General features: G+C 68.4%; 58 protein-coding genes (2 of these 58 only partly in view). 27 read left to right on the top strand and 31 right to left on the bottom strand.

The features are described from left to right. The 4 genes from JOD27_RS20520 to glgB all read left to right on the top strand — a co-directional run. A protein-coding gene (locus JOD27_RS20520; protein ID WP_204763825.1) for an alpha-1,4-glucan--maltose-1-phosphate maltosyltransferase crosses the window boundary here: on the top strand, positions 1-382 show its final stretch. Its footprint begins 1595 nt before the window's first position; 382 of the gene's 1977 nt are visible here — the last part of the coding sequence; its start codon lies off the left edge, out of view; it ends in the stop codon at positions 380-382. Between the two features lie 83 nt (positions 383-465). Beyond that, positions 466-2274 (top strand): maltose alpha-D-glucosyltransferase, encoded by a 1809-nt coding sequence (gene treS / locus JOD27_RS20525; protein WP_204763826.1) that lies wholly within the window; start codon positions 466-468, stop codon positions 2272-2274. A 7-nt stretch (positions 2275-2281) separates the two neighbouring features. After that, positions 2282-3592 (top strand): maltokinase N-terminal cap-like domain-containing protein, encoded by a 1311-nt coding sequence (locus tag JOD27_RS20530; protein WP_204763827.1) that lies wholly within the window; start codon positions 2282-2284, stop codon positions 3590-3592. A gap of 2 nt (positions 3593-3594) precedes the next feature. After that, on the top strand, positions 3595-5760 hold the full coding sequence (glgB, locus tag JOD27_RS20535; protein WP_204763828.1) for a 1,4-alpha-glucan branching protein GlgB: 2166 nt from the start codon (positions 3595-3597) through the stop codon (positions 5758-5760). Here glgB and JOD27_RS20540 read toward each other — a convergent pair. Then, the gene (locus tag JOD27_RS20540) at positions 5704-6387 is read right to left on the bottom strand and encodes a DUF7850 domain-containing protein (protein ID WP_204763829.1); all 684 of its coding nucleotides are present in this window, start codon (positions 6385-6387) and stop codon (positions 5704-5706) included. The genes glgB and JOD27_RS20540 overlap by 57 nt on opposite strands. Positions 6388-6520: 133 nt before the next feature. Between JOD27_RS20540 and JOD27_RS20545 the strand changes: the two genes are divergently transcribed. Then, a complete protein-coding gene (locus tag JOD27_RS20545; RefSeq protein WP_204763830.1) occupies positions 6521-7894 on the top strand; it encodes a neutral zinc metallopeptidase in 1374 nt (457 codons plus the stop codon). A gap of 57 nt (positions 7895-7951) precedes the next feature. Here JOD27_RS20545 and JOD27_RS20550 read toward each other — a convergent pair whose 3' ends face one another. Further along, complete coding sequence (locus JOD27_RS20550) at positions 7952-8407, bottom strand: hypothetical protein (RefSeq protein WP_204763831.1); 456 nt, start codon at positions 8405-8407, stop codon at positions 7952-7954. A gap of 49 nt (positions 8408-8456) precedes the next feature. Between JOD27_RS20550 and JOD27_RS20555 the strand changes: the two genes are divergently transcribed. Further along, entirely contained in the window at positions 8457-8642 is a 186-nt protein-coding gene (locus JOD27_RS20555) for a hypothetical protein (protein ID WP_204763832.1), read from the top strand. A gap of 7 nt (positions 8643-8649) precedes the next feature. Here the strand turns inward: JOD27_RS20555 and JOD27_RS20560 are convergent, their stop codons facing one another. Together JOD27_RS20560 and JOD27_RS20565 are read right to left on the bottom strand one after the other, a co-directional pair. After that, the gene (locus tag JOD27_RS20560) at positions 8650-9084 is read right to left on the bottom strand and encodes a DUF6114 domain-containing protein (RefSeq protein ID WP_204763833.1); all 435 of its coding nucleotides are present in this window, start codon (positions 9082-9084) and stop codon (positions 8650-8652) included. Then, positions 9075-9665: a DUF6230 family protein gene (locus tag JOD27_RS20565; RefSeq protein WP_204763834.1), complete on the bottom strand. Its 591-nt coding sequence runs from the start codon at positions 9663-9665 to the stop codon at positions 9075-9077. The genes JOD27_RS20560 and JOD27_RS20565 overlap by 10 nt, the downstream gene beginning before the upstream one ends. Before the next feature lie 180 nt (positions 9666-9845). Between JOD27_RS20565 and JOD27_RS20570 the strand changes: the two genes are divergently transcribed. Both JOD27_RS20570 and JOD27_RS20575 read left to right on the top strand, forming a co-directional pair. Then, the gene (locus JOD27_RS20570; RefSeq protein ID WP_204763835.1) at positions 9846-11288 is read left to right on the top strand and encodes a neutral zinc metallopeptidase; all 1443 of its coding nucleotides are present in this window, start codon (positions 9846-9848) and stop codon (positions 11286-11288) included. Between the two features lie 33 nt (positions 11289-11321). Beyond that, positions 11322-12116 (top strand): helix-turn-helix domain-containing GNAT family N-acetyltransferase, encoded by a 795-nt coding sequence (locus tag JOD27_RS20575; RefSeq protein ID WP_307830232.1) that lies wholly within the window; start codon positions 11322-11324, stop codon positions 12114-12116. A gap of 143 nt (positions 12117-12259) precedes the next feature. Here JOD27_RS20575 and JOD27_RS20580 read toward each other — a convergent pair whose 3' ends face one another. Genes JOD27_RS20580 through JOD27_RS20595 form a run of 4 tightly spaced genes read right to left on the bottom strand, consistent with a single transcriptional unit; the run spans position 12260 to position 14611 of the window. Then, a complete protein-coding gene (locus tag JOD27_RS20580; RefSeq protein ID WP_204763836.1) occupies positions 12260-13228 on the bottom strand; it encodes a tetratricopeptide repeat protein in 969 nt (322 codons plus the stop codon). After that, positions 13216-14040, bottom strand: coding sequence for an SCO6745 family protein (locus tag JOD27_RS20585; RefSeq protein WP_204763837.1), 825 nt, complete (start codon positions 14038-14040; stop codon positions 13216-13218). Before JOD27_RS20585 ends, JOD27_RS20580 begins: the two co-directional genes overlap by 13 nt. Before the next feature lie 10 nt (positions 14041-14050). Next, complete coding sequence (locus JOD27_RS20590; RefSeq protein WP_204763838.1) at positions 14051-14257, bottom strand: beta propeller repeat protein; 207 nt, start codon at positions 14255-14257, stop codon at positions 14051-14053. A gap of 48 nt (positions 14258-14305) precedes the next feature. Beyond that, a complete protein-coding gene (locus JOD27_RS20595; RefSeq protein ID WP_204763839.1) occupies positions 14306-14611 on the bottom strand; it encodes an MTH1187 family thiamine-binding protein in 306 nt (101 codons plus the stop codon). Positions 14612-14662: 51 nt separating this feature from the next. Here JOD27_RS20595 and JOD27_RS20600 point away from each other — a divergent pair, with 51 nt between their 5' ends. Genes JOD27_RS20600 through JOD27_RS20610 form a run of 3 tightly spaced genes read left to right on the top strand, consistent with a single transcriptional unit; the run spans position 14663 to position 16600 of the window. Then, a complete protein-coding gene (locus JOD27_RS20600) occupies positions 14663-15160 on the top strand; it encodes a MarR family winged helix-turn-helix transcriptional regulator (RefSeq protein ID WP_204763840.1) in 498 nt (165 codons plus the stop codon). A gap of 40 nt (positions 15161-15200) precedes the next feature. Then, positions 15201-16256, top strand: a complete 1056-nt coding sequence (locus JOD27_RS20605; RefSeq protein ID WP_204763841.1) for a phosphotransferase — start codon at positions 15201-15203, stop codon at positions 16254-16256. Then, positions 16253-16600 (top strand): hypothetical protein, encoded by a 348-nt coding sequence (locus JOD27_RS20610; protein WP_204763842.1) that lies wholly within the window; start codon positions 16253-16255, stop codon positions 16598-16600. The genes JOD27_RS20605 and JOD27_RS20610 overlap by 4 nt, the downstream gene beginning before the upstream one ends. Here JOD27_RS20610 and JOD27_RS20615 read toward each other — a convergent pair. The 6 genes from JOD27_RS20615 to JOD27_RS20640 all read right to left on the bottom strand — a co-directional run bounded on the left by JOD27_RS20615 (position 16572) and on the right by JOD27_RS20640 (position 24361). Beyond that, the gene (locus JOD27_RS20615; protein WP_204763843.1) at positions 16572-16907 is read right to left on the bottom strand and encodes a DUF3817 domain-containing protein; all 336 of its coding nucleotides are present in this window, start codon (positions 16905-16907) and stop codon (positions 16572-16574) included. The genes JOD27_RS20610 and JOD27_RS20615 overlap by 29 nt on opposite strands. Positions 16908-16957: 50 nt before the next feature. Continuing rightward, positions 16958-18001, bottom strand: a complete 1044-nt coding sequence (locus tag JOD27_RS20620; protein WP_204763844.1) for an ABC transporter permease — start codon at positions 17999-18001, stop codon at positions 16958-16960. Continuing rightward, positions 17998-18909, bottom strand: a complete 912-nt coding sequence (locus JOD27_RS20625) for an ABC transporter ATP-binding protein (protein ID WP_204763845.1) — start codon at positions 18907-18909, stop codon at positions 17998-18000. The genes JOD27_RS20620 and JOD27_RS20625 overlap by 4 nt, the downstream gene beginning before the upstream one ends. Positions 18910-18986: 77 nt before the next feature. Next, positions 18987-19781 carry a 3-methyl-L-tyrosine peroxygenase-related protein gene (locus tag JOD27_RS20630; protein WP_204763846.1) on the bottom strand — a complete coding sequence of 265 codons (795 nt, stop codon included), beginning with the start codon at positions 19779-19781 and terminating at the stop codon, positions 18987-18989. Between the two features lie 97 nt (positions 19782-19878). Beyond that, complete coding sequence (locus tag JOD27_RS20635) at positions 19879-22122, bottom strand: helix-turn-helix transcriptional regulator (RefSeq protein ID WP_204763847.1); 2244 nt, start codon at positions 22120-22122, stop codon at positions 19879-19881. 28 nt (positions 22123-22150) lie between these two features. Beyond that, entirely contained in the window at positions 22151-24361 is a 2211-nt protein-coding gene (locus tag JOD27_RS20640) for a GH92 family glycosyl hydrolase (protein WP_307830233.1), read from the bottom strand. 380 nt (positions 24362-24741) lie between these two features. On the opposite strand from JOD27_RS20640, the gene JOD27_RS20645 reads away from it, so the two are divergent. The 7 genes from JOD27_RS20645 (at position 24742) to JOD27_RS20675 (ending at position 32840) form a co-directional block, all read left to right on the top strand. Then, positions 24742-25725: a LacI family DNA-binding transcriptional regulator gene (locus JOD27_RS20645; protein WP_204764030.1), complete on the top strand. Its 984-nt coding sequence runs from the start codon at positions 24742-24744 to the stop codon at positions 25723-25725. After that, positions 25722-26762: a class I mannose-6-phosphate isomerase gene (locus JOD27_RS20650; protein WP_307830234.1), complete on the top strand. Its 1041-nt coding sequence runs from the start codon at positions 25722-25724 to the stop codon at positions 26760-26762. The genes JOD27_RS20645 and JOD27_RS20650 overlap by 4 nt, the downstream gene beginning before the upstream one ends. Further along, complete coding sequence (locus JOD27_RS20655) at positions 26759-27523, top strand: ATP-binding cassette domain-containing protein (protein WP_204763849.1); 765 nt, start codon at positions 26759-26761, stop codon at positions 27521-27523. Before JOD27_RS20650 ends, JOD27_RS20655 begins: the two co-directional genes overlap by 4 nt. Beyond that, a complete protein-coding gene (locus JOD27_RS20660; RefSeq protein ID WP_204763850.1) occupies positions 27520-28557 on the top strand; it encodes an ABC transporter permease in 1038 nt (345 codons plus the stop codon). Before JOD27_RS20655 ends, JOD27_RS20660 begins: the two co-directional genes overlap by 4 nt. A 17-nt stretch (positions 28558-28574) precedes the next feature. Then, positions 28575-29549 (top strand): ABC transporter substrate-binding protein, encoded by a 975-nt coding sequence (locus JOD27_RS20665; protein ID WP_204763851.1) that lies wholly within the window; start codon positions 28575-28577, stop codon positions 29547-29549. Between the two features lie 217 nt (positions 29550-29766). Next, the gene (locus tag JOD27_RS20670; protein WP_204763852.1) at positions 29767-31287 is read left to right on the top strand and encodes an alpha/beta hydrolase; all 1521 of its coding nucleotides are present in this window, start codon (positions 29767-29769) and stop codon (positions 31285-31287) included. A 14-nt stretch (positions 31288-31301) separates the two neighbouring features. Continuing rightward, the gene (locus JOD27_RS20675; RefSeq protein ID WP_204763853.1) at positions 31302-32840 is read left to right on the top strand and encodes an alpha/beta hydrolase; all 1539 of its coding nucleotides are present in this window, start codon (positions 31302-31304) and stop codon (positions 32838-32840) included. Here the strand turns inward: JOD27_RS20675 and JOD27_RS20680 are convergent. Genes JOD27_RS20680 through wecB form a run of 3 tightly spaced genes read right to left on the bottom strand, consistent with a single transcriptional unit; the run spans position 32825 to position 36495 of the window. Further along, positions 32825-33439 (bottom strand): hypothetical protein, encoded by a 615-nt coding sequence (locus JOD27_RS20680; protein ID WP_204763854.1) that lies wholly within the window; start codon positions 33437-33439, stop codon positions 32825-32827. The genes JOD27_RS20675 and JOD27_RS20680 overlap by 16 nt on opposite strands. A gap of 12 nt (positions 33440-33451) precedes the next feature. Continuing rightward, positions 33452-35242, bottom strand: a complete 1791-nt coding sequence (locus JOD27_RS20685; RefSeq protein WP_204763855.1) for a DUF2334 domain-containing protein — start codon at positions 35240-35242, stop codon at positions 33452-33454. Continuing rightward, positions 35239-36495, bottom strand: a complete 1257-nt coding sequence (wecB, locus tag JOD27_RS20690; RefSeq protein ID WP_204763856.1) for a non-hydrolyzing UDP-N-acetylglucosamine 2-epimerase — start codon at positions 36493-36495, stop codon at positions 35239-35241. The genes JOD27_RS20685 and wecB overlap by 4 nt, the downstream gene beginning before the upstream one ends. A 463-nt stretch (positions 36496-36958) precedes the next feature. Here wecB and JOD27_RS20695 point away from each other — a divergent pair, with 463 nt between their 5' ends. Continuing rightward, positions 36959-38158, top strand: a complete 1200-nt coding sequence (locus JOD27_RS20695; RefSeq protein ID WP_307830235.1) for a glycosyltransferase — start codon at positions 36959-36961, stop codon at positions 38156-38158. Here the strand turns inward: JOD27_RS20695 and JOD27_RS20700 are convergent. The 6 genes from JOD27_RS20700 to JOD27_RS20725 form a co-directional block, all read right to left on the bottom strand. Further along, a complete protein-coding gene (locus tag JOD27_RS20700; protein ID WP_204763858.1) occupies positions 38155-39126 on the bottom strand; it encodes a protein kinase family protein in 972 nt (323 codons plus the stop codon). The genes JOD27_RS20695 and JOD27_RS20700 overlap by 4 nt on opposite strands. Positions 39127-39128: 2 nt before the next feature. Next, positions 39129-39782, bottom strand: coding sequence for a response regulator (locus JOD27_RS20705; RefSeq protein WP_204763859.1), 654 nt, complete (start codon positions 39780-39782; stop codon positions 39129-39131). Next, a complete protein-coding gene (locus JOD27_RS20710) occupies positions 39773-41281 on the bottom strand; it encodes a sensor histidine kinase (protein ID WP_204763860.1) in 1509 nt (502 codons plus the stop codon). Before JOD27_RS20710 ends, JOD27_RS20705 begins: the two co-directional genes overlap by 10 nt. A gap of 139 nt (positions 41282-41420) precedes the next feature. Next, positions 41421-42029, bottom strand: coding sequence for a hypothetical protein (locus tag JOD27_RS20715; protein WP_204763861.1), 609 nt, complete (start codon positions 42027-42029; stop codon positions 41421-41423). Further along, positions 42026-42976, bottom strand: coding sequence for a methylmalonyl Co-A mutase-associated GTPase MeaB (gene meaB / locus JOD27_RS20720; RefSeq protein WP_204763862.1), 951 nt, complete (start codon positions 42974-42976; stop codon positions 42026-42028). The genes JOD27_RS20715 and meaB overlap by 4 nt, the downstream gene beginning before the upstream one ends. Before the next feature lie 11 nt (positions 42977-42987). Beyond that, positions 42988-44178: an acetyl-CoA C-acetyltransferase gene (locus JOD27_RS20725; RefSeq protein WP_204763863.1), complete on the bottom strand. Its 1191-nt coding sequence runs from the start codon at positions 44176-44178 to the stop codon at positions 42988-42990. Between the two features lie 124 nt (positions 44179-44302). Between JOD27_RS20725 and mce the strand changes: the two genes are divergently transcribed. After that, complete coding sequence (gene mce / locus JOD27_RS20730; protein ID WP_204763864.1) at positions 44303-44743, top strand: methylmalonyl-CoA epimerase; 441 nt, start codon at positions 44303-44305, stop codon at positions 44741-44743. Here mce and JOD27_RS20735 read toward each other — a convergent pair. After that, the gene (locus JOD27_RS20735) at positions 44712-45272 is read right to left on the bottom strand and encodes a TetR/AcrR family transcriptional regulator (protein ID WP_204763865.1); all 561 of its coding nucleotides are present in this window, start codon (positions 45270-45272) and stop codon (positions 44712-44714) included. The genes mce and JOD27_RS20735 overlap by 32 nt on opposite strands. 63 nt (positions 45273-45335) lie before the next feature. Beyond that, on the bottom strand, positions 45336-45692 hold the full coding sequence (locus tag JOD27_RS20740; protein ID WP_204763866.1) for an SPW repeat domain-containing protein: 357 nt from the start codon (positions 45690-45692) through the stop codon (positions 45336-45338). A 162-nt stretch (positions 45693-45854) separates the two neighbouring features. Between JOD27_RS20740 and ccrA the strand changes: the two genes are divergently transcribed. Next, positions 45855-47168, top strand: coding sequence for a crotonyl-CoA carboxylase/reductase (gene ccrA, locus JOD27_RS20745; protein ID WP_204763867.1), 1314 nt, complete (start codon positions 45855-45857; stop codon positions 47166-47168). Between the two features lie 36 nt (positions 47169-47204). After that, positions 47205-48491, top strand: coding sequence for a coiled-coil domain-containing protein (locus JOD27_RS20750; protein WP_204763868.1), 1287 nt, complete (start codon positions 47205-47207; stop codon positions 48489-48491). A 225-nt stretch (positions 48492-48716) separates the two neighbouring features. Here JOD27_RS20750 and JOD27_RS20755 read toward each other — a convergent pair whose 3' ends face one another. Continuing rightward, entirely contained in the window at positions 48717-49244 is a 528-nt protein-coding gene (locus JOD27_RS20755) for a histidine phosphatase family protein (RefSeq protein ID WP_204763869.1), read from the bottom strand. A gap of 19 nt (positions 49245-49263) precedes the next feature. Between JOD27_RS20755 and JOD27_RS20760 the strand changes: the two genes are divergently transcribed. The 3 genes from JOD27_RS20760 (at position 49264) to JOD27_RS20770 (ending at position 51100) form a co-directional block, all read left to right on the top strand. Beyond that, positions 49264-49809, top strand: a complete 546-nt coding sequence (locus tag JOD27_RS20760; protein ID WP_239567716.1) for a GNAT family N-acetyltransferase — start codon at positions 49264-49266, stop codon at positions 49807-49809. A gap of 71 nt (positions 49810-49880) precedes the next feature. Next, complete coding sequence (locus tag JOD27_RS20765; RefSeq protein WP_307830236.1) at positions 49881-50417, top strand: GNAT family N-acetyltransferase; 537 nt, start codon at positions 49881-49883, stop codon at positions 50415-50417. Continuing rightward, entirely contained in the window at positions 50417-51100 is a 684-nt protein-coding gene (locus JOD27_RS20770) for an alpha/beta fold hydrolase (RefSeq protein ID WP_204763871.1), read from the top strand. The genes JOD27_RS20765 and JOD27_RS20770 overlap by 1 nt, the downstream gene beginning before the upstream one ends. Here JOD27_RS20770 and JOD27_RS20775 read toward each other — a convergent pair. Beyond that, entirely contained in the window at positions 51081-51374 is a 294-nt protein-coding gene (locus JOD27_RS20775) for an Rv1322 family protein (protein WP_204763872.1), read from the bottom strand. The genes JOD27_RS20770 and JOD27_RS20775 overlap by 20 nt on opposite strands. Positions 51375-51406: 32 nt before the next feature. Between JOD27_RS20775 and JOD27_RS20780 the strand changes: the two genes are divergently transcribed. Further along, complete coding sequence (locus JOD27_RS20780; protein WP_204763873.1) at positions 51407-51613, top strand: FmdB family zinc ribbon protein; 207 nt, start codon at positions 51407-51409, stop codon at positions 51611-51613. Here the strand turns inward: JOD27_RS20780 and JOD27_RS20785 are convergent. Genes JOD27_RS20785 through JOD27_RS20795 form a run of 3 tightly spaced genes read right to left on the bottom strand, consistent with a single transcriptional unit; the run spans position 51543 to position 54395 of the window. Next, positions 51543-51947, bottom strand: a complete 405-nt coding sequence (locus JOD27_RS20785) for a hypothetical protein (RefSeq protein WP_204763874.1) — start codon at positions 51945-51947, stop codon at positions 51543-51545. The genes JOD27_RS20780 and JOD27_RS20785 overlap by 71 nt on opposite strands. 41 nt (positions 51948-51988) lie before the next feature. Continuing rightward, positions 51989-52576, bottom strand: coding sequence for a DUF3558 family protein (locus tag JOD27_RS20790; protein ID WP_204763875.1), 588 nt, complete (start codon positions 52574-52576; stop codon positions 51989-51991). 43 nt (positions 52577-52619) lie between these two features. Next, positions 52620-54395 (bottom strand): 3-hydroxyacyl-CoA dehydrogenase family protein, encoded by a 1776-nt coding sequence (locus JOD27_RS20795; protein ID WP_204763876.1) that lies wholly within the window; start codon positions 54393-54395, stop codon positions 52620-52622. A gap of 389 nt (positions 54396-54784) precedes the next feature. On the opposite strand from JOD27_RS20795, the gene JOD27_RS20800 reads away from it, so the two are divergent. Further along, positions 54785-54940: a hypothetical protein gene (locus JOD27_RS20800; RefSeq protein WP_204763877.1), complete on the top strand. Its 156-nt coding sequence runs from the start codon at positions 54785-54787 to the stop codon at positions 54938-54940. 156 nt (positions 54941-55096) lie between these two features. On the opposite strand, the gene dhaM is transcribed toward JOD27_RS20800, so the two are convergent. After that, positions 55097-55519: the 3' portion of a dihydroxyacetone kinase phosphoryl donor subunit DhaM gene (gene dhaM / locus JOD27_RS20805; protein WP_204763878.1), read on the bottom strand. The gene runs 279 nt beyond the window's last position; 423 of the gene's 702 nt are visible here — the last part of the coding sequence; the start codon falls outside the window, past its right edge — the gene reads right to left on this strand; it ends in the stop codon at positions 55097-55099.

Below are 55519 nucleotides of genomic sequence, written 5' to 3' on the forward strand. Positions count from 1 at the left end.
CGCCCGTGCACTGGCGGACGGGCGGTCGCTCGAACCGTGGCTGCGCAAGCTGAACCACATCCGCAAGGCGCATCCGGCGCTCCAGCAGATGCGCACGCTGAAGTTCCAGCACGTGGACAACGACGCGCTGCTCGCCTACTCCAAGCGTGATCCGGAGACGGGCGACACGGTCGTCGTGGTCGTGAGCCTCGACCCGAACAACGCGCAGGACGGGACGCTGTACCTCGACCTGCCCGCGCTCGGGTTCGACTGGCACGAACGGGTGATCGCGCACGACGAGGTCACCGGCGAGACCTGGGACTGGGGACAGGCCAACTACGTCCGCCTCGAGCCGTGGCGTGCCGTCGCGCACGTCGTGAGCCTGCAGCGCCGCTTCAGCTGACGATGAAGGGAACCTTCGTACACCTCAGGTGGATGAAGGTTCCCTTCATCGAGGACACCACACCCCCGACGAGGTGGGAGATCATGAACGAAGACACCCGTCCGGACGCGGCACTGGGGCTGGAAGGCGTCCCGCACACCGGTGAGGCCATGGACGAGCAGGGCCTGCTCATAGAGCCTCAGGCCGAGGACTTCAAGTCGGCGAGGCAGGCGAAGCCGAACCCCAGCTGGTTCAAGGGCGCCGTCTTCTACGAGGTCCTGGTCCGCGCGTTCAGCGACTCCAACGGTGACGGAACGGGTGACCTCAGAGGACTCGCCTCCCGCCTCGACTACCTGGAGTGGCTCGGCGTCGACTGCCTCTGGCTGCCGCCGTTCTACGCCTCGCCCCTGCGCGACGGCGGGTACGACATCAGCGACTTCCGCGCGGTGCTGCCGGAGTTCGGCACCGTCGAGGATTTCGTGTACCTGCTGGAGGAGGCGCACCGGCGCGGGATCCGGGTGATCACCGACCTGGTCCTCAACCACACGAGTGACGCCCACCCGTGGTTCCAGGAGTCGCGCCAGAACCCCGAGGGCCCGTACGGCGACTACTACGTGTGGAGCGACGACGACTCGCGCTATGCGGACGCGCGGATCATCTTCGTCGACACCGAGTCGTCGAACTGGACGTACGACCCGGTGCGCGGGCAGTTCTTCTGGCACCGGTTCTTCAGCCACCAGCCGGACCTCAACTACGAGAACCCGGACGTGCAGGAGGCGATGCTCGACGTCCTGCGGTTCTGGCTCGACCTCGGCATCGACGGGTTCCGCCTCGACGCCGTGCCGTACCTCTTCGAGGAGGAGGGCACGAACTGCGAGAACCTGCCGCGCACGCACGAGTTCCTCAAGCGCTGCCGCAAGGTCGTCGACGACGAGTACCCCGGCAGGGTGCTGCTCGCCGAGGCGAACCAGTGGCCGTCGGACGTCGTGGAGTACTTCGGTGATCCGGAGATCGGCGGCGACGAGTGCCACATGGCGTTCCACTTCCCGTTGATGCCGCGGATCTTCATGGCCGTGCGGCGGGAGTCGCGGTTCCCGATCTCGGAGATCCTGGCGCAGACGCCGTCAATCCCCGAGAACGCGCAGTGGGGCATCTTCCTGCGCAACCACGACGAGCTGACGCTGGAAATGGTCACGGACGAGGAACGTGACTACATGTACGCGGAGTACGCCAAGGACCCGCGGATGAAGGCGAACATCGGCATCCGCAGGCGTTTGGCCCCGTTGCTGGAGAACGATCGCAACCAGCACGAGCTGTTCACGGCGCTGCTGCTGTCGCTGCCCGGCTCGCCCGTTCTGTACTACGGCGACGAGATCGGCATGGGCGACAACATCTGGCTCGCCGACCGCGACGCCGTGCGCACGCCGATGCAGTGGACGCCCGATCGCAACGCGGGTTTCAGCAGCTGTGACCCCGGCCGGATCTACCTGCCGGTGATCATGGACCCGGTCTACGGCTACCAGGGCCTGAACGTCGAGGCGCAGCTCAACAACTCGTCGTCGCTGCTCAACTGGACCCGCCGGATGATCGAGGTGCGCAAGCAGCACCACGCGTTCGCCGAGGGCGACTTCAGCGAGCTCGGCGGCTCGAACCCCAGCGTGCTCGCCTACAAGCGACTGTGGAAGCGACCGGATGGGCGCGAGGACATCGTGCTCTGCGTGAACAACCTGTCACGCTTCCCGCAACCGGTCGAACTGGACCTCTCCGAGCACCGCGACTACACGCCGCTGGAGCTCACGGGAGGTGTCAAGTTCCCGGCGATCGGGGAACTCCCTTACCTGCTGACCCTTCCCGGTCACGGTTTCTACTGGTTCCAGCTGGTAGAGGCGGGCGACGACGGCGAAATGAGGTGAATCGCGCGTGATTGATCCCGACGAGCTCACCGACAAGCTGGTCACCACACTGCCCGACGTCCTGCCCACGCTGCGCTGGTTCGGTGGCAAGGACCGCCCGGTCACCGCCGTCCGTCCACTGCGGACGACCCCGCTGGCCGACGACGTGGTGCACGCGATCGTCGAGGTCGAGCAGCCAGGCCGCACCGAGGAGTACCAGCTGATCATCAGCGAGCACTCCGACGGTTTCGACGCCACGGCCGATCCCGAGCGGAACGGCTTACTGCTGCGGAAGATCGCGGCAGGGGAACGCGTGGACGGCATCACGTTCGCCCACGAGGAAGGTGTCGAGCTGCGCACCTCGTTGCGCGGCAGGCCGATCGGCGTCGAGCAGTCCAACACCTCGGTGATCTACGGCCAGCAGTACATCCTGAAGATCTTCCGCAAGCTCGCCCGCGGCGAGAACCGCGACCTGGTGATGCACCGCGCGTTGCGGTCCGTCGGCTGCGAGCACATCGCCCTGCCGCTGGGCTCGATCTCGACCGAACTGGACGGCGAACCGGTCACGCTCGCGATGCTGCAGGAGTTCCTGCCGGACGCGGTCGAGGGCTGGGACATGGCCAAGACCTCGGTGCGCGACCTGATGGCGGAGGCCGACCTGCACGCCGACGAGGTCGGCGGCGACTTCGCGGGTGAGGCCTGCCGCCTCGGCCACGCGGTGGCGCAGGTGCACGCCGACCTCGCCCAGGCGCTCGGCACGCGGCTCGCGGACGAGGACGCGATCACGCACGCCATCGCGGGCATGCAGCAGCGCCTCGACACCGTGCTGGAGGCGGTGCCGGAGCTCGGCCGCTACGAGGAACCGCTGCGCGCCGCGTTCGACGAGGCGCGGCAGCACATCGGGGCCATCCCGATCCAGCACATCCACGGCGACCTGCACCTCGGCCAGGTGCTGCGGACCGTGCACGGCTGGCTGCTGATCGACTTCGAGGGCGAGCCGGCGGCACCCGCGGCGGAACGCAACGCGCTGAAGTCGCCGTTGCGCGACGTCGCGGGAATGCTGAGGTCGTTCGACTACGCGGCACGCCAGCTGCTCATCGGCCAGCCCGATGACGACCAGCTCGCCTACCGCGCGATGGAGTGGACGAAGCGCAACCGGGCGGCGTTCTGCGACGGCTACGCCGAGGTGGCGGCCGACCCGCGGGACAACGCGCACCTGCTGCGCGCGTTCGAGCTGGACAAGGCGGTCTACGAGGTCGCTTACGAGCACGCCAACAGGCCGGAGTGGTTGACGGTTCCGCTGTCGTCGATCGCCCGGATGACCAGCGGAGGAGAGTAGCCGTGAAGGCCGACCTGGACCGGATTCTGTCCGGTGCCCACCACGACCCGCACTCGGTGCTGGGTGTGCACACCGTCGGCGATCAGGTGATCGCACGGGCGTTGCGGCCCGGTGCCACGTCGGTCGCGGTCTCCTGGGGTGACAAGCAGGTCGAGTTGCCACGCATCGCCGACGCGCTGTTCGAGGGCGAGCTGCCCGAGGCGCCCGGCGACTACCGGTTGCTGGTGTCGTACGGCGACCACACCGTCGAGGTCGACGACCCGTACCGGTGGCTGCCGACGGTCGGCGAGCTGGACCTGCACCTGATCGGCGAGGGCAGGCACGAACGGCTGTGGGACGTGCTCGGCGCGCATGTCCGTTGCTACGAAACGATTTCCGGCGACGTCACCGGTGTCTCGTTCGCGGTGTGGGCGCCGAACGCGCGCGGTGTGCGCGTGACGGGCGACTTCGACGGATGGGACGGACGCGCGAACCCCTTGCGCTCCATGGGTTCCAGCGGTGTGTGGGAGGTGTTCCTGCCGAACGTCCCGGTGGGATCGCGGTACAAGTTCCGCATCCTCGGCGCGGACGGCGTGTGGCACGAGAAGGCCGACCCGATGGCGTTCGCCACGGAGATCCCACCGCAGACGGCCTCGGTCGTCACCCGGTCCGAGTACCAGTGGCAGGACGCGGAGTGGGAGGCCCGGCGCGAGGCCACGCAGTGGGTCAACGCGCCGATGTCGATCTACGAGGTGCATCTCGGATCGTGGAAGCCGGGTCTCGGGTACCGGGAGCTCGCGACCGAGCTCGCGGACTACTGCGAGGACATGGGCTTCACGCATCTCGAGCTGCTGCCGGTCGCCGAGCACCCGTTCGGCGGGTCGTGGGGCTACCAGGTCACCTCGTACTACGCGCCGACCTCGCGGTTCGGGTCGCCGGACGACTTCCGGTTCTTCGTCGACACGCTGCACCAGCGCGGCATCGGCGTGATCGTCGACTGGGTGCCCGCGCACTTCCCGAAGGACAGCTGGGCGCTCGCGAAGTTCGACGGCACGGCGCTGTACGAGCACGCCGACCCGCGCCGCGGCGAGCAGCTCGACTGGGGCACGTACGTCTTCGACTTCGGGCGCAACGAGGTCCGCAACTTCCTCGTCGCCAACGCCCTGTACTGGATCGAGGAGTTCCACCTCGACGGGCTGCGCGTGGACGCCGTCGCGTCGATGCTCTACCTCGACTACTCGCGGCCGGAGGGCCAGTGGCTGCCGAACGAGTACGGCGGCCGCGAGAACCTCGACGCGGTGCGGTTCCTGCAGGAGCTGAACGCGACGGTGTACCGGCGGCACCCCGGTGTCGTGATGATCGCCGAGGAGTCGACGGCTTGGCCGGGCGTCACGCGGCCGACGCACCTGGGCGGGCTCGGGTTCGGGTTCAAGTGGAACATGGGCTGGATGCACGACACGCTGCACTACCTGTCGCGTGAGCCGATCCACCGGTCGTTCCACCACAACGAGATGACGTTCTCGCTGGTCTACGCGTGGAGCGAGAACTTCGTGCTGCCGCTGTCGCACGACGAGGTGGTGCACGGCAAGGGCTCGCTGTGGGGCCGGATGCCGGGCGACGACTGGAACAAGGCCGCGGGCGTTCGGTCCCTGCTGGCGTTCATGTGGGCGCATCCGGGCAAGCAGCTGCTGTTCATGGGCGGCGAGTTCGGGCAGCAGCAGGAGTGGTCGGAGTCGCGGTCCCTCGACTGGCACCTGGTCGAGCAGGAAGGCCTGCACCAGGGAATCCAGTCGTTGCTGCGCGATCTGAACTCGGTGTACCGGCGGTCCGCGGCGTTGTTCTCGCACGATGTGACGCCCGAGGGCTTCCAGTGGATCGACGCGAACGACTCCGGTGGCAACGTGCTGTCGTTCCTGCGGGTCGGCGAGGACGGCTCGGTGCTGGCCTGCGTCGCGAACTTCGCCGGGATGCCGCACCACGACTACCGGGTGGGCCTGCCGGTCGCCGGGCGGTGGAAGGAGCTCGTGAACACCGACGCCGCGCACTACGGCGGCTCCGGCGTGGGCAACCTCGGTGGTGTCGAGGCCGAGGCCAAGCCGTGGCACGGGCGGCCGTACTCCGCCTTGCTGCAGCTACCGCCGGCCGGCGTGCTGTGGCTGGTGCCCGCCCCCACGACCGAGGCTGACTGATCTGTCCGGCAGCGCTCCGTTCCAGTAGAGCGCGCCGGACACCTTCGCCGTGGCCGGTGGCGTGCCGGTGCAGGTGCGGACGACCTGGTCCTTCAGGTCGAACGGCGGTGTGTCCGCGCAACCGGTCGCGGTGAGCTTCAGGTTGGTCAGCGGTTCGCTGCCGGTGTTGGTGACGGTGATCTTCAGGGTGTTCCGCGCGGCTTCGAGCCGCAGGTCGTAGGCGGACACCCGGAGGAAGACGCAGTCCCAGTGGATCTCCGTGTTCGTCGTGGCGAAGAACCGGACCGTGGCCGCCTTCGGTGGCGCGATCATGCCGTAGTTGTTGTACCGCTTCGTGTTCCGCCGCGTCGGCCGGCGGGTGTAGGTCCGTCCGGTCTGGACGCCGGTCTCGTCGAGGAACCGCAGGCCGGTCGCGGTCGCCGGTCCCGGCTTCGTGCTGCCCGACCACACACTCAGGTCGTAGACGCCTCCCGGGACCGCCTTGAGGGTCGTGTCGACGGTGCCGGGCCTGGTGATCACCCCGTGCCGCGGGTCGGGCGCGATGCCCCCGATGCAGCCGGGCATGGCCGGATCGGCCCCGGTAGGAGGGCCGAGGAGGAACATCAGGGCGCAAACCAATTCGCGCACACGTGGAAATGTAGATCGTCTGCCGGATCACGGCTCGGTGAACCTCTCGGGTGATCCGCACGTTGCCTCTTGTATGCGCCTGAGTTCGCCGAGTAGGACGTCCCTCAAGCCGAGCGCCAGGCACAATGGGCTCATGCCGCTCCGCAGCGTCGTGCTGATCGTCCTGACCGCCCTGCTCGCAGCGGGGTGCACCGCGGAGATTCCAGGGCGCCCGCGTGCCGCCAAGGTGGTGAAGAAGGAGGCCTCCACCGAGACCGTGCAGGTGCGCGGATCGGACAACGGCCCCATCGACAAGCTGGCAGCCACCGCGCTCACCGACATCGACGAGTTCTGGACGCAGTCGTTCCAGCAGACGTTCAACAAGCCGTGGAAGAAGCTGACCGGCGGCTACTACTCGGTCGACACGGCCGACGCCACCGCGAAGCCGCCGCCGTGCACCCAGAAGGCCGCCGACGTGGAGGGCAACGCGTTCTACTGCCCGGCCGCCGACGCCATCGCCTGGGACCGCGCGTCGCTGCTGCCGGTGCTGCAGGACCGCTTCGGCGAGGCCGCGGTCGTCGTCGTGCTGGCCCACGAGATCGGGCACGCCGTGCAGAACCGCATGGGCATCACGCCGGAGGCCGAGCGCCGCGAGCCGGACAAGTACCCGACGATCCTCACCGAGGCCCAGGCCGACTGCTTCGCGGGCTCGTTCGTGCGCAACGTGACCGACGGCAAGTCCAAACGCCTCGACATCGGCACGGACGCCCTGGACAAGGCGTTGGGCGCGCTGATCACGTTCCGCGACCCGGTCGGCACCTCCCCCGAGGACGCACAGGCGCACGGCAGCGCGTTCGACCGCGTGGCGGCGTTCCAGGACGGCTACCAGCAGGGCACGAAGTTCTGCGCGCAGATGTCGGTGCAGAACCGCACGTTCACGCAGCGCGCGTTCACGACGGTCACGGACCGCGCGAACGGCGGCAACCTGCCGTTCGCGCAGATGCTCGAGTCGGTGACACCCGACCTCGACGGCTACTTCAAGACCCTGGCCACGTCCGCGGGCAAGACCTGGCCGTCGCCGCGGGCCGAGTCCTCCCAGACCGAGCCGAACTGCTCCGGCGACCAGGGCCCCGTCGCGTACTGCCCGGCGGACAAGACGATCAAGATCGACACGAAGGACGAGCTGCCGCAGCTGCACAAGGAGCTGGGCGACTACGCGACCGGCACGTTGATCGCCACCCGGTACGCGATGGCCGAACTGGCCGTCATGGGCAAGCCGGTGGAGGGCGAGCAGGCGTCGGCCGCGGTGCTGTGCCTGGCCGGTGCGTACACGGGAGCGGTGTTCCAGCGTCAGGGCAACGCGTTCGGGCTGTCGCCGGGTGACTTCGACGAGGCCGTGACGGTCCTGCTGCGATTCGACTACGCGGCCCGTGACGCTCGCGGCAAGGACGCGATCGATCCGGGGTTCGAGCGGGTGGCACGGTTCCGGGAGGGCGTGTTCGAGGGCCCGAAGAAGTGCGGCCTCTGACGAGCTGAAGCCCGCACAGCCTCGTGGCGTGTGCGGGCTTCAGGGCTTTCGCGGGCGTCAGCGCCGTTCGACCGGTGCCTGCGGCACCGTCACCACGGAGATCCGCGCGCCGGGAATCGTGAGCTTGCCGCCCTTGAGATCGGTGTTGCGCACCGTCACGTCGGTGAACGTCACGAAGGGCACGTTCAGCGGCGGCGGGTGGGCTGCCGTGTAGTCCACCGGGATCTTGATCCCGAGGACGTCCAGCTTGCCCTTGAGCTGGATCGTGAACAGCTCGATCCGTCCGGACGAGACCGTCGACGTGCTGCCGGCACGTGCCGTCGTGACGAGCTTGACGCCCGGCGACACCTCGGCCGACTGGACCAGGTCCCTGATCTTCATGTCGGTCGTCGTGAACTTCAGGACCTTGATGACCTGGCCGTTCAGCATCGAGTCGACCACACCGACGTAGTTGAGCCCACCGAGCTCCAGCCGTGACGCGTTCAGCGTCCACTCACGCCCTCCGCCCGCCACCGGGGCAGGGGCCGGTGGCGAGGGCGCCGACGTCGACGGCGGTGGCTCCGTGCTCGCCGGAGGGGTCGGCACGGACGACGACGCCGGCGGTGGAGTGGCGCTGCTGCTGGAGGCGGGAGGCGGCTCCGAGCTCGTCGTCGGAGCGGGTGAGCTGCTGCTGGGAGGCGGCGGCTCGGAACTCGACGGCGGCTGCAGCGCCAGCACCGCGACCATCGCGACCGCGGCCATCGGCTGAGTCCGGATCATGTGGGTTGAACCCTCTGGGTGGTCTCAGGGCCGGGCTCGGCACCGCGCTTGGACTTCTTCGGCTTCGCGGGGGCATCCGTCCACGCCACGGCGAGCGCGCCGCCGAGCAGGCTGAAGAGGGTGCCGAAGAGGAAGCCGCCGAGGTTGGTCACGACGAGCGCGACCAGCGACAGCAGCACCGTGACGATGCCCGCCGCCAGCCGGAACTTGGGCGCCACCCACAACGCCACCGCACAGATCACCAGCAACGCGCCGATCAGCAGCGCGGACACGCCACCGAGCGTCTGGATGGAGATGACCATGTCGCCGAACTTCAGGTTGGCGTACGGCGGGAACAGGATGATGAGCGCTCCAATGGCCACGAACAGGCCGGCCCAGAAGGGCCGGCCACGCCGCCACGCGGTGAAGCCGCGCCAGACCCTCAGAAGCACTCTTGCTTCCCTTGGCGAATGGTCAGGTTCATGCCCTTGAACCTGATGGTCTGGGCCGTGGTGGACCAGGCGGTCTGCTTGAGCCCGGTGATCTTCGCCGAGTCAGCCTGCAGACCGAACGAGCCCGGCAGCCCCTTGAGGTCCTTCGGTCCCTTGTCCACCTTGCCCGCGTCGATGCCGATGTCCGGAGCACCCAGCTCCAGGTCACCGGACAGATCGGTGAGGTTGACGACCAGGTTGTCGGCGGACATACCGCCGACACCGTCCGCGGTGATACGCATCGTCACATCGCCCACGATCGGCATGTTGGCGACGAACACCGACTGACAGAACTTGTTCAGCGAGGCGGTCTTGAAGCCGCTGACCGCGACGACGTGCACCTTGCCGGCACCCGCGTCCACCCCACCGAACTGGACGAATCCCTTGCCGTCCAGGTAGTCGGCGGACACCTTGAAATCTTGGCCGGACACCGCGAACGATGCTGCCAGCGCTCCCTGGGACATGCCGAAGAGGAGGGCACCGGCACCGACGGCACCGATACCGAGCACCCCTGCGAACCGTGCCCAGCGCGTTCTTCCCATACCGCCAAACTCCTTCCACACCGAAGGCTTGCAGGGTGGGACTGTGCGCTCCGAAACATAGGCAGGACAACGAAAACGAGTCCGCGTAGTCTTGAAATCACCCCAGGGGGTGAGACGGTTTCACGTTTGGCCCCTGGTCCTTCCGCCACGGGCGTGAACCACGCTTAGTAGGGTTCGGCCATGGGGATCGGACGAATCGCCGTCGCGCTGGCCGCGACCGCAGCGCTGACCGCCTGCGGCTCCGTGGTCGAGGGCTCACCGAAGGGCGAACGCCCCGACCCCACGAAGGTGGCGGGCCTGGAGATCTCCAACGGCCCGTCCGGCCCCAAGAAGGGCGTGCAGGACGCCGACCTGAGCGTCGAGAACGGCGACGGCGGCGAGATGGACCAGTTGGCCATCAACACCCTGGCCGACGTCCAGGAGTTCTGGAAGGCCGAGATCCCCGAGGCGTTCCCCGGCAAGACCTTCGAGCCGGTCAAGCGCTTCATCTCCTACGACTCGGCCGGCAAGGGCGTCGAGGTCTGCAAGCTCAGCACCGCGGGCATCGCCAACGCCTTCTACTGCGCCCTCGACGACAGCATCACGTGGGACCGCGGCGAGCTCCTCCCGATGCTCAAGGACTCCTTCGGCCCCATGGCCGTGGTCACCGTGCTGGCCCACGAGATGGGTCACGCCGTCCAGTACAAGCTCGGCGCGGCCTCCAACATCGGCGCCAACACCCCGTCGATCGTCAAGGAACAGCAGGCCGACTGCTACACCGGCGTGTTCATGCGCTGGATCGCCGAGAACAAGTCGAAGCACTTCGAGCTCTCCACCGGCGAGGGCCTCAACCAGGTCCTGCAGACGATGTTCTTCATCCGCGACGCGGCAGGCACGTCGTTCGAGAAGCAGGGCGCCCACGGCAGCGCCTTCGACCGCGTCTCGTCGTTCCAGTTCGGCTTCACCCGAGGCGCCTCGCGCTGCGCGGAGATGAACGAGGCCGAGATCAACAAGCGCATCACCGAACGCCCCTTCGACCTGTCCGACTCCGACCAGGGCCAGGGCCGCGGCAACGCCAAGATCGACCAGGACAAGTACCTCAAGGCCCTCGACGAGTCCCTTCGCGACGCCTACAAGTCGAGCGGCGCGGCCTTCCCCACCGTCGACAAGACCGGCATCAAGCCCTGCACCGACGCCCAGACCACCTCCCCGGCCTCGTTCTGCCCCTCCACCAACCAGATCCAGCTGGACCTCCCGTCACTGGTGAAGATCGGCACACCCCCGAAGAAGGGCACCAAGGGCGGCATCGGCGACTTCGCGGCCTTCGCCGTGATCGCCTCCCGCTTCTCCCTCTCCATCCAGCACGCCACGGGCTTCAAACTGGATGACGACGCCGCGGGCCAACGCACCGCCTGCCTGACCGGCGCCTGGGCAGGCCTGACGAACCGTCCGGACCCGGCAGCGGGCCTGCGACTCTCCCCCGGCGACCTGGACGAGGCAGTGGCCGAACTCCTGGCCGACAACAGCCTCATCGCCTCCGACGTGAACGGCAAAGCCGTCCCCTCTGGCTTCGCCCGCGTGGAGGCGTTCGGCGACGGCTTCTTCCGAGGCTCCTCGTACTGCGTGAAGAAGTATTCGATTTGAAAATTCCATCGACGCACGTCGATACTTGCCGACGTGCTGACCGATGAAGCCGCGACCTACGCCTCGTGGTTCTCGACCCTGTCCGACCCCACCCGAGTCCGGCTGCTGCACCACGTGGCCTCAGCCCCGGCCCCGGTCACCGTCGGCGAACTGACCACCCTGCTGGGCGTGAGCCAGTCCACCTGCTCCCACCACGTCCGCAAACTGGCCGAGGTCGGCTTCATCCAGGTCCAGCGCGAGGGCACAGCCACCCTCGTCTCCGTGAACCCGGCCTGCTGCACGGACCTCCCCCACGCCGCCGACGCCGTGATGGGCGCCCTGACCACAGGCACGGTGACCCCGGTCTCCGGCGTGACGATCCGCGCCATGACCGCCGCCGACTGGCCGGAAGTCCGCCGCATCTACGGCGAGGGCATAGCCACCGGCAACGCCACCTTCGAAACCGAAGTGCCCTCCCGCCGCACCCTCGAATCCAAGTGGCTGCCAGACCACCGCTGGATCGCCGTGGTGGACGGCGCGGTGGCAGGCTGGGCCGCCGCCACCCCGGTCTCGGCCCGCGAGTGCTACTCCGGCGTCGCCGAGACCTCGATCTACGTCGGCGACGCCCACCAGGGCCGAGGCGTGGGCAAAACCCTGCTGCACCACCAGGTCTCGGCCGCCGACGCCGACGGCCTGTGGACCCTGCAGGCCGTGATCTTCCCGGAGAACCGGGCCAGCATCGCCCTGCACCACCGAGCGGGCTTCCGAACCGTGGGCGTGCGCGAACGAATCGCCCAACACCACGGCGAATGGCGAGACACGGTCCTACTGGAACGCCGCCGCCCCTAGTGGTGCTTGGTCAGGTCGGGCTGCACTTCAGCGGTCGCGGTCTCACGGTCCTGCGCTCGTGAGTTGGTTGTAGACACCGGTTGATGTAATCGATTACAGATCACTCCAACTACTGCCAACAGTGCTGGCACGCGCCCCCCAAATCAATACAACGCAGCAGCCAGATTCCGCCGAGCCGCCGCGACCCGAGGATCATCCGACGGAAACAGCTCGAACAGCCCGACCAAATGCTGCCGAACCCGATCCCGCTCATCCCCGTAAACCCGCCGAACAGTGCCGACAAGCCGAGCAAAAGCCTCTTCAACCTGCTGCAAGGCAACCTGAGCATCGGCAGCGGCCAACTGAGCCTCAACATCCTCAGGAGAAGCATCAGCCTTGGCGATCACCTCAGGATCAACAGCCTCGGCCCGCTCAGCAAACCGAGCCTGTGCCAATCCTTCCTTGGCCAGCTCATTAGCAGGCTCAACAGCAAGAATCTGCGAGTAATACTCCTGAGCGGCAGCATAATCGCCACGCTCGAAGGCTTCCTCGGCAGCAACGATCCGAGGATCCTCGACCACGTCCTCCTCAGCAGGAGCGGTGGCCCGGGCCTCCCCGGCCCGAATCCCGGGCAGCCGATCCCGCAGCGCGTCCAACAACCGAGCAATCCACTGCGAAAGCTCACCGTCGGCAATCGGACCGGCAAACGCATCAATGGGCTGACCAGCAGCAACGGCCACCACGGTAGGCACGGACTGCACCCCGAAGGCCTGCCCGATCCGAGGCGCCTGCTCCAGGTCGACCCGAGCCAGAATCCACGAGCCACCCGAGGACGTAGCCAAGCGGGTGAGCGAAGCGGCGAGCTGCTGCGACTCCGGGCTGTAGGAGGCCCCGAGCAGCACCACGACAGGCACCTGCAGGGACTGCTCGACGACAGCCTGGAACGAGGCTTCGGTGACGTCCACGATCCACGGCACGGAGCCGTTATCAGCCGGAGCACCGGAGGCAGGCGCGGCGGCAGCCTGGCGGGCGGCATCGGCTCGGGCCTTCAGGGCGCCCAGATCGACGGCGCCCGAGAGCGCGGCGGACAGTGCGGCGGTCTTGCGAGGATCAGGCCTTGTCACGTGTTCCATCCTGGCACGGCTAGTTCCCGGACCGGGTCCAGGGCCATCGGGTTGACGCGCATCGCGTCGTTGGCCGAAGCGATGCGTAGAGCGAGCGGTGTCATCAGCTCGATGAACCGCGAAGTTCCGGCGGCGCCCAACGCCTCCCACGGCGCGAGAGCAGCAGCATCAGTTGCATGCTCTACCGCGGCGAGGTCGCCGGGCAGGTCCGAAACGGCTTCCCACTCCTCGAGACTCCAACCACGTGCGGTGCGCATGTATGCCGGATCGAGGGAATGTTCACGGGCGTAGAGCGCAAGCGCTTGGCACGGGCCGATGCCGTGCGTGACCAAAGCTGCGACATGACCGTCACCGCGGGCCTCGCGCAAGATCGTGCACGCGTGCCACAAGGCCAGGTGCGGTGCGGTAGGCCACGGCAACGCGCGGTTCGCGGCAGCCAGCGGGCGCCCCGCCACGTCGACGGCCAGAGCCGCGGAACGGGCCAGATCAGCGGCTTCGGCGATCTCGGGCGTGTCGACGGAACTCAGCATCCGCCGCAGGGCCAGATCCACCCCCTCCAGCCGGACGCGCAGGTACTCGGCGGGCGAGGCGACGGCCCACGCGTCGGGCAGAGCGCGCGCGACCATGCGTGGGGCGAAGTTGTAGAAGACAGCCGTCACCAACTCCGGGGACGCCGCACCCAGAGGTGCCGCGCGCATGCCGAAGTAGCCCATCCAGCCGCCCTTGCAGCCCAGCGCGTCGGTCGCCGCGCGGGATTCGGGCGTGAAGTACGTGACGTCGTGGTAGGGCTCGAACCTCAGCCACAGCTGTCTCGCGTCCACGCCCGACACGCTAACGCAGCGAACGCCGGTGCACGGATCCGCTCACCGTGCCGGCGTAGAGCGTTCGGCCATCAGGGGAGACCAGGAGAGCCTCGACGCCCTGCTCGGGGCCGCCGAACACCCGCCACGAACGGCCTCCGTCAACGGACCGCAGCACTGCTCCACCCAACGAGCTCAGGTACACCAGCGCGGCCAGCAGGGTGATCACGAATCTCACGAGGTGCGCCTCCGCTCGACTGGAGAAGAAGTCGGCGGCGGAGCCCGATCATGGCGTGTCGGCGAGGTGCTCCTCAACCCGCCGCACCTTGGTGCTCAGCTGGTTCGTGTGGCCCGGCCGGATGTCCGCCTTGAGCACGAGCGAGACCCGCGGGGCGCTGGCCTGCACGGCTTCGGTCGCGCGCTTGACCACGTCCATCACCTCGTCCCACTCTCCCTCGATCAAGGTGAACATCGCGTTCGTCTCGTTGGGCAGGCCCGACTCCCGCACGATCCGCACGGCTTCGGCGACGGCCTTGGCGACGCTTCCCGACGAGTCCGATGCGGACGGAGCGACGCTGAACGCGACAAGCACACGTGCCTCCTGATGATCCAAGCCTTGTACTGACTGGTAGCTTCGGTGCCCATGACACCGCTGCCGTTCGATCCGATCGCCCGCGCGGCCGAGCTGTGGGACGACCGGGTGGGTCCGTCCACCTCGATGGCCGCCGTCACGAGCGTCATGCGTGTCCAGCAAATCATCCAGTCCGCCGTGGACGCAGCCCTCAAACCGCACGGCCTCACGTTCGCCCGCTACGAGGCGTTGGTGCTGCTCTACTTCTCGCGCAAGGGCGCGCTGCCGATGCGGGTCATGGGCGAACGCCTGCAGCTGCACCCCACGAGCGTCACGAACATCGTCGACCGGCTGGAGAGCGACGGCCTGGTCCGCCGCACCCCGCATCCGACCGACCGCCGCACCACACTGGTGGAGATCACCGACGCCGGCCTGCAGCGCCGCGAGGCCGCGACCGCAGCGGTCGTCGAGGTCAACCTGGGCCTCAAGGGCCTCACCGACCGGCAGACCGAACAGCTCACCGACCTGCTCGCCAAGGTGCGCAGGGCGAGCGGCGACTTCGAGGATTAATTCGTTTGGCACAGCCGCACGTCTGTGGCGTCATGTGCCCATGCAGTGGGAACGGCCGGACAGGTCGATCATCGCCCTTGTCAGCGCCCCCAGCGGCTTCGCGGGGCGCACCCGGCCGATCCCGGTCGAGACGCCCAACTGGAACCACGTCGAGCCGATCAACACCGCGTTGCGGGAGCTGCTCGGCGTGCCGACCAGCGTGCTGCGCCTCGTCTCGGTGGAAGGCGGCCGGGTCCCGTTCGGCGGCGTCGTCACCTACCACGTCGAAGCGCACGGCGAACCCGACCGCACCCACCTCGAACCCGCCGAGGAACCCGAGGCCGACGCCGAGCACCGGCTGCCGTGGGCACGCCTGGGCGGACCGTCCGAACTGGTCGAATGGGCCGACACGGTGATCACCCGCACCGGGCCCGCCGCGCAGGTGCGGTCGTGGAACCTGTCCAGCGTGCACCGGCTGCCCACCACCGACGGACCGGTGTGGCTCAAGGCCGTGCCGTCGTTCTTCACCGACGAAGGCGCCGTGATCAAGATGGTCGCCGCGCACGACCCGACGCTGGTGCCGGAGGTGCTGGCCACCGCGCCGAACCGGGTGCTGCTCAGCCAGGCAGAGGGCGGCAACTGCTGGCACCTCACGCCGGAGATGGTCGAGCGGGTCGTGCCGCGCTGGGTCGCCGTGCAGCACGCGCTCGCCGGCGAACCCCAGCTCACGCCGACGACCGTGCCGATGCCGTCGTTCGGGCTCCCGGACACGCTCGTCCACGGCGACTTCCACCCCGGCAACTGGCGCAGCAGCGGCGTGGTGATCGACTGGTCCGACGCCTGCTGGGGCCACCCGGCGCTGGACGCGTGCCGGCTCATGGAGTTCAACCGCGACCTGCGCGACGTGATCAGTCGCGTGTGGAGCGAGGCGTGGCTCGCACTGCGCCCCGACAGCGACCCGTTCACAGCGCTCGAGGTCGCCCGCCGGGCCTCGCACCTGCACAACGCCGTGAAGTACCAGGAGTTCCTGGACAACATCGAGACCTCCGAGCGGATCTACCACGAGGGTGATCCGCAGGGTGAGCTCCGCGCTGTCCGGGAGCTCGTGAGCCGATGACCGAGCGGACGGTCGTCGCCCTGGTCAGCGCGCCCAGCGGGTTCGCGGGCATGCGCACCAGCCTGCTGAGGATGATCGGCGTCGAGGGTGGCGAACGGGTGGCCCGTCACGCCGGAACACGCCGAGCTGATCCAGCCGCGGCGGGTGGCGGTGCGGAACGCGCTGGCCGGGGCGCCGCAGGTCCGCCGACGTGCGTGCCGATGCCAAGGTTCGGACTGATCGCCTACAGCGGGCCCGAGATCCGCGACCACATCGCGAGGGTGTGGTGCGAGGCGTGGCTCGCACACCGTCCGGACAGCGACCCGCAGGTGGAGCTCAGAGCTGCTCGGGCGCTGCTTCGGTAGCGGTCCCGTCGAGGCGGCCGGTCTTCGCGGCCCAGCGCTCGAAGATCACCGTGCCGAACGGCGGGATGCTGGAGAGCAGGCCGAGCACGAGGGTGCGGCCGTCCCACTTGAGCGGCTCCTTCGCCATCAGCGTCACGAGCACGAAGCCGACGAAGACGACGCCGTGGATCGGGCCGAAGATCTTGACGCCGATCTCGTTCTGCACGACGACGTACTTGAAGAACATCCCGAGCAGCAGGCCCGCCCAGGAGATCGCCTCGGCGAGGGCGAAGATGCGGAACCGTCCGGCCACGCTGGAGAACGTCATGGCTCCCCATCATGAACCGTGACGGGGAGCACACGACACCGGGGCCTGTCCTATTCCTCCCATTTGAAGACACGCGACGCGAGGAACCCGACGACGAGCGCGAAGCCGATCAGCACGGCCGACGGCACCACCAGCGCCTCGATCCCCTTGCCCCGCACGAGAACGTTCAGCATGCCGTCGTTCATGTGCCGCAACGGGAAGATCTTCGACACGGCCTGCAGCCACGCGGGTGCCTGTTCGACCGGGAAGAACGTGCCGGACAGGAACGCCATCGGCAGCACCACGATGTTCGCCGCCGCCGAAGCCGCTTCCTCCGTCTTGGCGAACGCGCCGACCAGCATGCCGAGCGCGAAGAACGCGATGGTTCCCAGCAGCAGCAACGGAATCGCGAGCCACCACGACCCGGACAGCTTCAACCCGAACACCGGCAGCATCGCGATGCCCACGAAGATCCCGCCCTGCACCAGCGCGACGCCCGTGCTGACCAGCAACCGGGACGACAGCACGGAAGTCGCGGACACGGGCGCGAGCCGGATTCGCCGCAGGACCTGCTTCCGCCGCCACGACACGAGCGTCAGCGCGGATCCGAACACCGCGGACACCGCCACACCCCACGACAGGATGCCCGGCGTCAGGAACTGGATCGGTTTGAGGGAGGCGTCCTCGACCTTCTCCGCGGCGAACGTGAAGCGCGGCGGCTGGCCGGTCGCGGCGACGTTCGCCTTGTCCACGAACCCGTTGACGATCCCGAGCACCGTCGCGGACTTGACCTGGTCGCTCTGCGCGAACCGGACCTCCAGCTGCTGGCCGCGCACGATCAGCGCCGCGGGCAGGTCGCCGTCCTTCACCTTCTGCACCGCGGCATCGACGTCGTTGTACTGCTCCAGCTCCAGCACACCGCTGTCGCGGAGTGCGCTGACGACCTGGCCGTCACCGACCACCGCGATCTTGGTCTTGTCGGCGCCGACGTCGCGCAGGATCAGACCGAAGATCACCAGGAACATCAACGGGAACAGGAAGGTGAAGAACAGCGTCACCTTGTCCCGGACGAACCCCTTGAGCATCGCCAGCGAGAGCGTCCTGAACGCGGTCATGCGCGGTACTCCCGTCCGGTCAGGTCGAGGAAGACGTCCTCGAGAGTGGCGGCGCGGACCTGCAATCCGTCCAGCGCACCGCGTTCGGCCAAAGCGGAGAGCACGGGAGCGGGTCGGCGAGTGGAGATCGTCAGCGACACCTCGTTCTCGTGCGCCTCCTCCACACCGTCCAGCGCGGACGCGTCCACAACGGACAGAGCGCCCTTCTGCAACGTCACGTGGGTGGGCGCGTCGAGGCCGCGCACCAGCACCGCGGGCGGGTCGAGCGCGAGGATCCTGCCTTCGTCCATGATGGCCACGCGGTCGCAGAGGATCTCGGCCTCGTCGAGGTAGTGCGTGGTGTAGACGATGGTCTTGCCGCGTTCCTGGATCGCGCGCAGCACGTCCCAGAGGTTGCGGCGCGCCTGAGGGTCGAGCGCCGCGGTCGGTTCGTCGAGGAACACGACGTCCGGGTCGTGCACCAGCGCGCACGCGATCGAGAGCCGCTGCCGCTGGCCGCCGGAGAGCTTGTTCTCCTGCTCGTTCGCCTTGTCCGCGAGGCCGACGAGCTCGAGCATGTCCGCGGCCGTGCCGGGGCTCACGCCGTAGAGCGCGCCGAACGTCTGCAGCTGCTCCTTCGCGGTCAGCTTCTCGAAGAACGACGACGCCTGCAGCTGCACACCGATGCGCGGCAACAGCTTCACGTTGCGCGGCCACGGACTCTCGCCCAGCAGCCGCACTTCGCCGCTGTCCGGTTCGCGCAGCCCTTCGATGATCTCCAGCGTCGTGGTCTTGCCAGCGCCGTTGGGCCCCAGGATGCCGAAGAACTCACCCTCCGCCACGGTGAACGAGACCCCGTCCACCGCTGTCAGCTCGCCGTAGCTCTTGCGGATGTCCCGCACCACGACCGCCGAACGTTCCCCTGTCATGGACGGGACGTTAGGTCAGCGAGGCCCGGTCGCCGTGGTGAAACGACGAAAGTCGGAGCGAAGTCGAGACGTTCGGCTCAACAGCCCGCCACCAGCAGCGGGCACTCGGTGTAGACGTCGTTGAGCTGCCGCAGCGCCGCGGCGAACTGTTCGAACCTGGCGCGCGGGGCCGCCCGGCGGACGTCGCTGATCACCTGCCAGAGGTAGCGGTGCTCGGCGGTCTCGATGATCGTCAGCGACGGCTCGTCCCTGGTGTCGCAGGCGAACGCGAGGGCGACCGTCGCGGCGCGCAGGCACGCCGTCGCGAGCGTCACGCAGTCCTCGACCAGCGGGCGGTCGTCCTGGACGCGCACCACACCGGCGACGGCGAACCGCACGACCTGCATCAGCACGAGGTAGAGGCGCTGGCCTGCCTGCGCGCGTTCGTTCGGCAGGTACTCGGTGCCGTGGCCGGGAGTCACGACGGTCATGCCGACCTGAGGGCGGCGCAGCACGTGGTCGAAGAGCGCGGTCGGTGCCCAGAGCATCGTGCGCCAGCCGTCCTCGCTGATCGAGGTGCCCATCCTGGCCGCGTTCTCCAGCACGTCGAGGTAGGCGATCAGGACGCTGGACAGGAACACGCCGCCGCGGTCGCCACCGACCCGCACGACGCCGAAGTGCTCGTCGTGACGCACGTCACCGTGGTCGACACCGGGCTTCCACTCGATCACGTCGCTGCTCGCGAGCACGACGCGGGCGAGCCGCTGGTGCACGGGCGACGCCGAGAGCACCGTGTCGTCCAACCCCATCTGGACGAGCATGGACGCTGCGTGCTGCAACGACTCACGTCTTTGCGGCACGAGGTCGGGGTGCAGCAGCCGGAAAGGTTCCACGTGTCCCCCTCCCCTCAGTTGGTTGTCCTCACAATGAACGGCGGGAAGCGTGAAGTCATCCGGATGAACCGCAGCGTTACGTCTCAGTTGGAACGTTTCAGTTCGACTGGGCCCAGGCGACGAGCTGGCCGCGAGTCGAAAGATTCAACGCGGTTTTCACGTTGTGCACGTGGGATTCCACGGTCCGGTGCGAGATCCCGAGCTTCGCGGCGATCTGCACGTTGGTCATGCCCTGCGCCACCAGCTCGACGACCATGCGCTGCCGGTCGCTCAGCACGGCGTGCCGCACGATCTTCTTGTCCAGCGCGGTTTCCACGGCGTGACAGACGTCCATCGCCCGGCCGGCGTTCACCGCCCGTGTGAAAGCCGCACGGGACAAGGCTTCCCGCGCGACGCCGAGAACCTCGTCGACCTTCCGCCGCCACCACGGTTGCGCCGAAACAACCCAGGTCGCGCGCATCTGTTCGCACGCCACCAGCAACCGCACGCCGACCTCGTGCCGTCCGGACAACACGGCGACCACGGCACGACCTTCGACCGACTCCAGCACCGCTCGTGGCACGTGCGCCGACATCCGCACGCCCTCGGCGAACCGCGCACCCGCGGTGGCCAGATCACCCTTTTCCAGAGCGATGCAGCCCCACGTGTGCACGGCGATGGCAACGATGTCTGCCCGCGCGTGCGCTCTCAGCACCGGCAGCGCGTCCCCGACCAACAGGTCCGCTTCGTCGTCCGCGCCGCTGCCCAGCAGGCACCAGGCGAGGTTCTGCCGCGACACGGCCACGCTCACCTCGTTGCCGTTGCGCACACCGCACTCGATCGATCGGCGCAGCGCCCAGACGGTGTTCGGCACATCGCCCAGTCCGTCGTAAGCACCCGCCAGCGTCCGGTAGAGGCGGCACATGATCTCCTGCTGGCCACCGGCTTCCGCGGTCTCGATCGCCTCGGTCGCGAACTTGACCGCCTCGTCGTGCCGCTCCTCGTGTCCAGCCAACAGAGACGCGTACTCCAGCGCGAGGGTCCGGTAGCGCGCGTCGGCGGGCGTCTGGTCCAGCACCTGCATCAGCACCGCACCCGCCTCGGCGAAGTAGCCGCGGTCGAAGCACACCCGCAGCAACATCGTGGCGAGCATCAGGCGTCGTTCGTCGTGCGGCGCCACCAGACGGGCGAACGCGTACACCGCGTTGTCGTACTCCTGGTGCAGCGCCTTCACCTGCTCCGGCGCCAGAATCGACGACGCCACACCGGGTTCCCCCAGCCCGCAGAGCCACTCGATGATCCGTTCGGCCGTCACGCCGTGCTCGTCGTGCTCCCGCAGGCGTTCCTCCGCGTAGAGGCGGACCGATTCGAGCATCCGGAAGCGGAGGTCGTTCTCCCGCACCACCAACGACTTCGCCTGCAACGCCGTGAGCAGGCCGATCACCGGTCCGCCCTGCACGACCTGGGCGACGTCGAGCCCGAACCCGCCCGGCAGCAGCGCGAGCCTGCGGAAGAGCTCCTTCTCGTACTTCGTCAGCAGGTCGTGGCTCCACGCGACGGCCGCGCGCAGGCTCTGGTGCCGCGTCTCCTCGCCGGCGTCGCTCAGCAGGTCGAGCCGCTGGTCGAGACGGTCCGCGAGCTCGGACAACGGCACCGATCGCGACACCTTCGCGGCCAGTTCCACCGCGAGCGGCACGCCGTCCAGCCGCGCGCACACGGCCGCGATCGCGTCCTCGTCGCCCCGCACCCCGGCACGTTCGGCGAAGAGACGGACCGCGTCCTGCTCCATGCCGTGCACCGGGTAGACGGCCTCACCGACGGCCCGCAACGCCTCCCGGCTCGTGGCCAACACCTGCACGTTCGGACAACGCGACAACAGCGCGTCGACGACGTCGCAGCACTCCTCGACGAGGTGCTCGCAGTTGTCGACGAGCAGCAGAACCCTGCGGTTGCCGAGCTCCGCGAGCAACGTCGTCCGCAGCTCGACCCCCGCGTGCTGGTACACCCCAACGGCTTCCGCGAACGACTGCACCACCTGGTCAGGACGGCTGAGCCGCCCCAGCTCCACCGAGCGGACCTCGATCTTCCTGGCGCGCCTGGCGACCTCCACCGCGAGCCGCGTCTTGCCGACCCCCGCCGCCCCGACGAGCGTGAGCATCCTGTGCTGCCGCAACAACGACAGCAGCTCGGCCAGCTCGATCTCCCTGCCGACGAACGCGTCGTCGTACGCAGGCAGCTCGGTGACCACAGTGGACGTAGCGGACCGCTGCCGGTAGGCACGCTGACGGCACGCGTTCGAGCAGTACCGCGCCCGCGACGGCCGGGGCGCGAATTCCGTGCCACAGCTCGCGCAGGTGCCCATCAGACGAGCGTACGACCGTTTCGGCGTCTCAATTGGAAAGTGTGTGAAGGCCGACCTCGAGCGTGGTCCCCGACCAGAGCTCCGCGAGCTCGATCCGATCCTTGTTCCGGCTGAGCCACCCGCTCCGAATCCGCTCCACCACCTGCGTCTTCGCCGTGTCCGCGGTCTCCGCCTTGATCACGATGTCCCTGCCGTTCTCCAGGTGGACCACAGCGCGCGGGAACCGCGGCGCGTGCGGCACGAACTCCCCCGTCCCCGGCACTACGGGATACATCCCGAGCACGCTGAACACGTACCAGGCCGACATCGTGCCGAGGTCGTCGTTGCCCGTGACACCGGCGGGCCCGTTGACGAACAACGTCTGCGCGGCCCTGACCACCACCGAGGTCTTCTCGGGCCTGCCGATCAACGCGTACATCCACGGCACGTGCAGATCCGGCTCGTTGTTGGGGTTGTACCTGAACTGGTTGTAGTAGTCGTACGGCCCGACAACCCACTTCTCCCGCACCGTTCGCTTCGGGTCGACGAGCAGATCGGCGTAGGCGAAGAAGTCATCGAGCCGCGCCTCGGCCGCCGCCTTGCCGCCGAGCGCCGTGATGAGCCCGCTGACGTCGTGCTGGGCGAGCCACTGGTACTGCCAGGCCGTACCCTCGTGGAACCCTTCCGGTCCCTGCGGGTTGAACGGGCTGAGCCACGCCCCGCTCTGCAGCTTGGGCCGAGGGAACCCGGTGAACCCGCGATCGGTGACGCCGTGGTCCCACAGGGTGCGGTGGTTGAGCCCTCGCCTGCGCAGCCGTTCCGCATCCTCCCGGTGCCCGAGTTCCTCCGCCATGATCGACAGCGTCGCATCGGCCAACGCGTACTCGAGGGTCGCGGACGCCCCGTGGTGCGGGTCGGTGTCCTGCCCCTTCTTCGGGAAGCGCTTGTCGTACTGAACAAATCCTTTCGCGAGGTAGTTCGGGTTGCCCGACCGCCCCTGGAATCGTGAACTCTCCGGCGGGACTCCGTCGGCGTTCTGCAGCAACGCCCGGTAAGCCTGCTCCTCGAACCCCCTGAGGTGCCCGAACCGCCACAGGTCGACCAGGAACGGCGTGATCGGGTCCCCGGTCATGCAGTTGGTCTCCTGGTTCGCGAACGCCCACCGCGGAAGCCACCCGCCCTGCTCGTGAATCGCGAGGACACTCCTGGCGATGTCCTTCGAGCGTTGCGTGCGGATCAGCGAGAGCAACTGGTTGTGCGCGCGGTAGGTGTCCCACAGCGAGTAGTACTCGTAGTACGTCCAGCCCTCAGCCTTGTGGATCTGGTTGTCGAAGCCGCGATACCGGCCGTCGACGTCGCTGCCCGTCAACGGCTGCAACAGGACGTGGTAGAGCGCGGTGTAGAAAACCGCCCGCTCGTCCCAGTCCTCGGTCTCGATCTCGATGCAACACAGCTCCTGCCGCCACGCGTCCTGAGCTTCGTTGCGGATGTCGTCGAAGGACTTGCCCTCCGTCTCCGCGCGCAGGTTGTTCGCCGCACCTTGTCCGTCCACCTGGGACAGTGCGGTGCACGCCGTGACCGGGCCCGGTTCGAACGTGACCCAGGCACCCCTCAACCCGGCGCCGCCCGTGGATTCCCGTTGTCCCGGCTCGGCCCCGCTGGGCGACCACGTTCCGAACTCGTTGAAGGGCCTGTCGAATCTCGTGGTGAAGTAGGTGGTGTACGGTCGCCCGCCGCAGAACGCCTGCGTCTCCACGGTTCCCGTGATCGTGCGATCGTCGACCACCTTGACGCTGCTCGCGAACACCGGCTCTTTGTCGTTGGCCTGGCCGACGTTGACGAGCAGCGTTCCGTTGACACCACTGGGGAAGGTGTAGCGCTCGACCCCCACCCGCGTGGTCGCGGTGCACTCGACCGTGATGTCGCGGTCCAGCTTGACCTTGTAGTAACCGGGCTTGCCGATCTCACCGTCGTGCGTGTATCTCGCGCCGTACCGCTTGTGGTCGAAGCTGCTCGGGAGGGTGCCGAACGTGGGCAGGATCGGGACGAGGCCGCCCTGCTCCCAGCAACCGGCCCCAGACAGGAAGAAGTGCCCGAAGCCTCGGATCACCGGATCGTCGTACCGATAGCCGGCGTAGTGCGAGCCGACCGGACTGGAATGGGTCTTACCGAAGGGCATGGACGCCCCGGGGAACGTGTTGCCCTCGTCCTTTGTGCCGATGAACGTGTTGACCGACTCAATGGGATCCAGTGCGTCCACACACCCCACCCTAGTTCGGATTCCCAGGCGTGGCGGGGCCTGCACTGTGGTCCGGTCGGGTGACACCCGACGAACCCACCGCGCCCCACCCACGCACGTATCCGAGAGGCCTGCCGGCGCACCCCCCGAGAACCCACGCTCCACACAGGATCGAAAGGTCCAGCGAACGCCGAGACCGCAACGGCGTGGCAGACCACCATCACCGATTCGCCCTCACCAGACACCGACAACGCTGTCCGCCCAGCACCGCCACAACTACCCGCTTGACCGGTTCCGGAGCTGTTGACAAGGGCGTGAAGCCGGGGTGAGATACGGCCACTATGACAACGTTGTCCCCGAGCGGACCGGTAGCCGGTCAGCGCAAGGTCCGTCGCGCGACGATGAACGACGTCGCACGGCTGGCGGGCGTGAGCATCAAAACCGTCTCGCGCGTCGTGAACGACGAGCCGGGTGTGCACCCGTCCACCGCCGAGCGCGTGCTGGCCGCCATCGACCAGCTCGGGTTCCGGCGGAACCTGAGCGCCCGCAACCTGCGCCGCGGCTCGTCCACCGGCACCATCGGGCTCGTGCTGGAGGACGTCGGCAACCCGTTCTACTCCGGGGTGACCCGCGCTGTCGAGGAAATCGCCCGTCTGCGCGGCAGGCAGGTGATCTCGGGGTCGTCGGACGAGGATCCCGGCCGCGAACGTGAACTGGCGCTGGAGTTCTGCAGCCGCAGGGTCGACGGGCTGCTGATCGTTCCCGCCGGCCTGCAGCACAGCTACCTGGTGCCGGAGATGCGTGCGGGCACGCCCGTCGTGTTCCTCGACCGGCCCGCCGGCGACGTCGTCGCGGACACCGTGCTGGTCGACAACATCGGCGGCACGGTGGAAGCCGTCACCCATCTGGCCGCACACGGACATCGTCGCATCGCGTTCCTCGGCGACGCGCCGGACATCTTCACCGCCAACGAACGTCTGCGCGGCTACCGCGAGGGCTGTGTGCGTGCGGGCATCGGCTACCACGAGGAACTCGTGGCGATGGGGCCGCACGACCAAGCCACCGTGGTGACGGCGCTGCAACGGTTGCAGAGCATGCGGGAGCCCGCGACGGCGATCGTGGCCGGCAACAACCGCATCACCGTGCACATCCTGCGCTCGCTCGCGGGTGTCGCGGAACGGCCCGCGCTGGTGGGCTTCGACGACTTCGAGCTCGCCGACCTGCTGTCGCCGCCGGTGACCGTGATCGCGCACGACGCGAGCGCGCTGGGCAAGGCGGCCACCGATTTGTTGTTCGCCCGACTGGACGGCGACAACTCACCACCGCGCCGCGTCGTGCTGCCGGTGCGCTTGGTGCCACGAGGATCCGGGGAGGTCCACGCGTGAGTTCTGGTGTGCTCCACCAGCCTGTCAGCCTGCCGGCCAACCAGCCGAAGCAGTTCTACCGCGGCGGCGAGGCGATCGCCGCGTTGCGCGGTGGCAAGAGCGGCGACTTCGGACCGGAGGACTGGGTGGCCTCGACGACGACGCTGTTCGGGCGCAGCGATGCGGGGTTGACAACGTTGCCGAACGGCGTGCTGCTGCGTGACGCGGTCGAGGCGGACCCGACCGGATGGCTCGGCGCGGACCACGTCGAGAAGTTCGGCGCGGACACGGCATTGCTGGTGAAGCTGCTCGACGCGGGGCAGCGCCTGCCGGTGCACTGCCATCCCTCCAACGCCTTCGCGTCCTCGCACCTGAACTGCCGCCACGGCAAGACGGAGGCGTGGATCGTCGTCGGCACGACCGGGCCGGACCCGACCGTCTACATCGGATTCCGCGACGACGTGCCGGCCCAGACCGTCGCGGAATGGGTGGCGCGGCAGGACACCAGGGCGATGCTCGACTCGCTGAACCCGGTTCGCGTCCGGCCGGGCGACACGGTCTTCGTGCCCGCCGGTGTGCCGCACGCGATCGGCGAGGGTGTGTTCATCGTCGAACTGCAACAGCCCACGGACTTCTCGGTGACGCTGGAGTGGCGGGGCTTCCTCGCCAACGCGGACATCGGTCACCTGGGCCTCGGCTACGACGTCGCGCTGGACTGCGTCGACCGGCACGGCTGGGGCGGCAGGCTGGAGAAGCTCGTACACCAGACGTCCGAGAAGTGGGCGCCGTCGGTCGACCTGCTCGGCCACGACGCCGACCCGTTCTTCCAGGCCGACCGCCTGCACGTGGAGGGTTCCTTCACGCTGGAGCCGTCGTTCGCCGTGCTGGTGGTGCTGGAGGGGGCAGGCCGGCTCGGTGAGCTGGAGGTCCGCAAGGGCAGCACCGTCGTCATCCCGCACGCGGCGGGCGAGCTCGGCCTGACCGGTGACGTGGTCGCGATCCGCTGCCGTCCGCCCGTACTGACAGCAGTTTCAGCAGCAGAGGATGTGAGGCCATGAGCGAGCCGTTGCTGGAGGCTCGTGAGCTCACGAAGAACTACGGCACCGTGGAAGCGCTCCGCGGTGCGTCGTTCACCGCCTACCCCGGCGAGGTCGTGTCGCTGATCGGCGACAACGGCGCCGGGAAGTCCACCCTGGTGAAGTGCCTGTCCGGGGTGGAGCAGCCGACGAGCGGAACCATGGTGTTCGACGGCGAGCCCATCACGCTGAGCTCTCCCAACGACGCCCGCGACCGCGGCATCGAAACGGTGTTCCAGGACCTCGCGGTCGCGCCGGACCTCGACCCGGCCGCGAACATGTTCCTGGGCAGGGAGATCCTGAAGCCCGGTGTGCTGGGCTGGCTGGGCGTGCTCGACAAGAAGGCGATGCGCCGGCAGGCCGTGGAGCACTTCACCCGGTTCGGCGCGTCGCTGCAGAGCATCGACGTACCGATCGCGGCGCTGTCCGGCGGGCAACGCCAGTCGGTCGCGGTCGCGCGTTCCGTGGCGTGGGCGTCGAAGCTCGTGTTCATGGACGAGCCGACGGCCGCTCTCGGTGTGGTGCAACGGGAACGTGTGCTGGACGTGATCAAGCGCGTGCGCGACGAAGGCGTCGCGGTGGTGCTGATCTCGCACAACATGCCCGAGGTGCTGTCGGTCTCCGACCGCGTCGAGGTGCTGCGCCTCGGCCGCCGCGTGGCCCGCTTCAAGGCCGCGGACACGACCGTTGAAGAGCTCGTCGGCGCGATGACCGGCGCACTGTCGCAAGAGGACGCCGCATGATGACCAATGAGAAGACAACGTTGTCATCTCGATCGGACGAACAGCGCCCCTCGTTGCTGAAGCGTCTGACCGGCGCGAACACGCTGTGGATCGGCCTGGTACTGCTGGCGCTGGTCGCCGTGTTCGGCGCCATCCGCCCGGACGCGGTGTTCCGGATCGACACCTTCCAGTACCTGCTGGCCGAAACCTCCGTGCTGCTGGTGCTCTCGGTAGGCATGACGTTCGTGATCATCACGTCCGGCATCGACCTGTCCGTGGGCTCGGTGCTGGTGTTCGCGAGCGTCTCGTCCGCGATGGCGATGAACGCGGTCTCCGGCGGGGACGCGACGAACGCCGGCTGGGGCGTGATCGCGTTCGGTCTGCTGGTCGCGGTGGTCAGCGGTGCGGTGTGGGGTCTGCTGAACGGCCTGTTGATCTCGCGTGCGAAGATCCCGCCGCTGATCGTCACCCTGGGTTCGTTCGGCGCGGCGCAGGGCGCGGCCCTGTTGCTGAACAACGGTTCCAACGTGTCCGGCATCCCGGACAAGCTGAACCGCACCTTCGGCTTCGGCACGTACTTCGGCATCCCGAACATCGTGATCGTGGCCGCGATCGTCACCGCCGCGGGCGCGCTTCTGTTGTCCACGACCCGGTTCGGCCGCTACACGTACGCGGTCGGCTCGAACGAGGAGGCGGCCAGGCGCGTCGGCATCTCGGTGCGCGGTCACCTCACGAAGGTGTACCTGCTCGCGGGCACCCTGGCGGGTCTCGCGGGTTTCATGGGCAACGCGTTCTTCCGCGTCGCGGTGGTCACGGGCCACGAGACGGACAACCTGAACGCGATCGCCGCCGTCGTCCTGGGTGGCACCAGCATCTTCGGCGGCACGGGTTCGATGCTGGGCACGGTGTTCGGCGTGTTCATCCCGGCGGTGTTGGAGAAGGGCCTCGTGATCATCGGGGTCAAGGAGTTCTGGCAGCCGATCGCCGTCGCGATCGTGCTGGTGGCCGCCGTGTGGCTGGACCAGACACGGCGGCGGGCGCGCAACCAACGTTAGGGAAAGGTGCTGGACCAATGAAGATCCGCTCCGCAGTGGCCCTTTCAGCCGTGTTCCTGCTCGCCGCGTGTGGCGGAGGCGGGCAGATCGGCGATTCGGGTTCTGGCAACTCCCCCGCGAACAAGAAGCTGGTGCTCATCCCCGGCATCACGGCCGAACCGTTCTACATCTCGATGCAGTGCGGCTTCCAGGAGGCGGCCAAGGCCGCCGGCTACGAGTTCGACACGCAGGCGCCCGCCAAGTTCGACGCGGCCCAGCAAACCCCGATCGTCACGGGCATTCTCGCCTCCAAGCCCGCCGCTGTGCTCATCGCACCGACCGACGACAAGGCCATGGCGGGCCCGATGAAGCAGCTCAAGGACGCGGGCATCAAGGTCGTCGAGGTCGACACCAAGCTCCAGGACACCTCGATCGCCTCGTCCACGATCTCGTCCAACAACGAGCAAGGCGGCAAGCTCGCCGCCGAGACGATCAACAAGCTCACCGCCGGCAAGACCGGCTCGGTGCTGGTGCTGAACACCAAGGCCGGCACGTCCACGACCGACGCCCGCGCCAAGGGCTTCGAGGACGAGATCAAGAAGTACTCGAACCTCAAGTACATCGGCCAGCAGTACACCGACAACGAGCCCGCCACCGCGGCCTCGAAGGTGACCGCGACCCTGGCCGCGAACCCGGACCTGATCGGGGTGTTCGCCACGAACCTGAACACCGGTGAGGGCGCGGCGACCGGCCTGCGCAACGCGGGCAAGACGGGTGCGGTGAACCTGGTCGGGTTCGACGCCTCACCGAAGCAGGTGCAGGACCTGCAGGCGGGCACCGTGCAGGCGTTGATCGCCCAGGATCCCGGCACGATCGGCAAGCAGGGCGTCGAGCAGGCGCTCGCGGCGATCGACGGCAAGGCCACCAAGCGGAACATCGAGACCGACCTGGTCGCGATCACGAAGGCCGACGCGGAGAAGAACTCGAAGTACTTCTACAAGCAGTCCTGCTGATCCCCACGTTCAGATCGATGAACGGCGCTCTTGTTCACTGAGGTGGACGAAAGCGCCGTTTCATCGTCAAATGACGAACGTCATCAGGGTTTGGCCGGATCGGCGTAAGACCAGAGTTGTAAGCGGTTGCCACCCTAAGACCGATGTTCCCGTACCCCACAACGCGATGAGCTGGGGTGCCGGCCGGATTCGGCCGGGCAGAAGGGGGAACATCCGAATGCACCGCAGGAAACTGGCGGCGACGCTGGCCGTCCTCACCGCCACGTCACTCATCGCGCCACAGGCACAGGCCGCCACCCAGGAGATCCAGTGGCGGAACTGCTTCACCACCCCACCGCCGGGAGCACCTCCCGGCACGGAACGGCTGGAGTGCGGCAGCTTCACCGCCCCGATGGACTGGAACCACCCGGACAACGGCAAGACCATCACCATCGCGGTCAGCAGGCTCAAGCCCAAGAACGGCACGGCGAAGAGCACCGTCTTCACCAACCCCGGCGGACCGGGCGGGCCGGGGCGCTCGATGCCGCTGATCTACCTCGACCGGCCGAAGCTCAGCGAGAACGCCGAGATCATCGGCATCGACGTGCGCGGCACCGGCGGGAGCAGCAACGTCACGTGCGGGAACGTCGACCCGGTCGGCGTGACGGATCCGCGTGACCGCAGCAAGGCCAACCTCGACCTGCTCTACGGCGCCGTCGAGCTGCAGGCGAAGTTCTGCCAGACCAAGTCAGGCGAGTTCGGCAAGTACGTGACGACCGACCAGACCGTGAAGGATCTCGACCTGCTGCGCCAGCTGCTGGGCAAGAAGAAGGTCAGCTGGCTCGGCTACTCCGGCGGCAGCTGGATGGGTGCCTACTACGCCACGTACTTCCCCAAGACCCTCGACAAGATCGTGCTCGACTCCAACGTCGAGTTCACCGGGCCGTGGCAGCCGATCTTCGACGACTGGGGCATGGGCTTCGAGCGCCGGTTCCGCGTGGACTTCCTGCCGTGGGTGGCGAAGTACGACAACGTCTACCACTTCGGCAAGACCGGCGAGGAGGTGCGCCAGGCCTACGAACGCACGCGCGCCAAGCTGGCCCAGCAACCCGCCACGCGGCCGGAGGGCATCTACTACCCGGTGACGCTCGACTACCTGTTGCGCGGCGCGATGTACAACAAGGCGTCCTTCGCCGGTGCCGCGCAGACGTTCGCGGAGCTCGCCGGTGCGGCACCCGCGCAGTTGTCGGCGCAGGCCGGCTACCCGGACGCCCAGGCCGGCACGGCGTACTCGATCGTCTGCAACGACACGCCGTTCCACGGTGGCCGCAAGTACCTCGAACGGGACGCCGAGCGTGACGGCGCGAAGTGGCCGCTCGTCGGCTTCTACCAGATCATGGGCCCCTGCGCGTTCTGGGACCGTCCGAACGTGCAGCTCAAGCACCCCAACGGAATCGGCGTCGCGCCGACGTTGATGGTGCAGTCGGTGCGCGACCCGGCGACGCCGCTCGAAGGCGCGCAGAAGGCCCACCGGAACTTCCGGAACTCGGTGCTGCTCACCGTGGAGGACGAGGGCGACCACGGCATCTACGGGTTCGGCAACAAGTGCGTCGACGACATCGTCGAGCAGTACCTCGTCGACGGCGTCACGCCCGCGAAGGACCTGAAGTGCCCAGGAGTTCCGCTGCCCGCTCCCGGTGAGACAGCGAAGAACCCGCTCGAAGAGGCACGGAAGATCGCGGCTCAGCTCGGTTGGTAGAAGAGGGGAAACCGATGCAACGCAGGAAAATCGCGGCGGCACTGGCCGTCGTGACGGCAACGTCACTGTGGATCGTCCCGCAGGCGCAGGCCGAGAACGCCTTCGCCAAGCAGGAAATCAAGTGGCAGAAGTGTTTCGACCAGGTCCCGCCCGGCTTCCCGCCCGGTTCGGAACGGCTGGAGTGCGGCACCTTCACCACGCCGATGGACTGGAACAACCCGCACAACGGCAAGACCATCACGATCGCGGTCAGCCGCACGGTTCCGTTGAACGGCAAGGCGAAGACCGCGGTCTTCACCAACCCGGGCGGGCCGGGCGGTGAGGGCCGCACGCTGCCCCTCGCCTTCCTGAGCCGGCCGAAGCTCAGCGAGAACGCCGAGATCTACGGCATCGACGTGCGCGGCACGGGCGCCAGCAGCGACATCACCTGCGGCCTGTACGACACGCTCGGCTCGACGGACCCGCGCGACCGCAGCAAGGCCAACCTCGACCTGCTCTACGGCGGCATGGAGCTGCAGGCGAAGTTCTGCCAGACCAAGTCCGGCGAGTTCGGCAAGTACGTGACGACCGACCAGACCGTGAAGGACCTCGACCTGCTCCGGCAGGTACTGGGACGCAAGAAGGTCGACTGGCTCGGCTACTCCGGCGGCAGCTGGATGGGCGCCTACTACGCCACGTACTTCCCCAAGACCCTCGACAAGATCGTGCTCGACTCCAACGCCCAGTTCACCGGGCCGTGGCAACCGATCTTCGACGACTGGGGCATGGGCTTCGAACGGCGGTTTCGCGTCGACTTCCTCCCGTGGGTCGCGAAGTACGACAACCTCTTCCATCTCGGCAAGACCGGTGAAGAGGTGCGGCAAACCTATGAGCGGACGCGCGCGAAGCTGGCCGCGCAGCCCGTCACCCTGCCGGACGGCATCACCTACTACCCGGTCACGCTGGACGTTCTGCTCCTCCGCGGGCAGTACGGGAAGCACTCGTTCCAGTCCACCGCGCAGAAGCTCGCCGAGCTGGCGGGTGTGGTGCCCGCGCAGCTGAAGGCGCAGGCCGGTTATCCGGACGCGCAGACGGCGACGCTGTACACGATCCTCTGCAACGACACGCCGTTCCAGGGCGGGCGCAGGTACCTGGAGCGCGACGCGGTGAGGGACGGGGCGAGGTGGCCGCTGTTCGGCTACTACCAGATCATGGGCCCGTGCGCGTTCTGGGACCGTCCGAACGTGCAGCTCAAGCACCCCGACGGAATCGGCGTCGCGCCGACGCTGATGGTGCAGTCGGTGCGCGACCCCGCGACGCCGATCGAGGGCGCGCGCAAGGCCCATGCCGGGTTCGCCGGCTCACGGCTGCTGACGGTGAACGACGAGGGTGACCACGGCATCTACGGGCTGGACAACGGTTGTGTCAACGACATCGTCGAGCGCTACCTCGTCGACCGCGTGACGCCGTCCGGTGACCTGTCCTGCCCCGGCGTGCCGCTGCCCGAACCGGGACAGCAGCAGGCCGGTGTGCTGGAGCAGGCGAGGCAGCTGGCGGTTCAGCTCGGCTGGTGAACCTCCAGCACCGCCTCGGACAAGGTGGTGTACCAGGGACTCTCGGTGAACCGGGGGCCGGTCTCCTCGCCCAGGTAGAGGTCGATGTGCCGGCTCCCGCCGAGCCCAGGAGTGAACTCGTCGGTGATCTCCCACGACGACGACGCGAGCTTCTGGCACACGGCGAAGTCCACGTTCGTCCCCTCCGGCGTCTGTCCACAGGAGACGAGCTTGATGCGTGAACCCCGCCGGAGCCCGTCAGCGGCAGCGGAGACGAAGGGCTTCAGGGGTGTGCCGTACGCGTCACGCGGCGCGTCGTCCATCCAGTAGCCCTTGTCGTGGGACCAGTTGAGGTACCGGCCGGAGGCGGTCCGGCCGGTACCTTCGTCCTTCACCGCCTTCGCGAACGACTGCGGGAACGTGCCGAGCAACTCCTTGCCGTGCTCGCAGTCGATGACCGGGCACCCGCGCACCTGTACCGACGGTCCACTGTGGAACTTCTCCACCGCCGTGTAGTACACGGTGACCTGCCAGCCCTCGTCGGTGCCGCCGGACGTGGGCGGGCCGACCTGCCCGGCAGAACACCCGGCCAGGACCAGCACGGCCCACAACCAGCGCACGCCAACCTCCTGTCAGCCCGCCATCACCGTGCCGACGGACACGAACGTGTAGCCCGCGCTCTTCAGCCCGTTCACGGTGTCCCTCAGGTACCCGGTACCGAGGTACGGGTGGTAGAAGAAGCTCGCGACACCATCATCGACCACCTTGAGCTGTTGCGCCGTCTTGATCAGGTCGGCGGGCAACCTGGCGGGGTGGTTGTTGAACGGTTCCGGCTCCACGTTGCCCACCGCTTCCGGCGCCACGACGGAGCCGTAGATGTCGCGGACCAGGTACGGGAAGTACTGGCCGTAGATCTTGTCGTACTGCGGCGTGCCCGTGCCGCACGCACCACCTGGGCAGTATCCGGCGAAGTACAGACCGCGGTCGTAGCGCTTGCCGAAGTTCTGCTGGATGACCTCGTAGTCCACTGCCGACGCGGCGTAGTGCGGCGGCTCGAAGATGGCGGGCCTGGGGAAGCCCGCCGCCGCGAACGCCGACGTCGACGAGTTGATCCTGCTCTGCGCCCACGACGCCGAGTCACCGGGCACCGGGCCGTCGTAGATCACGCTGTCGCTGTCGTCGACATGAGCTGTGTAGAACTCGAAGTCGTTGCCGCTGACGCCGTCGTACGGGTTGATCAGCTTCTCGAACTGGTGGGTGTAGCCGTGCATCAGGATCGTTCCGCCGCGGTTCTGCATGTACCGCAACGCGTTGATCACGTCCGGGCGCTGCGCCAGGGTGTAGGACTGGGCCACGCCGTTCTTGTCCACGCCGTACGGGTTCTCGTACCTCGGGTACGTGGCGATGCTGAACGGAATCCGTTGGCGGTACAGGTAGTCCGCAATCGCCCGCAGCTCGGACGGGTCGGCGTCGGGGCCGACGTCCTCGATGCGCACGAGGGCCCGCTTGCGGTCGGCCATCGTCGGGTTCGAGACCTTGCTGATCAGGTCGGCTGCGGCCAGGTAGCGGTCGCCGTGGTCGACGTAGCTGAACGGGATCTCGCCGATGTAGGTCAGGTTCTTCGCCTTGGTGGCCCAGTTGATCGGCCCGTACGCCGAGCCGTTCGCGATGGCGGGCGCCGACGCGATCGCCGGGTCGGTGATGCGCGTGATCATCAGACCGGCCGGGGTCGCGAGCGAGCTGCGGCCGAGGTCGGTGTTCTCGTACCGCACGGTGGTCGCGGCACCGAAGTCGAACTGGACCCAGTTCCAGCCGTAGGTCGTGCCGAAGCTCGGCGCACGGGCGCTGAGCTGCCAGATGTTGTGTCCCATCCACAGCACGGGCTTGGTGGTCGCGAGCACGTCGTCGAGGAACGCCACCGGGATCGGCTCGTCGTAGGTGGAGCCGAGGTAGATCACGCCGGTGTAGCCGGCGATCTCACCCGCGGTGTAGCCGGCGACCGGGTGCATGACGTACGAGCTGCCGTGCGAGACGAGGTTGCTCGCCTGCCCCGCGTACGCCTCACCCAGCCACGCCCACTGACCGGTGCTGTCGTAGAGCACCAGCGTCTTCTGTCCCGCCTTCGCGCCCGGTGCGCCGCCGCCGTTCGTGCCCGCCGCGGCCGTGGACGTGGCTTCCCGCGACGACGACAGCGACAACGGGCCTATCGTCGTCGAGATCGGCTTGGGAGCCGTCGTGAGCTTCGTGAAGCGGGTGCTGGTCGTCGACGGCCTGGTCTGCGGCGTCGGCGGCGCGGGCAGCACGTTGTCGACGAGCTCGCCGTAATGCAGGTCGAGCGCGAGGTCCGCCTGTGCGGCGGGCATCGGCAGCATCGAGACCGCCAGGGCAACCCCGACAACCAACTTGACGAGTCGGCCTTTCATGCAACATCCACCTCTCCCGGCAGGCGCACCGTCGCGCTGCCGGCGTAAGGAGCGAACTCAACGGGTCGCTGCTGTTGCAGACCCAGCAGCCAGGCCACTGCCTGTTCGGTGCGCACGGACGCGAGCCCGTCGCCGAACGGGTTGCCGTCGGCGGTCATCGCCTCGCGCGCGGAGGGGTTGTCGAGCAGACCGACGGTGAGCGACGTGATGCGCTCGCGGTCGGTGCCGACGAGCACGGCGCAGCCCGCGTTGACGGCTTCCATCCGTTCGGTCACGTCCCGCAGCACCAAGGCGGGGACGCCGAACGACGGTGCCTCCTCCTGGATGCCGCCCGAGTCGGACAACGCCAGGGTGCACTGCGCGAGCAGACGGGCCATCTGCGCGTACGGCAGCGGGTCGGTGATCGTGACACGGCTGATCCCGCCCAGCACGTCCAGCACCTGCCCGCGGACGGCGGGGTTCGGGTGCGCGGGGAGGACCACCTCGACGTCCGGGCGGGCCTCGACGATGTCCGCCACCGCGTGCAGCACGCGGTCGAGCGGTTCGCCCCACGACTCGCGGCGGTGCGTGGTGACCAGCACGAGCCGCGACTGTCCGGAGTGGACCCTGTTCTCGATCTCCTGCAGTCGCGCGTCCCCGTACGGCGCGCGTCTGGCGGCGACGTCGAGCACGGCGTCCACCACGGTGTTGCCGATCGTCAGGACGTTGTTGCCCTGCAACGACTCCGCGGCGAGGTGCGCGGCGGCGTCCGCCGTCGGCGCGAGGTGCAGCGACGCGAGCTGGCCGACCATCTTGCGGTTCCCCTCCTCGGGGAACGGCGAGGTCAGGTCGTGCGAGCGCAGTCCTGCCTCCAGGTGCACGACCGGGATCTGGTGCCAGAACGCGGCGAGCGCTCCCGCGAGCGTCGTCGTCGTGTCGCCCTGGACCAGCACGGCGGCCGGCGTGCGTTCGGTGAAGAGCCGGTCGAGCTCCTCGATCAGCTGGCTCGTCAGCTCGGCCTGGCCGCCCGTGACGCGGTTCAGCTTGAGCCGGACGTCCGCCACGAAGCCGAACGAGTCCAGGGCCTGGTCGACCATCTCCGGGTGCTGCCCGGAGTTCACCAGTACCGGCCGGATCCGCCCGCCGGAGAACATCGCGGCGGCGACCGGGGCCATCTTCACTGCTTCCGGTCTGGTTCCCGCGACCAGGAAAACCTCGGGAACCTCGCCCCGATAGAGCTGCCGAGGGCCGGGTACCAGGGCACTTAGTCCCATCTTTTACCTCTTTGGACTCTTCAGGCACGTGCGGCGAACGTGCGCCATCACCCTTAGCGACTCGATCATCACTGCCAATCAATTAGCACCCGCCCCGTACGGGTACCGCCATATCGGTGATTAGGTTGACGAACTTCGTGTAACACAGCTCCATTCGTCCCCGATATGGCCGGTTGACGCTCCGTTCTACCTGCCCCTTGTCCGCCTCGAACACCAGCTCCTGGCCTTGCTGTCTGGTATCTCGTACCAGCCCAGCGCATCGTTACCAGGAGCCAGCAATGACCCAACTTCATCTCCGGTTCGCTGTCGTTGCCAGCGCAACCGCTTTTGTGGACAGGTTTGTGTCATGAACGGCACGACACAATTCGCGACGTTCATGCTCGTCTTGCTCGTGTTTTGGCCCAGTTACAACCTGGTGCTCGCACTGTTCGTCTGGTGGCGTCCGAAACCAGGCGGTTCAGAAGTGTCTTCGCGGCATCCGCTGCAGTACTGGATCATCATTCCGGCGCTGAACGAGGAACGTGTTGTCGCGAACACCGTGCGTTCCGCACTGGCGCTCGACGGCGCGCGCACACCGGTCCAGGTCGTCGTCGTGGACGACGGTTCGGACGACGGCACCCCGCACGTGCTCGCCGAGATCGACGACCATCGGCTGCACGTGTTGCGGCGCACCCTGCCCGATGCCCGCAAGGGCAAGGGTGAGGCGCTCAACCACGCGTTCCGCTACATCCGCGGCCTCGCCGAGGAGGCAGGCACCGTGCACCGCACGATCGTCGGCGTGATCGACGGCGACGGCCGTGGCGAACCCGGCATGCTGTCCGAGATCTCCGCGTACTTCGCCCAGCGCCAGGTGGGCGCCGTGCAGTGCCGCGTCCGCATCCACAACCGCACCAACCTGCTGGCGTTCCTGCAGGACCTGGAGTTCAGCTGTGTCGTGGACGCGTCGCAGTCGCTGCGGGACGTGCTCGGCACCGTCGGACTGGGCGGCAACGGCCAGTTCGTGCGGCTCGCCACGCTGATGGGCCTCGGCGACGCCCCCTGGTCCGCCTGCCTGGTCGAGGACCTGGAACTGGGCCTGCGCGTGCACCTGTCCGGCCGGCTCATCCGCTACGCCACCCGCGCGACGATCACCCAGCAGGGCCTGATCGACGCCAACCGCCTGCTGCGCCAGCGCACCCGGTGGGGCCAGGGCAACCTGCAGTGCCTCGGCTACGTGCCGAAGCTGGTCAGGGCCAAGCACGTGGGTTCCTTCGCGCTGCTGGAGTTCCTGCAGTACCTCCTGACGCCGTGGCTTGTCGCGCCGATGACGTTGCTCATCACCGCGTTGGTGGGAATCAACTTCTACGCGCAGTTCAGCGGCCACAGCATCCTCGGCCTGACCGCGAGTAGCTCGAACGCCTTGCTGGCGCTGGGAGTCTGGCTCCTGGCACTGGTGTTGCCCGGCCTGATCTGGGGCGTGGTGCACCGGCTCAAGCACGGCGACGAACCGCTGTGGCGGTGCCTCGTGGTCGGTCTCGTCTATCCGGCGTTCCTGATCCTGGGCTCGATCTCCACGTTGCGCGCGCTGTACCGGCACTTCGCGGGCCGCAACACGTGGGCCAAGACAGAACGGTTGGCGGAGACGGAAAGCCCGCCCGCGAAGCCGGTTCCGCGCGTGGCCTAGAGGTTCTTCAGCGGGTGCGGGGTCTGCCTGCTCTCGCGCTGGAACCTGCGGTAGAAGCCCGTCATCGCCTCGGCCACCGTGGCGTGGCGGGCGAGGATCGCCGCGACCGGTGGCGGAACGTGGTCGGGCAGAACGGCGTTGAGCCACATCACCAGGTGGGTGACGCTGTAGCAGCGGTCGTAGTCCTGGTGTTCGGCGAAGAAGGCCGTCTCCTCCGCGGACAGGTCGAACCGGGAGGAGATCGCCAGGCCGTAGTCCGCGAAGTACAGCCGCTCGCCATCGGTCAGGATGTTCTGGAAGTGGGCGTCGAAGTGCAGGAGGCCCTGGGCGTTCATGAACGACGTCCCGGTCCGCAGCTGCGTTTCGACCATGGCGCAGGCACTGTCGAGAGCCTCGCCGCCGGCCTCCACCTGAGCGCCCAGCCAGTCGTGCAGGTTCTGCGGGATGTACTCCAGGAACAGCGCGATGCTCGCGGTGGAGTCGCGCACAGCCTCGATCCGGTGGCGTATCTCGGATGCACCGCCCCAGTAGGCGACGGCCGCGTCCACGTCGGCCAGTTCGGCGGGAAGCGTCTGCCCCGGATGCGGCAGCACGCGCCAGTGGTACATCAACGGGAAACCCTCGTGATCACCCGCCAGCACCCAGTCCGTCGTCATGGTGTGCGCGGCCAACTCCCGCCAGGCCCCGAAGCCCGGCGCTCCGATGAGGCCGACGCCGTAGTGACAGAACATGGGCAACCTGAAGAGGTTGGCTGTGGACCGGACGTTCTCCGGCCGTGTCTCCAGTTCGGTCAGCGGCACGCGCTTGACGAAGACCGGTGTTCCACCGATGGCCAGCAGCACGGTGGTTCCGCCGATGCCGGCTCCGATCGGTTCTGACGCCTCCAGAAGATCGCGCAGTTCATGATCACCGAGCCTGGCCAACGCCGTGGAGACAGCACCATGAGCGGCCAGGCGGGCATCGAGCACTCCTAAAACGTATCGGGATGAGTCCGTCTGCGTCTGGCCGCGTAGACACCGGCCTCGGTCCGCCGGTCGAACCCGAGCTTGTGCAGCAACGAGGACACGTAGTTCTTCACGGTCTTCTCGGCGAGGAAGAGCCGGTTCGCGATCTGCCGGTTCGTCATGCCCTCGGCGATGAGGTCGAGGATCCGGCGTTCCTGCGGGCTCAGCGCGGCATAGCGCGGATCCTCCTCCGGCCCGCCCCTGAGTCGTTGCAGGACCGTGGACGTGACGCCGGCGTGCAGCAGCGAGCCGCCGGACGCGAGGGTGCGGACCGCGGCCACGAGGTCGTTGCCGCTGACCTCCTTCAGCATGTAACCGGACGCGCCCGCCATGATCGCGCCGAACAACGCCTCGTCGTCCGAATAGGACGTGAGCATCAGGCACGCGGGGGATGGCTGCACCAGGCTCTTGATCTCCCGGCACACCGTGACGCCGTCGCCGTCGGGCAGGCGGACGTCGATGATGGCCACGTCGGGTTTGAGCCTCGGCGCGAGCGCGATCGCGGCGGTGGCGCTGTCCGCCTGTCCCACCACGGCTATGTCGTCCGCCTGGGCCAGCAACTGCACCAGCCCGCGCCGGACGATCTCGTGGTCGTCCACCAAGAGCACAGCTATCGCCATCTCGCCTCCTGCAGCACCAGAGGAACGAACCAGGTGATGCTCACGCCCGCACCCGGAATCGAGTCCACCGCGCAGTCGCCGCGGTGGCGACGCGCCCGAGCCGCCATGTTCGCGAGCCCGCCCGCGTGATGGGGCACCGCGCAGGAATCGTCGGCCAACGGCAAGCCTCTGCCGTCGTCGGAGACGGTCAGCTCCAGCCTGGTCATCGTGCGGTTCACGCTGACGGCGACGGCCACGTGCCGCGCTCTCGCGTGCCGCACGACGTTCGTGAGTGCCTCTCGGAGCGTGGCCAGCAGATCCGGCCGGACCTGGTCGGGGACCACCGTGTCGAGTGGCCCTTCCAGCGACACGTCCGGCTCGAAGCCCAGCAACCTCGCGGACTCGTGCACCGCGTTGAGCAGCTGGCCGCGCAGGCTCATGCCCCCGGCCGGCGGTTCCTGCAGGGAGAAGATGGTTCTGCGGATCTCGCGGATCGTGTGGTCGACCTCTTCCACGAACCCGGTGATCCGTTCGGTGAGCAGGGGTGTGGTGCTCATGCCCGTCAGCCCCTGCAGGCCCAGACCGAGGCCGAAGAGCCGTTGGATGACGAGGTCGTGCAGGTCGCGGGCGATCCTGTCGCGGTCCTCCAGCACCGCCAGGCGTTCCGTGTCGCCCTTCGCGCGGGTGAACTCCACGACGAGCGCGGCCTGGGCGGCGAAGGCCTCGATCAGCTCCAGGTCGTCGAACGTGGCCTCGCCCTTGCGCCTCGCCACGATCAGGACGCCGGTCGTGCGATCGCCGACGGTCAGCGGGACGACGGCGCACGGGCCGGGCACGGTCGGCACCGTGTCCTCCTCGTGGCACTCGGACTTGCCCGACTCGTAGACGCGGTAGCTGACCGTGCCTTCCCTGGGGACGCGCATGCCCTCCTCGTCGTAGGTGCCGCCGTCGACGACCTCGATGACCAGGTCGCCGTTGCGGTCGGGGAGCACGACCGAGCCGAAGTGGGCGTTGGCCGTCTCCCTGGCCGTTCGCGCCACCACGTACAGGGCGTCCCGGCCGTTCGTGCCGGTCAGGAGGGTCTTGGTGACCTCGGCGGCGGCGCGCAGCCACCTCTCGCGCTTGCGCGTCTGCTCGTAGCGGTCGAGGTGGCCGATCGCGGAGCCCGCCGCGGTGGCCAGGGCCGTCAGGATGTCCCGGTCCTGGTCGGTGAACCCCGCTTTGCCCGCGAGGTAGAGGTTGCCGAAGGTCTCGTCGTGGACCTTGACGGGCGCGCCGAGGAAGTCCGCTACGCCGATCGAGCGTGGGTCACCTGATGTGACGTGCGCCTGGCCATCGGTGTGGGCGCATTCCAGCAGCTCCCGGCGGCCGTTGATCACGGCGAGAGCTCCGTACGGGGCGCCGATCAGGTCGCACGCCGACTCGACCACATGTCGTAGCAGCTCGGAGAGGGTGTCGTCGTCGGCGAACGACAGCACGACATCCAGCACTCGCTGTTCCGTGCTCACGTTGCCGCCCACGGCTTCACCCCTTTGGGGGAGAGAAGTGACACCGTACGAACGCCCGAGGGTAACTCCTCTCAGTAGTCAAAGGGGAGTCCCATCACCGCAAACGACGAAAAGGAGAACTACTCAGAGTAGAGATGTACCCGTTCGGACGTCAGTGCAGGCCGACACTGAACCCTTCGTCCATGACGCCGCGGTAGATCTGCGGCGCGAACGTCCGCAGCCCGTGGTCGATCGGCGCGATGAACCCCGCCGAGTCGCCGAGCGGCAGCCGGTACCCGTTCCGCACCCGGTGGAACTCCCACAGCGGCTCCATCGTCGGGTGCGCCGGCCGGAACCGCTGCGGGTCGCGCGGGTGCAGGTCGACGCGAACCATGGTGCGCCTGATCAGCGCGTCCGCCAGCTGCACCGCACGTTCCTGGGTGCGCGAGATCGAGACGGCGCCGAGCTCCTGCCAGCCGACCGCCCACGGCATGCCCTGCGGGTCGTCGAGGCGGATGCCCTGCTGCTCGATGATCAGCTTGCGGGGTCGCGAGACGACCTTCCACTTCACCACGGCCAGCACGCCGATGCCGGTGAAGGCGATGCCGATGACGCCCGCGATGATCCCGCCGACCGGCTGACCGTCCGCGAAGGCGCTGACAGCGCCGATCAGGGCGAGGATGCCCAGGCCACCGGCGACCGTGCCGCCGATCAGCACCTTGCGGGTGTCGCTCTTGCCGAGGTCGACGACGACAGGTGGAGGCGGTCCCCAAGCGGTCATTCCCGCAGGTTACCGCTGATCAACTGCTCCGCGGCCGCGAACGGGTCCAGCTCGCCGGACACCACGCGCTTGGCCAGCTGATCCACCGGGCCGAATCGCGTTCGCACACGTTCAACCGCGATCGCCTCGATCTCGGCGGCCGCGCGCCGCAGCCGGCGTTCCTCGAGCTCGCCGTGCGAGGCCATCCACTCCTGGTGCCCGGTGATGGCCTCGACGACGCGGTCCAGGCCCTCCATGCGCGCGGCGACCGTCTTCACGACAGGCGGGCGCCACAGCGGCCCTTCCCGGTCGCGGCGGCCGAGCGAGATCATGTACTTGAGGTCGCGCGCGGTCTGGTCGGCGCCGTCGCGGTCGGCCTTGTTGACCACGAACACGTCGGCGATCTCCAGGATGCCCGCCTTCGCGGCCTGGATGCCGTCGCCCATGCCCGGTGCGAGCAGCACCAGCGTGGTGTCGGCCAGAGCCACGATCTCGACCTCGGACTGACCGACGCCGACGGTTTCCACGAGGATCACGTCGAAACCGGCCGCGTCGAGCACGCGCAACGCCTGCGGGGTGGCCCACGAGAGCCCGCCGAGGTGCCCGCGCGTGGCCATCGAACGGATGAAGACGCCGGAATCGGTCGCGTGGTCGCCCATCCGCACGCGGTCACCCAGCAGGGCGCCGCCGGAGAAAGGGCTGGACGGGTCGACCGCGATCACCGCGACCCGCTTGCCCTGGTCGCGATAGGCCCGCACCAGGGCGTTGGTGGACGTCGACTTGCCGACACCGGGCGCGCCGGTGATGCCGACGACCTGGGCGTCGCCCGTGTGCGGAGCGAGCGCCGCGGCCACCTCTGGCAGCTGCGAGCTCCCCTGCTCCACCAGGGAGATCAACCTGGCGACCGCGCGCGGTTCGCCCTCACGCGCGCGGTCGACCAGTCCTGCTACGTCAACAGCCTTCGCCACGCCAGAAGACACTAGGCCTTCGCGGGCACGCGGATGATCAGAGCGTCACCCTGACCACCACCGCCGCACAGCGCCGCGGCACCCACGCCTCCGCCACGCCGCTGCAGCTCCAGAGCGAGGTGCAGGGCGATGCGGGCACCGGACATGCCGATCGGGTGGCCGAGCGCGATGGCGCCGCCGTTGACGTTGACCTTGTCCTCGGAGATGCCGAGCTGACGGGTCGACACGATGCCGACCGCCGCGAACGCCTCGTTGATCTCGACCAGGTCGAGGTCTGCGGGCTCGATGCCCTCCTTGGCGCAGGCGGCCTTGATGGCGTTGGACGGCTGCTCGTGCAGCGAGGCGTCGGGGCCCGCGACGACGCCGTGGGCGCCGATCTCCGCGATCCACTCGAGGCCGAGCTCCTCGGCCTTCGCCTTGCTCATCACGACGACGGCGGCGGCACCGTCGGAGATCTGCGACGCCGAACCCGCGGTGATGGTGCCGTCCGCGGCGAACGCCGGGCGCAGCTTGCCGAGCGACTCCGCGGTGGTGTCGGCTCGCACGCCCTCGTCCGTGCTGAACAGGATCGGGTCGCCCTTGCGCTGCGGGATCGCGACCGGCGCGATCTCGGCTTCGAAGACGCCGTTCTCCGCGGCCTTCGCGGCGAGCTGGTGCGAACGCGCGGAGAACGCGTCCTGCTCCTCGCGGGTGACGCCGTAGCGGCCGTTGTACTTCTCGGTCGACGAGCCCATCGCGACCTGGTCGAACGCGCAGAACAGGCCGTCGTGCGCCATGTGGTCCTGCAGCTGCACGTCGCCGTACTTGAACCCGCTGCGCGACTTCGGCAGCAGGTGCGGCGCCTGGGTCATCGACTCCTGGCCACCGGCCACGACGATGTCGAACTCACCCGCGCGGATGAGCTGGTCGGCGAGCGCGATGGCGTCGATGCCGGACAGGCACACCTTGTTGATGGTCAGCGCGGGCACACTCATCGGGATGCCCGCGGCGACCGCGGCCTGACGGGCGGGAATCTGGCCCGCGCCGGCGGTCAGCACCTGACCCATGATCACGTACTGCACCTGCTCGGGAGCCACGCCCGCGCGTTCCAGTGCCGCCTTGATCGCGACGCCACCGAGCTGGGCGCCGGAGAAATCCTTGAGCGATCCGAGCAGTCGCCCCATCGGGGTGCGCGCCCCGGCGACGATGACGGAACCGGACACAGCTGCCTCCATGGAAGAGCGAACGGTCGTTAACTAGGCACCATACCCGCGGCTACTGGGCGGTAATCGTGTGAGACCACGCACAGAGACACCTGCACCGATCAGGTAGATACCCTTCCTTGCCATGAACGCAGAACTCGCTCGATTCGTGACCGCGATCGACCATGTGGGCATCGCGGTGCCCGACCTCGACGTGGCCATCGCGTTCTACCGCGACAACTTCGGCCTCGAGGTCGCACACGAAGAGGTGAACGAGGAGCAGGGCGTGCGCGAGGCGATGCTGCACGCGCCCGGCGACCACGACGGCACGGCGATCCAGCTGCTGGCCCCGCTGAACGAGAACTCGACGATCGCCAAGTTCATCGGCCGTTCCGGTCCAGGCCTGCAGCAGCTCGCCTACCGGGTGTCCGATGTGGACGTCGCGGCGGACGCACTGCGCGCCAAGGGCCTGCGCCTGCTCTACGACGCGGCCAAGCGCGGCACGTCGAACAGCCGCGTCAACTTCGTGCACCCCAAGGACGCGGGTGGCGTGCTCATCGAGCTGGTCGAGCCAGCAGAGCACTAGCCACGAAGGTCAGTTCGTCGTCGATCGGGTCCTCCTCGTCGCTGTGCCGTGCCACCGAGTGCCGGTAGCTCACGGCCAGCGCGAGGAGTGCCGCGGCCGCTTCGACGTCCTTGATCGCCACCGCTGCCCCACCCGCCGCGAGGATGACCTGTTTGATCTGCGCCGCGACGTTGTCGTAGCGCGCCTGCATCGCGTCGCGGACAGCTGAATGCGTATCCGCTTCACGCCACAGCAGGTGTGACAGCAGGGGCGAGGCGTTCAGGCGCGCGTCGAGTGCCGCGACGAGCCTTCTGAGCGACTCCGCGATGTCCCCGGCCACGACGACCCTGCGGTGGTCGACGGTGCTGTCGGGCAACCGCGCGACCAGTGCGGCCAGCAGATCCTTCTTGCGGTTGAAGTAATAGTGCACCAGGCCTTTGGGCACGCCGGCGCGTTCGGCGATGCGCGAGGTCGGGGTGGCGTCGAAGCCGGAGTCGGCGAACAGCTCCTCGGCCGCGGCCAGGATGCGCTCCTTGGCCGAATCCTCCACGCGGTCCTCCAACACGAGGATGTGGGCCCAAGAACGCTCCTGGGCCCACGGTTTTCTGGTTGATCAGTGCGGTAGCACCCTCGAGTGAGCGGCGTTCGCGGCAGGCATCGCCAGTGCCCCCGCGGCAACGGTGAGCACGCCACCGACCCAGGAGACCCACGAGGCCGCCGTCATGTCGGTGTAGCTCATCACCCACGGCGAGATGAACAGCAGTGCTCCGAGCACCATCTGCACGTACTCCCCGTAGATCATCGCGGGCATGGCGAGTTCGACGAGTCCGTCGATCGCGATGAGCGCGCCGAGCACGATCATCGTCCACATGGCCGCGTTCGAGGTGTCCACGACGAGCGGAGAGAGCAGCACCAGCACGCCGATACCCACCTCGGCCCAGTCCTGCCACCTGGTCCACGCCTTGGCCATCTCCACACACCTCCTTCTCGGACACCTCCGATGCTCCTCCTTGGTTGGCCGCCCGGTCAACACTTCTGAGTGGAATCCCTCACAAGCAGGATTCTGAATCGGTTACTCCTGAGTAACCTCCGGCAACCTGCGACTATCCCTCACTTGGGAAGGAATGCCGCCGTGCAGAAGATCCTTGACGCGATCCTGGCCGACGAGCTGGACGCGATCGGTTCCTTGGACGTTCCGGAGAGCTATCGGGGCGTGACGGTGCACGCGGACGAGGCCGACATGTTCTCGGGCCTCGAGACGCGGGACAAGGACCCGCGCAAGTCGCTGCACGTCGACGAGGTCGCCACGCCGGAGCTCGGCCCTGGTGAGGCGCTGGTCGCCGTCATGGCCTCCGCGATCAACTACAACACCGTGTGGACCTCGATCTTCGAGCCCGTGTCCACGTTCGGCTTCCTGCGCAAGCTGGGTGGCCGCCACGACCTGCCGTACCACGTCGTCGGCTCGGACCTGGCCGGCGTCGTCGTGCGTGTCGGTCCCGGCGTCACCGCGTGGAAGCCGGGCGACCGCGTCGTGGCGCACTGTCTGGACGTGCCGCTGGAGGCACCGGACGGGCACAACGACACGATGCTCGACCCGCAGCAGCGGATCTGGGGCTTCGAGACCAACTTCGGCGGTCTCGCGGACCTCGCTCTGGTGAAGTCGAACCAGCTGATGCCGATGCCGAAGCACCTCACGTGGGAGGAGGCCGCCTCCCCCGGTCTGGTCAACTCCACCGCGTACCGCCAGCTGGTGTCCGTGAACGGCGCCAACATGAAGCAGGGCGACACGGTCCTGATCTGGGGCGCGTCCGGCGGTCTCGGCTCGTACGCCACGCAGTTCGCGCTGAACGGTGGCGCGACGCCGATCTGCGTCGTTTCCTCGCCGGAGAAGGCGGAGATCGTCAGGTCCATGGGCGCCGAGCTGATCATCGACCGGTCGGCCGAGGGCTACAAGTTCTGGAAGAACGAGCACGAGCAGGACCCGCGCGAGTGGAAGCGCTTCGGCGCGAAGATCCGCGAGCTGACCGGCGGCGAGGACCCGGACATCGTGTTCGAGCACCCCGGCCGCGAGACGTTCGGCGCCTCGGTCTTCGTGGCGCGCAAGGGCGGCAAGATCGTGACGTGTGCGTCGACCTCCGGGTACATGCACCAGTACGACAACCGCTACCTGTGGATGAACCTGAAGTCGATCATCTCCTCGCACTTCGCGAACTACCGCGAGGCGTGGGAGGCGAACCGCTTGATCGCCAAGGGAAAGATCCACCCGACAGTGTCCAAGGTGTACTCGTTGGACGAAACGGGCCAGGCCGCGCACGACGTGCACCGCAACGTGCACCAGGGCAAGGTCGGCGTGCTGTGCCTTGCGCCGGAAGAGGGTTTGGGTGTTCTCGATCACGAGATGCGCGCGAAGCACCTCACGGCCATCAACCGATTCCGGGGTGTGTGACCTTCCGGGGTTACCCGAACGGGTAGCGTGAGGGGCATGGGCCTCGCCGACGACCGTGACCTCGTCCCACTGGGATCCGGCTTCGACATCGTCAAGCGCGGGTACGACCGCGCCCAGGTCGAGGATCATCTCGAACGCCTCGACTCGGACCTGCGGCTGCTCGCCGCGGACCGTGATGCCGCCGTGTCCCAGACGTCCGACCTGGCGCGCCAGCTGGAAGCCGCACGCTCGGAGATGTCCGAGCTGCGCAACCAGGTGGAGCGCCTGTCGCTGCCGCCGACGACGCTGGAGGGGCTCTCCGAGCGCCTCCAGCGCATGCTGCGGCTGGCCCAGGACGAGGCCAACGAGATCAAGGCTCGTGCCGAAGCGGAGGGCGGGCACATCCGCGCCAAGGCGGAAGCCGACGCGAGTGTGCTCCGTCAGCGCTACGAGAAGCTGATCGCCGAGCTCGACGAACGCCGTGCGGCCATGGAGGCCGAGCACAAGGGCGTGCTGGAGACGGCCCGCGCCGAGGCCGAGAAGATCGTCTCCGAGGCCGAGGCAGCCGCCCGCAAGATCGCCGACGAGTCCGAGGCCCGCCGCGTGACCGTCGAGGAGGACTTCGAGATCGCGATGGCGGCCCGCCGCAGCGAGGCGATGGCCACCCTCGCACAGCAGGAGGCCACCTCGAAGGCCGAGGCCGACCGCCGCCTGCGCGAGGCAGCCGACGAGGCCGCGCGCGTCCGTGCGGCCATCACAGCCGAGCAGACGTCGTCCAAGGCCGAAGCCGAACGCCGCGTCCGCGAGGCCACCGAAGAGGCCAACCGCCGCCGCCACGACTCGATCACCGAGGCCACGGCCCGCATCCAGGAGGCCACCGACGAGGCGAACCGCCGCGTCCGCGAGGCCACCGAGGAAGCCAACCGCCGCACCACCGCCGCCACCGAGCGCGTCGACCAGCTCCGCACCCTGCGCAACCGCCTCTCGCACCAGCTGCACAACGTGCGGACGGCACTGCAGGAGGTCATGCCGCTGCTCGACCCGGTGGAGGAGGAGAAGGAGCCGCCGGCCGGGACGCAGGACGCGTCGCAGGTGCCCGCGCAGCAGGCTCCTGCCCAGTCAGCGCAGGCCGCACCGGCTCCCGCCGCTCCTGCGCAGGCCCAGTCGGCTCCTGCTCAGCCCGCGGCGCCTCAGGCCGCGCCCGGCTCTCCGGCTCCCGCCGCTGCGGCTCAGCCCGCGGCACCCCAGGCCACCCCCGCTGCGCCAGCCAAGCCCGCTGAGGCGAAGCCGGTGGACGGTCCGACCACCAAGATCGCGCGGCCGCAGCCGGCCAAGAAGGCCTGACGCCGCAAGCTCACGCCGGGGCCCAGAGGCCCCGGCAAGGTCGCCCTGCTGGGCTTGGCGTCTGCAAGTACCACCAACTCCTGATCGAATCGCCGCCAGCTACACCCAACTGGTTCGTCCTCTGGCGGACCTTCGGTGCGCCGGTGCGGCCGATGCACCGCGAGTTGGCGGTGGAAAAGTGCTGGTTGATCTTGAGTTGGTGGTACTTGCAGACGCCGTGGGCGGTCAGCGGGTCATCTCGTAGATCGCGGGCATCGGCATCGCGTGGAGGAACTTCATGTCCGCGTGATGCCCTGCCGCGAGCAACGCACGTGACACGAACATCCCGTGCGACCCGACCAGCACCGTCGCATCCGGGTACTCCTCAGCTATGCGCGCCAACGCCTTGTCCGCCCGCGCGGTCAGCTCGTCGAGGCTCTCGCCGTCGCCGTGCGCCGAGCCGGGATTCGCCCAGCTGTGAAGGCACTGCGCCACGAAGTCAGCACTCGGCACCAGCCCCGACCTCCACTCCCGCAACTCCGGCCAGGTCACCATATCGAGTCCCAGCGCCTCCGCGGCCGGCGTGACCGTCTGCACCGCCCGCAGCAGCGGGCTCGACAGCACCGCCACCGGCGCATAACCCACCAGGCGCGGCACCAGATCCCGAGCGGACGCGAGGCCCTCCAGCTTCAAGGGCCGCTCGTCGGAGTCCGGCACACCGAACTCCGGCAGCACGGGCCGCGCATGACGCACCAATACGATTCGAGTGGGCATACCACTCATCATGGGGGAAATGATGTTCGTGAGGTCATTGGGCGACGGCGCCGAGTTGCGCCCGTTGGAACCCTGGCAGGCGGAAGAGTTCTTCGCGCACATCGAGCGCGGGCGGGAGTTCATCGCGCAGCACATCGCGTTCGCGGACGCGGCGAAGGACCTCGACAGCGCGCGGAAACTGTTGCAGCGCTACGCCGACAACACGGCCGCGGACACCGCGCGCATCTGTGGGATCTGGCTCGACGACAAGCTGGTCGGAGGCGTGATGCTCCGGCAGATGGACGTTCCTCAGGGTCTGGCCGAGGTCGGCTGCTGGCTGGAACCGTCCGCGACCGGCAAGGGGCTGATCACCAAGGCTTCACGGATGATCATCGACTGGGCGATTCGCGAGCGTGGCATGTATCGGGTCGAGTGGCGGGTGTCGTCGGAGAACGCGCCCAGCATCGCGGTCGCGCAAAGGCTCGGCATGGTCAAGGACGGTGTGCTGCGCAAGTACTTCCTGTACCGCGGGGTCCGGCAGGACCTCGAGGTGTGGTCGGTGCTGGCACCGGAGTGGGAGAACTGACGGACTGTGCATTACGCACCAATACGATTCGTGCGGGCACACCACTCGATCACGCGGGGGAAACGATGTTCGTGAGGTCATTGGGCGATGGCGCCGAGCTGAGGCCGTTGGAACCGTGGCAGGCGGAGGAGTTCTTCGCGCACATGGAGCGCGGGCGGGAGTTCATCGGGCAGCACATCGGGTTCGCGGATGCCGCGAAGGACCTCGACAGCGCGCGAAACCTCCTGCAGCGCTACGCCGACAAGGCGGCGACCGACACCGGCCGCATCTACGGAATCTGGCTCGACGACAAGCTGGTCGGCGGCGTCATCTTCCGCGAGATGGACGTGCCGCAGGGCAGAGCCGAGGTCGGGTGCTGGCTGGAACCGAGCGCCACCGGCAAGGGGCTGGTCACGCGCGCCGCGAAGACCCTGATCGACTGGGCGATTCGCGAACGCGGCATGGATCGGGTTGAGTGGCGGGTGTCGTCGAAGAACGCGCCCAGCATCGCGGTCGCACAGCGGCTCGGACTGACGAGGGACGGGGTGCTGCGCTCGTACTCCGTGCACCGCGGGGTCAGGCAGGACGTCGAGGTGTGGTCGGTGCTGGCACCGGAGTGGGAGAGCTGATGGACGATCTCGTGCTGCTGCACGCCTTTCCGCTCGACGCGCGGATGTGGAACGTGCCGGGCGCACTGATGCCGAACCTGCGCGGGCACGGCGAACCGGACCTCGGCACGCTCGCGGACCAGGTCATCGCCGAGCTGGGCGACAGGGAGGTCGTGCTCGGCGGGTGCTCGATGGGCGGCTACGTCGCGATGGCCGTGCTCCGGCGCGCGCCGGAACGCGTGAAAGGCCTCGTCCTCGTCGACACCAAGCACACCGCGGACACACCGGAAGCCGCAAGGAACCGGCACGCCATGGCCGACCGGGTCGAGGCGGAAGGGGTCGGCGAGTGGCTCGTGGAGGCGATGCTGCCGAACCTGCTCAGCCCGAACGCGTCGGCGCGGGCGCGGAAGCTCGTCACCACCATGATCCTCGAACAGCGGCCGGAGGACGTGGCGTGGTGGCAGCGCGCGATGGCGAAGCGACCGGACTCCGCTGACGTGCTCGGCAAAGCGGACGTTCCCGCGCTCGTGGTGAGCGGCGAGCTCGACCCGCTCATGCCGCCGGAGATCGGCCGGCAACTCGCGGAAGTGTTGCCGCGCAGCACGTTCATCGAGATGGAGGGTGTCGCTCACCTGCCACCGGTGGAGCAGCCGGAGCGGTTCGCCGAGCAGCTGGAGCGCTGGTTCACCACCGCCGGGCTGTAGGGCCGCGGCGGCCGCGCGAGTCCCAGCAGCCCTGGTGCCAGTGACGGCGTTCCTCCACCGAACCCGTCTCCTCGGCGGGCCAGGCGACGACGTGCGGCGTGCCGGGGCGGATCTCGTGGTCGCAGCCCGGACAGCGATAGGTCTTCTGGGCCTGCGCCCCCGAGATGGCGCGGACCAGCCAGTCGCCGTCCGGGCCCGACTCGGCACGGGCCCAGCCGACACCGCCACCGAGGGGCCGGGGGTCTTCGTTCTTGGGCGCGTTACGACGAGGCACGGCCACACGGTAACCGCTCGTAGAATCAGGCCGTGCCGACCTACGAGTTCCGTTGCCGAACCTGCGACGACACCTTCGAGCTGCAGCGCCCGATGAGCGAGTCGTCCGCACCTGCGAGCTGTCCCGACGGCCACCCCGACACGGTCAAACTGCTGTCGATGGCCGGAATCAGCGGTACTCAGCAGCAACCGCAGGCTGGTGGTGGCGGTTGCTGCGGTGGAGGGTGCTGCGGATCCTGAGCAGGTACAGCACGCTGGCGACGAGCAGCGCGGCCGCGAGAGGGATGTGCAGCGCCGTGAGGTGGAAGACCCCGGCGTACACCTGAGCGGTGATCAGCACCAGGAAGCCCAGCGCGTACCAGACGGGCTGGAGCGACCCGCCGCCCGGCCGCCACGCGAGAACCGCGAAGACGACGTGGGCGACCGTCACGACCCACAACGTGTACGAGCCGGCGCTGTGCAGGACGTGCCCGTACGGGACGGTCAGCATCAGTCCCGCGGTGATCGACTGAACGAAGACGGCTGCTGTCTGCAGGGCGACGGTCGCGTGCAGGAGCTTGGTGTGCGTGGCCATGATCTCCAGACGGCACAGCCGCCGGGAATGTGACAGGCCCGCTAGGAGTTCTCGCGGTCGATCAGCACCTCGGCGACCTTGCGGCCCTGATCGCAGACAGTGCCGAACTTGCCGGACGAGTCGATGATGATGATTCCGAGCCCGCCACCGTTGTAGGGCACGACCAGCACGCACGAGGGTTCGACGTCCTGCTCGCCGGACCGGTCGAGGTACGTGACCTTGTGGCCCTTCACGTCCCAGTCGCCGGTGGTGCGCTCGATCGTGATCTGCCTGCCCTCGCGGAACCGCAGCGAGACGCCGACCTCGAGGTTGTCGATCTTCGTCGTCCACCGGCACGACTGGTCGAACGTCGAGTCGTAGTTGATCTGGGTGGGCGGCGTCTCGGCCTTCGCACCGGGGTAGGGCAGGTCCGTCCACTTGAGCTTCGCGCACACGCCGTGCACCTCGCCGTCGATCGGCGCGGTCGGGACGTCGAGGTCCTGTGACGCGCTCGGATCCGTCGAGCTGTCCTTGTCGAACGGCGAGGTCACGTCGAGCGGGGTCTGCGCGACCGGAGTGCCACCGACGGTCGTCCTGGCACAGCCGGACACGAGCACGAGGACAGCCAACAGGAGCACCAGTCGCCGCATGGCACCACCATGCCAGACACGACATGGTGCCCCTGTTAGTGGCTCACGAGTAGTCCCGGAATCCCTTGCCGGTCTTGCGCCCGAGGCGGCCCGCCGTGACGAGGTGCTCGAGCAGCGGCGCCGGCGCGAAACCGGGCTCGCGGAACTCGTTGTAGAGCGTGCGCTGGATCGCCAGCGACACGTCCAGTCCCACGACGTCCAGCAACGCGAACGGACCCATCGGCAGACCGCAGCCGACCTTCATCGCGTTGTCGATGTCGTCGGCCTCCGCGTAGTGGGCCTCCAGCATCTTCACCGCGTCGTTGAGGTACGGGAAGAGCAACGCGTTGACGATGAAGCCCGCCACGTCGCCGCAGTGCACCGGGTGCTTGCCGAGGTCGAGGCAGATCTTGCGGGCCGTGGCGACCACGTCCGCGCCCGTCGAGATCGTCTCGACGATCTCCACCAGCTTCATGACCTGCGCGGGGTTGAAGAAGTGCAGGCCGACGACGTCCTCGGGCCTGCTCGTCGCCGCGGCGATCTCGATGACCGGCAGCGAGGACGTGGTCGTCGCGAGCACGGCGCCGGGCTTGCACGCCTCGTCGAGCGCCGCGAAGACCTCCTTCTTGATGCCGATCTCCTCGGCCACCGCCTCGACGACGAGGTCGCAGTCCGCCAGCTCGACGAACTCGACGGCAGGCGTGATCCTCGCGAGGATCGCGTCCCTGTCACCCTCGGCCAGCTTGCCCTTGGAAACCGCCCGATCGAGCGACTTGCGCACCGCACCGATCGCAGTCTCGGCCTTCTCCAGGCTGCGCGCACGCAGCACCACGTCGTACCCGCGCTTCGCGAACACCTCGGCGATGCCCGTCGCCATCGTGCCGGTGCCGATGACACCGACCCGTTGGATCTCCCGGGTCTGCACCGCACTGTCCACTTCGGACGGCGTCTGCGCGTCCTTGACGACGACCGGCGAGTCGGGCCCGTCGTAGGTGTAGAAACCACGCCCGGACTTCCGGCCCAGCAGGCCCGCCGTGATCATCTGCTTGAGCAGCGGCGCCGGCGCGTGCAGCCGGTTGCGCGACTGGTGGTACATCGTGTCGAGGATTTCGTACGCGGTGTCCAGACCGATGAGGTCCAACAACGCCAACGGACCCATGGGGTAACCGCAGCCGTACCGCATGGCCGCGTCGAGGTCCTCCCGCGTCGCGTACTTGGACTCCAGCATCTTCACGGCGTGGTTGAGGTACGGGAAGAGCAACGCGTTGGCGATGAACCCGGCCCTGTCCCCGATCACGACCGGCGACTTGCCCAGCTGCTCGGTGAACGCGACCACGTCGGTGATCACGTCCGGCTCGGTGACGACCGTGCGCACGACCTCGACCAGCTTCAACACCTGCGTGGGGTTGAAGAAGTGCAGGCCGACGACCTTGCCGGGCCGCTTCGTGTGCACGCCGATCTCGGTGATCGACAGGCTGGAGGTGTTCGACGCGATGATCGCCTCGGGTTCCAGGATCCCGTCGAGCTCCTGGAAGATCCGCGCCTTCAGCTCAACGCTCTCCGGCACCGCCTCGATCACCAGGTCGCACCCGGCGAGGCTGGTGAGGTCGAGGCTCGTCGTCACCCGGTCGTGGATCGCCGCCTTCTCGGCCTCGGTCAGCTTCTCGCGCTTCACGGCCCGCTGAGTCGAGTGCTCGAGGTGCCCGAGGCCGCGCTCGACGCCGGCCGCGTCGACTTCCACCACCTTCACCGTGAGCCCGGTGCGCGCGAGTACCTCCACGATGCCCGCGCCCATGGTTCCGAAGCCGACGACTCCGACGGTGTTGATTTCGCGCGCCACTGCAGACCTCCCTGCGGGGTAAAGCGTGGGCTACCAAGGAGTAACTTGCGGGCGACTATGCCACTCCCAGCACAGCCGGGCGCCGTGAGCTTCGCCATCAGGATCGAAACAGTTATCGGTCTAGCAAACGCCTAGATGCGGCTTTCCGCCTGGTGAACCCGTGTGGGGCAACGGAAAGTTGAGCCGACCGGGTTGCGGGTGGACCGTTGTCGCGGGCGTCGAGGTCGCCCGGCAACGGTTGTGGTCGCGCTCAGGGCCGAGGCTGGGCCCGCTGTCACGCCCCGCCTGCCGTCGCGCTCCTCAGGAAGCCGTTCTCGCCTTCACCGGTTTCGCGGGCACTGCCGCGGCTCGGCGTCGCGCGGCTGGTGTCGGCATGGCGTCGGCGTGGCATGGCGTCGGCGTGGCTGGCGTCGGCGTGGCTGGCACCGCCGCGGCTGGTGTCGGCGCGGCTGGTGTCGGCGTGGCTGGTGTCGGCGTGGCCGGTGTCGGCGTCGGCATGGCGCGGCACGACGTCGGCGCGGCGTGGCACGGCGACGGCGGTGTGACGCGGCTTCGGCCCCCTCAGCCGACCAGCGCCCCCGGCCGCCCCAGGACACCGCCCGTCAGCACCGTGGCAGGGCTCCGGCGAAACCGCACCACGCTGCGTCGCGCATCGCGGATCGGCTGCCTCGCCCAGAGCTCACACCGCAGTCGTGCTGCCGCTAGTCGTCGAACCCCCTCTCGGCGAGCTCCTCGATCCGCCTGATCGCCTCGCGCGCGTCCTTCCCGGTGGCCACCACCGTGATCGACTTGCCGCCGGGCGCGCTCAGCCCCATCAACGCCAGCACGCTCGCCGCGTTGGCCTCCTCGTCGCCGTACCGCACGACGACTTCGGCGTCGAGCTCCGCCACGGCGCGCGCCAGCAGGGCTGCCGGGCGCGCGTGCAGCCCTACCTCGTTGGTCAGCAGGACCTCCGCCGACACCGCGTCGGGCACGACGTGCAGTGCGGGGCGGCTGGGCGCGGAGGCCGGGGTCTCGCCGGACGCGCCCTCGGCTGCCGCGGCTACGTCGGCCAGGGACGCACCTCCTTGTGCGGCAACGGCGGCGGCCACCGCGCCCTCCACTAGGGGCGCGTCGACGACGGC

It is taken from the genome of Lentzea nigeriaca, from assembly GCF_016907955.1.
In the GTDB taxonomy this organism is placed as follows: domain Bacteria; phylum Actinomycetota; class Actinomycetes; order Mycobacteriales; family Pseudonocardiaceae; genus Lentzea; species Lentzea nigeriaca.

Bases quoted from the DNA above. Each gene is read 5' to 3' on its own strand.
- treS (WP_204763826.1), top strand. From the start codon at position 466: ATGAACGAAGACACCCGTCCGGACGCGGCACTGGGGCTGGAAGGCGTC.
- JOD27_RS20545 (WP_204763830.1), top strand. From the start codon at position 6,521: ATGCCGCTCCGCAGCGTCGTGCTGATCGTCCTGACCGCCCTGCTCGCA.
- JOD27_RS20565 (WP_204763834.1), bottom strand. From the start codon at position 9,665: ATGGGAAGAACGCGCTGGGCACGGTTCGCAGGGGTGCTCGGTATCGGT.
- JOD27_RS20570 (WP_204763835.1), top strand. From the start codon at position 9,846: ATGGGGATCGGACGAATCGCCGTCGCGCTGGCCGCGACCGCAGCGCTG.
- JOD27_RS20580 (WP_204763836.1), bottom strand. From the start codon at position 13,228: ATGGAACACGTGACAAGGCCTGATCCTCGCAAGACCGCCGCACTGTCC.
- JOD27_RS20600 (WP_204763840.1), top strand. From the start codon at position 14,663: ATGACACCGCTGCCGTTCGATCCGATCGCCCGCGCGGCCGAGCTGTGG.
- JOD27_RS20605 (WP_204763841.1), top strand. From the start codon at position 15,201: ATGCAGTGGGAACGGCCGGACAGGTCGATCATCGCCCTTGTCAGCGCC.
- JOD27_RS20610 (WP_204763842.1), top strand. From the start codon at position 16,253: ATGACCGAGCGGACGGTCGTCGCCCTGGTCAGCGCGCCCAGCGGGTTC.
- JOD27_RS20615 (WP_204763843.1), bottom strand. From the start codon at position 16,907: ATGACGTTCTCCAGCGTGGCCGGACGGTTCCGCATCTTCGCCCTCGCC.
- JOD27_RS20620 (WP_204763844.1), bottom strand. From the start codon at position 18,001: ATGACCGCGTTCAGGACGCTCTCGCTGGCGATGCTCAAGGGGTTCGTC.
- JOD27_RS20625 (WP_204763845.1), bottom strand. From the start codon at position 18,909: ATGACAGGGGAACGTTCGGCGGTCGTGGTGCGGGACATCCGCAAGAGC.
- JOD27_RS20635 (WP_204763847.1), bottom strand. From the start codon at position 22,122: ATGGGCACCTGCGCGAGCTGTGGCACGGAATTCGCGCCCCGGCCGTCG.
- JOD27_RS20645 (WP_204764030.1), top strand. From the start codon at position 24,742: ATGAACGACGTCGCACGGCTGGCGGGCGTGAGCATCAAAACCGTCTCG.
- JOD27_RS20655 (WP_204763849.1), top strand. From the start codon at position 26,759: ATGAGCGAGCCGTTGCTGGAGGCTCGTGAGCTCACGAAGAACTACGGC.
- JOD27_RS20660 (WP_204763850.1), top strand. From the start codon at position 27,520: ATGATGACCAATGAGAAGACAACGTTGTCATCTCGATCGGACGAACAG.
- JOD27_RS20665 (WP_204763851.1), top strand. From the start codon at position 28,575: ATGAAGATCCGCTCCGCAGTGGCCCTTTCAGCCGTGTTCCTGCTCGCC.
- JOD27_RS20670 (WP_204763852.1), top strand. From the start codon at position 29,767: ATGCACCGCAGGAAACTGGCGGCGACGCTGGCCGTCCTCACCGCCACG.
- JOD27_RS20675 (WP_204763853.1), top strand. From the start codon at position 31,302: ATGCAACGCAGGAAAATCGCGGCGGCACTGGCCGTCGTGACGGCAACG.
- JOD27_RS20685 (WP_204763855.1), bottom strand. From the start codon at position 35,242: ATGAAAGGCCGACTCGTCAAGTTGGTTGTCGGGGTTGCCCTGGCGGTC.
- wecB (WP_204763856.1), bottom strand. From the start codon at position 36,495: ATGGGACTAAGTGCCCTGGTACCCGGCCCTCGGCAGCTCTATCGGGGC.
- JOD27_RS20705 (WP_204763859.1), bottom strand. From the start codon at position 39,782: ATGGCGATAGCTGTGCTCTTGGTGGACGACCACGAGATCGTCCGGCGC.
- JOD27_RS20715 (WP_204763861.1), bottom strand. From the start codon at position 42,029: ATGACCGCTTGGGGACCGCCTCCACCTGTCGTCGTCGACCTCGGCAAG.
- mce (WP_204763864.1), top strand. From the start codon at position 44,303: ATGAACGCAGAACTCGCTCGATTCGTGACCGCGATCGACCATGTGGGC.
- JOD27_RS20740 (WP_204763866.1), bottom strand. From the start codon at position 45,692: ATGGCCAAGGCGTGGACCAGGTGGCAGGACTGGGCCGAGGTGGGTATC.
- JOD27_RS20750 (WP_204763868.1), top strand. From the start codon at position 47,205: ATGGGCCTCGCCGACGACCGTGACCTCGTCCCACTGGGATCCGGCTTC.
- JOD27_RS20755 (WP_204763869.1), bottom strand. From the start codon at position 49,244: ATGCCCACTCGAATCGTATTGGTGCGTCATGCGCGGCCCGTGCTGCCG.
- JOD27_RS20760 (WP_239567716.1), top strand. From the start codon at position 49,264: ATGATGTTCGTGAGGTCATTGGGCGACGGCGCCGAGTTGCGCCCGTTG.
- JOD27_RS20770 (WP_204763871.1), top strand. From the start codon at position 50,417: ATGGACGATCTCGTGCTGCTGCACGCCTTTCCGCTCGACGCGCGGATG.
- JOD27_RS20785 (WP_204763874.1), bottom strand. From the start codon at position 51,947: ATGGCCACGCACACCAAGCTCCTGCACGCGACCGTCGCCCTGCAGACA.
- JOD27_RS20790 (WP_204763875.1), bottom strand. From the start codon at position 52,576: ATGCGGCGACTGGTGCTCCTGTTGGCTGTCCTCGTGCTCGTGTCCGGC.
- JOD27_RS20800 (WP_204763877.1), top strand. From the start codon at position 54,785: ATGGCGTCGGCGTGGCTGGCGTCGGCGTGGCTGGCACCGCCGCGGCTG.